This is a genomic window from Flavobacterium algicola (assembly GCF_022399565.1).
Lineage (GTDB): Bacteria > Bacteroidota > Bacteroidia > Flavobacteriales > Flavobacteriaceae > Flavobacterium > Flavobacterium algicola.
In genome coordinates this window covers 230,687-288,357 of record NZ_JAJTUT010000002.1, presented here as the reverse complement: position 1 = coordinate 288,357, position 57,671 = coordinate 230,687, and the positions used below count along the sequence as shown (strand labels likewise).

Genomic DNA, 57,671 nt, shown 5'->3' with positions numbered 1-57,671 from the left:
AAAAAGAATTGTAGCATAAAATATTCTATCATTCAATATAAAAACAAAAAAAGGCTAATAATTTAGCCTTTTTTTTATGAATTTATTTAAAATAATATTACTTGTCCATCTTCATCTAGATGCACATCCGTGTCATCATCATTATTAGGATTCACTTTCTTTTCTGGAATTTCCTCTACAGGGGGATCATAAGGCAGCGGCTCTAGTAAATTAACTTGTTTGAGCTTATCGGCCGTCAATTGGTTTCCTATTGCTTTGAAACCTTTTACAGCAATAAACCCTTCGACATCAATTGTAACGCTTTCCTTTTGAACACCTTTAACTTTCGGAAATACTAATTCCGCTAAAGGACGGTAGTCAGTTGAAACAATTTCCAATCTGGAATTAGGGTGTTCGGTAATAATTAATTCTTCCTTATTCTCAGTTTCTACTAAAAAGCGTTTCAGATAATAGCGCTCTTTTTCACCATCATAATATATCGCCGAAATTGGTTTTTTTGGAATCCACTTTTCGAGAATAATCATGTCTTCATCAAAATGCGTCGTCAATTCTGGCGTAATCACTTTAATTTTACCTGATTGCTGAACAATCAAAATTTTATCACTTGGCCTAAATTCCCCGAGCAACTCCCCTCGTGCATCTACATTTAAGCGTTGAACAGTATCATCAAACCAAACTTTTCTAGGTAATAAAGTCGAAATTCCTTTCTCCTTAATTTCGATCTTTTTGATTGGATATTTACTTGCTAAGTTTCCTTTGGACGATCTTCCTTTGATAGCCATTTTAGCGAAGTCAATATCAAATTTTAACTTTTTAATCGTTCCTACTTGGCGTAAGATTATTGTTATAACTTCTGCTTCTCCGTTTGGATTGTGTGTGAAATGTAAAATTTGAGATCCCTTTGTACCATTGGTTAAATCATATAATTTGTCTCTTGTAACAGCAGTTACATTAAATCGTTTTATATATGAAGGTCCCGATTTACCATCTCTGTAAATTACATTATAAATAGTACGCTTATCACTTTTATCAAAAATAGAAACATGTATAATATCTTTTCCTATAAATGTTTTAGCATCTACCTTCGTCACCATCATACTTCCGTCACGCAAGAAAACAATCACGTCGTCAATATCTGAACAATCAGTCACATATTCATCACGCTTTAAACTAGTTCCAATAAAACCTTCCGCTTTATTAACATATAACTTGGTATTACGCAAAATAACTTTGGTCGCTTCGATATCATCAAAAACACGAAGTTCTGTTTTGCGCTCACGTCCTTTTCCGTATTTCTCTTTTAACTTAACGAAATAGGCAATTGCAAAATCTGTTAAATGTTCTAAATCGTATTTTACCTGCTCCATTTCAGCTTCTAATTTAGCCAGAACATCATCTGCTTTATCGGAATCAAAACGAGTAATACGGATCATTGGAATTTGCGTTAATTTTTGCAAATCATCATCATTAATAGCACGTACAAAACTTTCCATGAACGGCTCAAAACGTTTGTACATATATTGAAATAAATTCTCTTTATCCGAATACAATTTGAAATCAATATACATTTCTTCGCGAATGAATATTTTTTCAAGTGTAGAAAAATGCCATTTATTTTCTAATTCATCTAGTTGAATTTCAAGTTCTTTTTTCAGTAAATCTACTGTACGATGTGTCGAAATTTTCAACATTTCAGACACGCCAATAAACAATGGCTTATTATCTTCAATCACACAACCAAGTGGCGCTACTGATGTTTCACAAGCAGTAAATGCGAAGAGCGCATCAATAGTCTTATCTGGAGAAACTCCTGGATACAGATGTATCAAAATTTCAACATCTGCCGCTGTATTGTCCTCAATCTTTTTAATTTTAATCTTCCCCTTATCATTAGCCTTCAATATACTATCAATAAGCGTGGTAGTATTAGTAGAAAACGGAATTTGAGTAATTACCAAAGTATTTTTGTCTAGTTGTGCAATTTTCGCACGCACACGTACACGTCCGCCACGTAAACCATCATTATAATTAGAAACATCCGCAATACCTTCTGTCATAAAGTCAGGGTAAAGCGTAAATGATTTTCCTTTTAGAATCTTTACTGAAGCATCAATCAACTCATTAAAGTTATGCGGCAATACTTTGGTCGAAAGACCTACAGCAATACCTTCTGCCCCTTGAGCTAATAGCAGAGGAAATTTTACAGGAAGGTTGTTCGGTTCTGCTCGACGACCATCATAAGAAGTTCCCCAATCTGTAATCTTGGGAGAATATAAAACCTCTAGACCAAATTTAGACAAACGCGCTTCGATGTAACGAGAAGCCGCAGCACTATCTCCTGTTAAGATATTACCCCAATTTCCTTGACAGTCAATCAATAAATCTTTCTGACCAATCTGTACCATAGCGTCACCAATACTCGCATCCCCGTGTGGGTGATACTGCATGGTGTGTCCTACTACATTTGCAACTTTATTATAACGCCCATCATCTAACTCTTTTAAAGAGTGCATAATACGGCGTTGCACTGGCTTAAAACCATCCTCAATAGCAGGAACGGCGCGTTCCAGAATTACATACGAAGCATAGTCCAAAAACCAGTCTTTGTACATTCCGGTAACTTTTGTAATTGTATCCGCTTCGTCGCTAGTATTATTATAAAAATGCCCTCCTTCAAAGTCTTTGGCATCTACTTCAATAATTTCATTCGACTCCTCGTCTTGAAGACTTTCATCTTTTGCAGATTCGCCTGATTGATTTTCATCTTTGGGATTGATATTTTCTTCTTCGTCTTCTTTCATATAATGATTACGAAATTAATTTTATTAAATCTTCTTTACTAGGCAATACCGTTTTGTACTTGCTAGCAAAAATTTGTTCATTATTCTCGGGTAAAGTATACTCCACCACTAAATCGCTTTTGTTTTGACAAAGCACAATTCCTATAGTTTTATGTTCACCTTCCAAACGTTTTTCTCTATCATAATAATTGACATACATTTGCATTTGTCCTAAATCTTGGTGTTTCAATTCGCCAATTTTTAAATCAATCAATACGAAGCATCGCAATACACGATTATAAAATACCAAGTCAATTCTAAAATGTTTATCATCAAATGTAATTCTGTCTTGTCTAGCCACAAATGTAAATCCGTGTCCCAGCTCCAAAAGAAAGCTTTCTAACTTATTAATGATTTCTTCTTCCAAATCTGATTCGGAATAGCGGTGCAATTCAGGTAGACCTAAAAACTCCAATATATAAGGATCTTTAATCAAATCTTTTGGATTTTCTATTATTTGTCCTTCTGTAGAAAGTTTTAAAACTCCTTCCTTATCTCGACTTAAAGCCAATCGAGTATAAAGTGCCGAATCATATTGACGTTTCAACTCTCTTACACTCCAACTGTATTTCTCTGATTCTATTTCATAAAAACTTCTTTCTTGTTCATTATCAATTCGCATCAAGAAAGTATAATGAGACCAAGTTAATTTGAAATAAGACCGAAACAATTCAAAATATGCATTATTGAATTCCGCAGTCACTGACTGCGGAATCTGATTTTTCAATTCCGCAGACAGTGTCTGCGGAATTTGATTATACAAAATCGTCGACAGTGATGACGAATTTGAATATGTTTTATAGAACTTTCTTATTTGTTCTAAATTCCTCATTGAAAACCCCTTCCCAAACTCTTTTGTTAGATCTGTGGATAATCCTTTTAAAATCTGCTTGCCGTACTCCGCTCTTTCTTTTCCCTTTTGCTCTTCTTCAACAATCATTTTACCTATTTCAAAATAAGTATATACCATTGTTGAATTTACAGCACGTAAAACGTGTTGTCGTGCATTTTGTAACAGCACAACTACCTGCGAAAACAATATTTTATTAGTAAGGATTTCTGACATAGGCACTAATTATATATAACTTCACTCCTTCTCCACCACATCTAGTTCCACCTTCAAATTCTTGATGATGAATTCTTGACGGTCAGGGGTGTTCTTACCCATATAAAATTCTAATAATTTCTCGATTGAGGTTGCTTTATCAAGCATAATTGGTTCCAGACGAATACTTTCCCCTATAAAGTGCTTGAACTCATCAGGAGAAATCTCTCCTAACCCTTTAAATCGAGTAATCTCTGGTTTTGGTTTTAATTTCTCAATAGCATTTCTACGTTCTTCGTCAGAATAACAATAAATTGTCTCTTTCTTATTTCGAACTCTAAACAATGGTGTCTGCAGAATGTACAAATGACCGTCTTTAATCAACTCCGGAAAAAACTGCAAGAAAAATGTAATCAATAGCAATCGTATGTGCATTCCGTCGACATCGGCATCCGTTGCAATTACGATATTGTTGTAACGCAAGTTTTCCATATCGTCTTCTATATCAAGAGCTGCTTGCAGAAGATTAAATTCTTCATTCTCATACACAATTTTCTTGCTCATTCCGTAGGAGTTCAAAGGCTTACCACGCAAACTAAATACCGCTTGAGTATTCACATCACGTGACTTGGTTATAGAACCCGAAGCCGAATCTCCCTCTGTAATAAACAAGGTGCTTTCTAGATAACGAGGATTTTTTATATCAGCCAAATGTACCCTACAATCACGTAATTTCTTATTATGAAGGTTGGCTTTTTTGGCGCGGTCTTTTGCTAATTTTCTAATACCAGAAAGTTCTTTACGTTCTCTTTCTGCTTGCAAAATTTTTCGCAATAGCAAATCAGCCGTTTCAGGATTTTTATGTAAAAAATTATCTAATTTATTTTTAATAAAATCGTTGATAAACGTACGCACAGATGGCATTCCCTCATCAGATCCCATATCTGTAGAACCCAATTTGGTTTTCGTTTGCGATTCAAAAACAGGTTCCATCACCTTAATGCTTACCGCAGATACAATCGATTTACGAATATCCGAAGGTTCAAAACTTTTATTATAAAATTCTCTTATCGTACGTACGATAGCTTCTCTAAAAGCTACTAAGTGTGTACCTCCTTGAGTCGTATTTTGTCCATTTACAAAAGAATGATATTCCTCACTATATTGTGATTTACTGTGCGTTATTGCAATCTCAATGTCTTCAGCCTTAATATGGATGATTGGATACACTTTGTCTTCTTCTGCAATGTTTTCATCAAGTAAATCACGAAGCCCAAAATCCGAAAAGTATTTTTCACCATTAAAAATAATTGTCAACCCTGCATTAAGATAGCAGTAATTTTTCAACATTTTAATTACATACTCGTATCTAAACTTGTAATTCTTAAAAATCGCTTCGTCTGGAATAAAAGTAACTTTTGTCCCTTTGCGCTTAGTAGTATCAATGATATCCTCTTCTAATACTAAATTTCCACCAGAGAATTCTGCCGCTTTTTGTTTATCATCACGTACAGATTCAACTCTAAAATAGTTTGACAAAGCATTTACTGCTTTGGTACCTACTCCATTCAAACCTACCGATTTCTTAAATGCCAGCGAGTCATATTTACCTCCAGTATTCATTTTCGAAACCACATCAATCACCTTCCCAAGCGGAATTCCACGACCGTAATCGCGTACCGCTACAGTTTTGTCCTTGATAGAAACCTCGATTGTTTTACCAGATCCCATGACAAACTCATCGATACAGTTATCAATTACTTCTTTTAATAAAATATAAATACCATCATCCGGCGAAGAACCATCACCCAACTTCCCAATATACATACCGGGACGCATGCGAATGTGTTCTTTCCAGTCGAGTGACCGAATATTATCTTCGGTATATTGATTTTGCTCTGACATTTTGGGGATTTATCGATTTTGTGCTAATATACCATTTCTCAAACTATTTTAAAAGCCCCTAGAATCAAAGTTATCAAGAATAATATTGACAAAATTTTTAACTGCTGAAAATTTGATAATTAACATTCAAACGAAATGTCGAAATTTTAATTAGAACCAAAATATTTGGCACTTTCAGGAAACACCTCACCCGCCATTCGCTGTATCTTGTGGCGGCATAAATGCGCGCCGCCACAAGGATGCCGCTACTGTCGGGGGTATTTAGAGTGAATTATTATTTATAAATTATTTGCAAGAAAATTGAGCAAAATATATTTATGTATGTACATAATTAAGGCTAAAGGACATAATTTAAGATATACTCCACAAATGACAGACGTAATTTCTTTTTAAAATCAACAGTAGCGAAAATGATAAAGTGCACTAAAATCATCTTGTCTTGTTCAAACTGCAATTATACATTTCATTTTTTTTCATGTACTTAAAGGTTTATAATTTCAAACAATGAATTTGCATTAGGAGCTAATTACTAATTTTATAAAAATTCTTAACCTTACCTTAATTTAAGAATCTGAATCTCAAATTCAAATAAATATACTTTTGTATATAATATATGTATATGAAAAGTTGCTATAAAAATAGTTCAATCGAAGAACTTCAAGACTTTTTAAAAGAAGGTAATGAAGATGCATTTAATGAGATTTACAATCGTCTTTGGAAAAGACTGTACTGCTATGCATACCGAATCTTTAATGATGAAACAAGCTGCGAAGATATAGTTCAAGAAGTTTTTATAAAACTATGGGAAAAAGCTCCTTCTGCTGATATTAATAATATTGAAGCTTATTTATTTACTGCTATCAAATATAGAATTGCTACTCATATTAGAGACTTAAAATTTACTTCTATACACTTAGATGTCTTGCAAAATCATCCTGAATTGGGATCGTTTGAAAAACAAATGGAATATCAAGAATTTGAAAGATCAGTACTTTCTGAAATTGACAAACTCAGTCCTCAATGTAAAAAAGTTTTTCAACTAAGCAGGTTTGAAAACATATCCAATAATGAAATAGCTCTAATGCTCAATATTTCGATTCGAACAGTTGAAAAGCATATTAGTGATGCTTTAAATAAACTAAAACACACGATCACACCTCCTCTTGTTCTCTCTTGGATTATGATAATGTTTCCATAACGTAAATTATAAATCCTCACCTTTAACAAATCGTTAATCCATAATTTTCGACTACGTGTTCCCCCAGATAAATGCGACTTGTAAGTAAACAAGAAAATTTTGAAAGAAGAACAATTTAAAGAATTAGCAGCTAAATACGCTATTGGAACTGCTACTCCGGAGGAAATTAAAGTCGTGGAAACTTTTTATAAAGTCCTACAGGAGAAGCAAGAAGGCATACCTATATATACAGGGAAAAATAAAAAGGAAAAAATATTCAAATCCATTTCAGCTAAAATTCATGAGAAGAAAAAATTTAATTTCTTTTCGAACAAATTAATAGCAACAGCCGCTTCATTACTACTCTTATTAGGTATCGGTTATAAATATGTCGTCCTTAATTCCCAAACTATAATTACTGTAGTAGCTGTAAAAGGTGAGAGAAAAGAGGTTTTATTACCAGACAATAGTAGGGTGTTTTTAAATTCAAACAGTAGCATCAGTTATGCCGACAATTTTGAAGAAGAGCGACATTTAGTTTTGAAAGGTGAAGCTTTTTTTACAGTTACTAAAAATCCAAAAAAACCATTTGTAGTTTCATCAAAAACTATTTCAACTCGTGTTTTAGGGACTTCTTTTAATATCAACTCCAATTCAGATACTAAAACAACCATAAGTGTAAATACAGGTAAAGTTGCAGTAGCATCTGCTAGTTGCGATGAAAACAAATTCTTTTTAACAAAAAATCAGCAAGTTACTATTCTAAAAAATGAGACCGCTAAAGTAACTTACACTGACAGTGAAGATCTGATGGCTTGGACCAAAAACATTATTGTGCTTAATAATGAAACTATAGAAAACACAGCAATTATACTAGAAAACTGGTTTGATATAAGAATTGATTGCGATGACGAAAATCTAAAATTAGAAACACTTTCAGGAAAATTTAAAAATGAAAAATTAGAAAATATCATCAGTAGTATCGCCCTTCTTAAAAATTTAGAAATTAAGTATTTAACCCCTAAACACATTCTTATAAGAAAAAAACAGCTAAAATAAAATACCCATTTCTGCTGGAACAGAAATGGGATAATTTAAATAAAACATTAAAATTAATCAACGCTAATTAAAATGAAGACCAAAATACAATTTTCAAAAAAATTATTACCATTTAAAATTATTTATTTATGCTGCATGTTAATACTAACAGCAAATGTTGACGCAAAATCAACGCCAAATAACCAAAATAATGAAAGTAAAAACATCAGTTTAAATATTCAAAATGCTCCTATAACAAAAGTATTTACTGTTATTGAACAAAAGACAAATTTCACATTTATTTTCGATAACAATATTACTAAAACGAATCAGAAATTCACCGTCAATGCTACCAAAGAAAGTTTAAAAACTATCCTAGCTAAAATTACTAATCAAAGTGGTTTCCGTTTTGCAATTTTAAACAATACTATCACAGTTTTAGAATCTAATCTTCAACAACTCGTAAAAGGTAAGGTAGTTGACAGAAATAATATGTCATTACCTGGAGCGAGTGTTTTGGAAATTGGAACAAAAAATGCAACGACAACAGATTTTGATGGTAAATTTAACTTGACACTTACCTCCAAAAATGCTCTTTTAGAAATATCTTATATGGGTTACACTACAAGAACTATTGCAGCTGTCCCTGGTACAATGCAGGAGATTATTTTACAGGAAAATATCAACGATCTGAATGAGGTAGTTGTTACCGCGCTAGGTATAAAACGGGAAGAAAAAAAACTAGGTTTCTCTCAAGCCACTATCGGAAGTGAAGTCCTGGCACAAACTATGCCCAACAACTGGTCTTCAGGATTACAAGGAAAAGTGGCTGGTTTAAATATCGTATCTTCTGGGTCAGGTCCACTAAATTCTCAGCAAATAACTTTGAGAGGAAACAATTCTTTAAATGCGAATGGAAATAATGCTTTAATTGTTGTGGATGGGGTTCCTGTAAATAGTGAAATGACTACTTCTGGCTCTACTAATTCATATGTTGGCGAAGACTCTCCAATAGATTATGGTAACGGAATATCTGACTTGAATCTAGAAGATATTGAAAGTGTTACAGTTTTAAAAGGCCCTGGAGCAACAGCATTATATGGAAGTCGTGCTGCAAATGGAGCTTTGATCATTACAACAAAATCTGGCAAAAAATCTAATGGTCTGGGTATAACTTACAACTCTAGTGTAAGTTTCGATGTCATACAACGTTGGCCAGATTGGCAATACAAATATGGTCAAGGAACAGGGAAAAGTTTTGATAAAAACGGTATACCCTATTATTCATATGGAGCTTCGATAGACGGAAGTAATACAGGAAGTACAAGTAGTGCCTGGGGTCCAGCTTTTGATAGTCAATCTTTTTACCAATATGACGCCACTTTAGAGGGTCAATCTGCAGAACGTGAATTATGGCAATCTTACTCTGACAATCGTAAAGATTTTTGGAAAACTGGAATTACCACAAATAATAATATTACTATTCAAGGAAGTAACGAGAAAGGTTCTATGAGACTTTCAGTAGGGCATTCGAAAAATGAATGGATTATGCCTAATACGGGATACGAAAGACTTACAGCCGCTGTAAATGCTAATTATGAGGTATCTGATTTTGTAAAAATAGGTTCGGTAGTAAACTACAATAATCGAACAAGTGATAACTTACCTAGTACAGGATATAACAATGGATCTATTGCTTATTTTATGATATTTCAAAATCCGAATGTAGATTTAGATTGGTATCGTAATATTTGGAAAAATGGACAAGAGCAAATTCAACAAATTCAGCCGTTCAGCTCTTTTATTGATAATCCATATTTAATAGCTTACGAAGCTACAAATGCATTAGCCAGCAATCAAATAGTAGGTAATATTTTTAGCAATATTAAGTTTTCACCCAAGTTAGGATTATTACTGCGAACATCTTTAAATAGTTATTATCAGGAAAGAGATCAGAAAAGGCCTTACAGCATTAATCGTTACAAACAAGGTTTCTATGAAGCACAAGATGTTTGGAAGCAAGAAGTCAACTCTGATTTTTTATTAAGTTATGAAGAAAAGTTAAGTAAAAAAATTACACTTTCAGCTTCTATTGGTGGGAATGCTATGGACTATAAATATCGCAGAACTGATGCATATGTTACTGGTCTAGTTGTGCCAGGAGTATATAAATTAGCAAATGGTATCAATAGTCCTATCATTCAGACATATGATAAAAATAAAAAAGTAAATAGTTTGTATGGTTTATTCTCTTTCTCTTTTAACAATAAAGTGTTTTTAGATCTTACTGGAAGAAATGATTGGTCAAGTAGTTTACCAGTCAAAAACAACTCTTTCTTTTACCCTTCAGCCAACGCAAGTTTTGTAGTTTCAGAAATTTTCAAATTACCTAAAACGTTCAACTTTGTAAAATACCGTTTCTCCTATGCTCAAGTAGGTAATGATACTGATCCTTATAAAACTAGTAAATATTACAATCAAAGTGCGTTTCCAAGTTCAGCATCTGTACCTGGTGATTTATACAATGCCGATTTCAAACCAGAAATTACTACCAGTTATGAAACCGGTATTGAAGGACGTCTTTTTAATAATAGAATTAATTTCGATGCTACGGTTTATGAAACCAATACAAAGAATCAAATTATCTCGGTGCCTTTAGATATTACAACGGGATACAGTTCAGGTGTTTTAAATTCTGGAGAAGTGCGCAATCGAGGTATCGAACTTACTTTTGGCGGAAAATTGATTAAGAGCAATAAATTCAGTTGGACAAGTACTTTAACCTGGTCAAAAAACTGGAATCAAGTAATAAAGTTGGCTGATGGAATTAGTGGACAGCAAGAAATAGGTTCTGGTGGTAATGCCACTTTATTAGCTAAAGTAGGTGGTACAACGACAGCTATCTACGGATATGGTTTTGAACGTTCTCCTGAAGGTAAGATTGTATATAGCAGTGCCGGTTTACCGGTTTACCCAACTGAAATCCAACACATAGGAGATGCCAACCCTGACTGGAAAGCCGGTTTGAACAACAGTTTTCGTCTGGGAAATGTCACTTTTAATTTTGTGATAGATGGTCAATATGGAGGTATCATCTATTCACAAACGCACCATAAAAGTGCCGAACAAGGAAAACTTACCTCAACATTTATGGGGCGCGAAAATGGATATATTATTGGAGATGGTGTCGTTTTAAATACGGATGGTACTTACTCTCCTAATACAACAAAAGCAATTACACCCGACTGGTATGCGAGTTATTACAGACGTGCCAATGTGGAATCAAATTCATTTGATGCTTCCTTCGTTAAATTAAGAGAAGTTAGCATACAGTACGATTTCCCTAAGCAGTTATTGAAAAACACTGGAATTTCAGCCTTAAACCTCTCCGTATTTGGAAGAAACTTAGGAATTATTTCTGATTTTCCCATTTACGATCCAGAAACTGCTGCTTTAAATGGTGATACCATTTTACCGGGAATTGAGATGGGGCAAATGCCATCCCCTGCAACTTACGGTTTTAGTTTAAAATTAAATTTATAAAATACAATAAAAATGAAAACAATAAAACACTTAATTTGTATTCTACTCTTCTTGAATATTTTCGAGTCGTGTACTAATAATTTTGAAGAAGTTAATGAAGATCCCAATCGAATTGCGCAAATAAGTCCAGGTACACTCATCAATCCTATTATTTATGGAATAGCAACGCACAATGCCACAAAAAGTGCTGATATTACTTTCGACCTAATGCAAGTATCGGTGCCGTTCCCTAGCGTTTCAGGAGGCCTTCACAGATACGATGTAACGCAGAATATTGGAAGTTCTTCCTGGAATAATTATTACAAATGGTTGAATAATATTAAGGAAATGCGATTAGCAGCAGTAAATGCTAATGATAAAAACTATGAGGCGATTGCCTTGACGCTGAATGCTTGGTTGTTTGCAAATTTAACAGACTTATTTGGACCTGTACCGATGAGAGATGCCATAAAAGGAGATGAAGGTGTTTTTTATCCAACGTTTGATTCCCAAGAATTTATCTACGAAACTATCTTGGCAGATCTTGAGAATGCCAATAAAATGTATGACACCAGCAAGACAATGGTTTATGCTAGTGATATCTTATTTAATAATGATGTGAAAAAATGGCAAAAGTTCACCAATTCATTGCACCTAAGATTACTGTTGCGTATTTCAAATCGAACTGAAACCAATGCTTTTCAGAAACTGGCAGCAATGGTAAATAATCCTACAACATATCCCGTATTTACAACTACTGCAGAGTCTGCTATTTTACAGGTGACAGGCATAACACCAAATGTATCTCCTTGGGGAAGACCACAAGATTTTAGACTTAATGTTAAAATAGCTTCCTTTTTTATAGATAATTTAAATAGCTTTCAAGATCCAAGATTACCTATAATAGCTACTACTGCCACAGATGCTAATAATGTTAATTTAGGCTACAAAGGTATTCCAAGCGCTTATAGTGGACCTGAGTCTCAATTTACTTATGATGCTTCAACCTACAATATTATACAAGTAGAAAATCCGATGCAAATTTTTCTTTTAACTTATGCTGAAGTTGAATTTATAAAAGCTGAATTAGCACAACGCGGCTACTTTACAGATGCTGAAACCCATTATAAAAACGGAGTAAAAGGAGGTATTGAACAATTGAAGGCAGTCATGCCCACTACATATTTTAATGCTGTTAGCACAGCTTATAATGGGACTCTAGATCAAATTATGCTTCAAAAATATTATGCACTTTATTTTGTTGACTATCAGCAATGGTTTGAATACAGACGTACTGGGTTACCAGCTTTACCTACAACTGACGCTATGCTCAACGATAAAAAAATGCCTAGTCGTTTTTACTACCCAACTGATGTTCAAATAAGCAATGCCGTAAATTATAAGAAAGCTGTTGAATTGCTAGGTGGTCCAGATAATATTAATTCTACCGTTTGGTGGGATAAATAATTTCTAAAAGATGAAAAAATTATTTTTATTTATATGTACTGCACTTTTTACTTTAGTAGCAGCAGCTCAAAATAAAGTTTCAGGTTACGTATATAATGATGGTAACCTTAACAGTAAAAAAGAAGCACAGGAACTCGGCATTGAAAATGTCGCAGTAACAAACGGAAAGCAAGTTGTTTTAACTGATAAAAACGGAAAATACGAACTTCCAATTGGCAACGATAATATCATCTCAGTTATTAAACCTTCAGGTTATGCAGTAGCGACCAATGCCAATAATTTACCGCAATTTTTTTATAATTATAAGCCTAACGGTTCTCCTGATTTAAAATTTAAAGGAGTTGCTCCCACGGGGAAATTGCCTAAATCAGTTGACTTTGGATTAATCCAAAAAAACGAAACGGAGGAATTTTCAACTCTTATTTTTGGAGACCCTCAACCCTATACTTTAGAAGAAATAGCCTATTTCAAAAAAGGAATCGTCTCTGAAGTGAAAGCTATAAAGAATATTTCATTCGGACTTAGTTTGGGTGATTTAGTAGGCAATGATTTGAGTTTATTCACTCCTTATATCGAAGCTGTTAAAGCAGTTGAAATTCCGTGGTACAATGTTATGGGGAATCATGACATGAATTTCGATGCAAAGACAGATAATCAAAGTGACGAAACTTATGAAGCTCATTTTGGACCTGCAAATTATGCTTTCAATTATGGCAAAGTTCATTTTATTGTTTTGGATGATATTTTATATCCTGACCCAAGAGATGGTGAAGGCTATTGGGGTGGACTGCGTGAAGACCAATTGAATTTTATTGCCAATGATTTAAAGTTTGTTCCTAAAGATCATTTAGTCGTCTTGGCTTTTCATATTCCTTTGAGTGAACCAGAGGATGACTCTTATCGAGATGAGGATCGTAATGCCTTATTTAACTTGCTGAAGGATTTCCCCAATACATTATCATTGTCAGCGCATACACATATACAGCGTCAAGATTTCTTTGAAAAAAAGGAAGGTTGGCTTCGAGACAAGCCGCATCATGAATATAATGTTGGAACCACGTCTGGGGACTGGTATTCTGGTAAATTGAACGAAAATGGTATACCTATTTCAACCATGAGAGATGGTACACCAAAAGGGTATGCTTTCATCCATTTTAATGGTAATCAATATAAAATAGATTATAAAGTTGCTAATAAACCTAAGGAGTTTCAAATAGAAATTTTTGCTCCCAAAGTAGTTGCTAAGGGTCGCAAGACCCAAGCAGGAATTTACGCCAATTTTTTTATGGGTACTCCAAAAGACAGGGTGATGTGCCGCATTGATGAAGGTAAATGGAATGACATGACTTACGTCAGTGAGTATGATCCTTCATACGTAACCTACGTTAATGAATGGGATACTACAACGGAGTTAATGCCAGGGCGTCGCTCCTCAAATCCTATTATCAGCAAACATTTGTGGCAAGCGCCTGTACCTTCAAAATTAGAAGTTGGTGAACATCGTATTGAAATAAAAGCGACCGATATGTACGGGAATGAATTTATTGAAAAAAGTTCTTATCGAATTGAAAATCCAAAATAAAAAACAATAATAAGCTTGTTTGATCCTCAAAAGTTAAACAAGCTTTTTAAACAAATTATTATATGAAAATTTTTAAAATTATTCTCCTTACTACTTTTATTACCGTTGTAGGCTGTAAAGTTGAAAAGACTGTTTCAGAAACAGAAGGACATAAAATTCAGGTACAAGGCCATCGAGGAGACCGTGGAAATTTTCCTGAAAACACAATTGAAGCTTTTTTAAGCGCTATCCATAAAGGCGTTGATGTAATAGAATTAGATGTTGTTATCTCAAAAGATAGAAAGGTAGTCGTTTCTCACGAACCATTTATGTCCTCAACATACATGTCAAAACCTTCTGGTGAAGCGATTGCTAAAAAGGAAGAAAAAGAGTTTAACTTATATCAAATGGATTACGAAAACATCAAACAATTTGATGGTGGTTCTAGAGGAAATGTAAATTTTCCTAATCAAAAAAAGATAAAAACATACAAACCACTACTAGATGAACTTTTTGATGTTGTAGAAAAGGAATTAGCTAAAAAAAATCTTCCTACTGTAAAATACAACATCGAAATCAAATCAGAGCAATCAGAATACGACATCTCACAACCTCAACCCGAAGAATTTATAGCTTTGATTATGCAAGTAATTGAAGAGCACCATATGGAAAACAGAATTAATATTCAATCTTTTGATCCAGTATTACTAAATGCTTTTCATCTGAAATACCCAACTTTTGAAGTTGCATATTTAGTATCTACAGGAAACATTCAAGCTAATTTAAAATTACTAGAATTTAAACCACAAATTTACAGTCCCCATTTTGCATTAATTAAAAATCAAAAAACGGTAGATTCTATAAAAGCAAAAAACATGAAATTAATCCCTTGGACGGTGAATGAACCTTCAGACATTAATCGCATGATTCAGTTACAAGTGGACGGAATTATCACTGATTATCCAGAAAGAATTTTAAATAATTCAAAAAAATAAAGTCATGAATTATAGATTAAGCATTTATTTCATAATTAGCATCCTATTTCAAAATTGTACTCAAGTTACAACAGAATCTGCTGATAATGACATTGATCAATCCGGTCCACCAATTGATACTATTGACTCCTCAACGACTATATCTGGCATAACTGTAAATGGTTTTATAGATACAAGTAGCTATCTAAATAGCGGTTTTACATTTCTCAATCCTACTCAAATCAATAAAAATCGAGAAGCTATAGGTGGCGATTCATATACTGAAGTTTATGGTTTTAACATTCCTGAAGAAAATAGAGCCCGAGGTATTCGATGGAATGGTGATGACGAAACTACTAACTTGTGGAAACCTCAGGGAATAACAGGATTTGTACGTGATGGAGTAAGATATCTACTAGTTACTTGGTATGCTAATAATAGTTCTGACTATAAGGGATCACGTATCACACTAATTGACATAAGTCCAAGTTCTAATACTTATCTCAAGTACCGTCATATATTATTGACACAGCCAACGATTCCAACATCGGTCAGCAACTATACTCAGTATAACACCTTCGCACCACTTGACATTCACGCTGGCGGAGTGGCATATTTTAATCATAAATTATACATCGCCAGTACCAATCTCGGTATTCGTGTATTTGATCTCAATAAAATTATTGAAATGAAAACCGGTGATACAACAGCCAATTTATGTGGTAAAAGCGATAATGGAGATTTGTATGCGTTCAATTACAGGTATATTTTACCTCAGACCGGTTACTATGATATCAATGGTGGAGCGAATCCTTTTTCTTCTATCCAAATAAATGCAGAAGGAACGGAATTATGGACAGCTCAATATTATGCTGGTAGCGCAGATGCTAGTATTGTTCCTAAAATTTATGGTTTTCCTATTGCATCGACAGGAATGATTTTAAATGAGGATATCAAACTAATAATTCCAAAAAATTCTTTATTTTCAGATTATCATGCGCATGGAATGCAAGGGCTTTTTAGAAAAGGATCCAAAACGTGGCTTTCCTGCACAGGTTCTCCCTCAAACTCATACGGCTCAAACGCTCGACTGGCAAGATATACAGACGGCGAACCTGACACCGTTCGCTACAGATGGCCATATGGAGCGGAAGCTTTATATTATGAATCTGAATACGATTATCTGTGGAGCCTCACTGAACATGAACCCAATAGCGGCTATTCTAATGGCAGCACCGTTAATCGATGTATATTTGCTGTTAAATTTGCTAACTACGAATAAGCGATGAATTGCTTTAATCGAACAAGTCTATCCTAAACTAAAAGTTTTATAATTTAATAATAACAAATGATGAATTTTGATTATTTGTAATTATTAAATTTAAATCATTCTCACGATATTTCTCAATTCCTTATCCAATTCTGGATTAGAAATTTGTCCTTTCTCTAAATCAAAATTATCATTGAAATTAGGTAATGAGAATGTACCCTTAATCTCAGTCCCAAAACGTGGGAAAGCCGCTTTGGCAATTTCCAAAACGGTTGCTCCTCCTCTACCTCCTGGCGAGGTTGCCATCAATAACATTGGTTTTTGTTGAAATACTTTTCCGTTAATACGCGTGCACCAGTCAAAAATATTCTTAAATGCCGCTGAATAGTTACCATTATGCTCTGCTAGTGAAATAATTAATAGATCTGATGAAGCTATTTTATCTAAAAAAGATTGAGCGAGCAGATGTTGCCCTACTCCTTCCTCTACTTCTATGCTAAAAATCGGCATTAAATAATCATTTAAATCCAACACTTCTATTTCCACATTATCAATAAGAGAAGCAGCATAAGTTGCTAGTTTTTTATTAATTGAATTTTTACTAGAACTGGCTCCAAAAGCTAATATTTTCATCTTTTTTTTATAAAAATAGTAAAAAAGGATTAAATCATCAGACAAATACAGAAATGAAATACTGATCATAAATTTTGATTTTCACTATAATACTTTACTGCAAGCATCTTGTCAGATCGAGCGCAGTCGAGATCTTCGTATTGTGCGCATAATGGCTATCGATTAAGTCCTTTCTAGAACGAAGTCGAAAGAGTCGAACTGACATCAACTTATTTGAATTATAATCAAGATCCTAATGATTTGTCAGATCGAGCGCAGTCGAGATCTTCGTCTGTCTTTCATAATGGTTCTCGACTTAAGCCTGTCTAGAGCGAAATTGAAAGAATCGAATTGACGTATGCAGCTAAATAATTTAACTATTAGTAGTGATCCTTTCTGAAAGTATGTTGTCAGATCGAGCGCAGTCGAGATGCTCGTTTGGTTTTCATAATGGTTCTCATAATGCTTCTCGATTTAAGACTGTTTAGAGCGAAGTCGAAAGACTCGAACTGGCATCCGTATTTCATTACATTTTATAATGTCAAAGAAATTGTTCTATTTCTTCCAAATAATCAAAAGGGTATGCGCAGTTATTTTGCGTAGTGAATTTTAGAAAAAAGAACGAAAATAGCGCCCTGAATAAGGGCGCTTTATATTCTATCTAATGAGTAATCGGAATTGTAAAGTTTAGTTCTTATCTAGCTTCCATTAATTACTATTTTTTTTTTGCCTTGTAGTAATTTCCCAATTCTCAATTTGGTAAGGATTATCTATTCTATCAATCTGCACTAAAAATCGCAATTCATTTTTGTCTTCATCATTCTTTTGAATTAAAATTCTAAACTTATAACCTTTTATAGCTTCGATATATTCATCATTGATAACGTTGTGGTTAAAATATTTAGAAACTATATTTATTTCTTTGGAAAACTGAGTGTTTCGTGATAAAAAATTAAGAAACTGTAATGTAGTAGCTCTCTTAAATGTTGCGTCATTTATTTTATCAGAGGGAACTTTGTAAGTTGATTCAAAGGATAATAATAAATTATCACAACCTGACAAATTAGCGGTAACTATAGTATCATTATTTTTATATTCTTCATCAATTGTTTCGGTATAATTATGCATATCTATGCTTCGAGTACGTTTGTGAACTTCAGCAATATTTATAAAAATAGTTTTTGATTTCAACTGAGATAATTTACAATCTGATAAGTAGCTTTCTTCATACAGGTTACCATTTCTATACACAAAAGATAACGAGGTAGATTTTGTATCATTAGTTGAATAGGTTCTATAATTTTGTGAGATATCAACCAACAATGTATTATTTACAAATTTACTGTCGTCAATTATATTGTATGAAAATGGAGCATAACCGAGAATACTATGCGATTCTTTTTCATTAATTTCATCTTTCATAATATAAAAAATAAAATCTTGATTTGTATTTGAATTCCCTCCCAGCATTCCTTCAGATGATCTATTAATTACATAATCAATTATTCCGTCATTATTTAAATCTCCTTTATGGCTTATCAAGTATGAAACTGTGTAAGGATCGCCATCATTTGCAAATGAAACATAAAAAGGCAACTCCTGTACCTGCATCTCCTTATACTTTTGATCACCAATTTCTCTTTTTATGAGAACCTTTAAAAATGCGCTTTCAGTTTCAGTAGGAATTACTTTTTCTTCCTTTGGCTCCACCATGACAATTGTGTCGTTCTTATTTATTTTATTAATACCTATAGTTTCTTTTTTACATGAAAAGGCTAATACAATTAATGCAGTTAGAACTACTTTTTTATTTTGAAGGAATACAGTTCTATAATTCATTGAAAAATTTATTTGTGATGTTTTAATAGTTTAAGTTAAATCTTTTTATTCTGATAATTAGTGTGTTTGGATTTCAAATTTAACAAATAATGCACCACAAATACTTCCAGCATTTCATTTTTTTTAATCATTTAAATCCCAAAAGTTTCCTCAGCATATATCACTAAGTGTTATGGTTGTTTGTGAAGGCTTTTAAACACCCGCTGTTTGGGTTAATTATTATCGTTCATAATACATTTAAAAACAAGTCATTTGCAATTCCTTTCACTAAGTATTTATTATTTAGTTGCGATCATCGAGTACAAATTCTATAAAATGATTGTCTTTCTTGTAGTTGGTGTATATTTCAATTTCCACATGCGAATCTTTCCATTGTTCTCGCGCCTTAAGCATTTGCAAAATATCAATCTGTATACTGTAAATTTATAGGAAATGTAATTTAGGGGCCAAAAACCGAGCTTCACGACCAGAAACCGATAATGTTTTATATCTTAATCGATGGTAGTTTATAAGTAAATTGACACTGCTTCGTTCAATATATCGGCATCGCAACGGCTAGCGTCAAAGGGATTTCGGCCGTATATCAATACTAGTGTTCCATCATAATCACAAAATGATGACTTTTGGTAAATCAACGTTTTACTAGCAGTATATTGGGGAATCTTTTTTTTAGTTTTATGCTTTCATTTTGTTACTTATTTTTTGATGATTCAAAATTGTTGTTGTTGTTGTTGTACGCGATAGTTTTGCGTAGCCTCAAATAAAGAATAATTTTAAAATAGCAACGTCATCCTGCAAAGTCTTTTTTAGACCTTGTAGGTTTTCATTTTTGTTTAGAAGCTATTATGTACTATATCTATAAGGTTAATAAGACCTTGCATGAATATAAACGAATTTTTCTAACAAAAACAAATGTTATTAGTAGCGCGCCTGAGGGATAGGAATAAGCTACCGAAGTAGCATGAATAGCCCGACCGCAGAGGAGAAAACGGCTCCATAAGCGGTGCTAAAAGTAAGCTATTTTTTCTTTTGGGGTCACGCCCAAAAAAGCAAACATTGTCGCAGGACAAAAAGGTTTTAATTAGGTATAAATCATTTAATAATTATTTACAAAACCAGCACCGATAATAGACGCTGGAAGACTTGATTGCTGCTTGCTCGACTACTTATTATTTGGGAACGGTCTTGAAGGTGCTAAAATAAGAACGGTTGCGCAAACGGATACGGACTATTTTTTACAAAGCAATGGAGCGCTATAATAAAATTATTTAATTTAAGCGAAAGCACCATATATGCAACTGAAAGAATAAAAGTCTACTTTACAAAACGTTATAGCCAACTTTATAATTTAATATTTTACTACTGATTAGGTCGTTTGTAATAGAATATATTAATTTGATAGCCTTGAAAAAAGCAGTAAGAGTAATCCTTATTCTATTTTTTATTCTATTTAACCCTTTTAAAAATCTTCGAACTCTATCAAAATTTGCGTGATAAATATTGCACACAGATTTGGCAGATTTTCGCAGATAAGAATTAAAATTTAACTCTACATTGAAGTTAATTCTGATTTACCAAAGTTCGAAATTGTTTGAAATATGTGGAACCCTTTTTTGAAGTGAAATCAAAAATAATGACTCAGCTATTTTGGACCATTTACAGTACTGATAAAGTTAATATAAACGCAAAAAAACCTGCAAAATTGCTTTTGCAGGTTCTCTCTTTATGTTTTATGCTGTTGTTCTATCAAGAATTACACATTGAAACGGAAGTGCATTACATCACCATCTTTTACGATATATTCTTTTCCTTCCACTTTGAATTTACCCGCTTCTTTACATTTCGCTTCTGAACCATAATGAACGAAGTCCTCGTAAGCGATAACTTCTGCACGGATGAATCCTTTTTCGAAATCGGTGTGGATAACTCCCGCAGCTTGTGGTGCAGTAGAACCAATATTGATGGTCCAAGCACGAACTTCCTTAACACCTGCTGTAAAATACGTTTGTTGTTTCAATAACTTGTAAGCAGCACGAATTAAAACTGATGCTCCAGGCTCGGTCAATCCCATATCTTCAAGAAAAACTTGACGTTCTTCAAAACTTTCTAATTCTGTAATATCAGCTTCAGCACCTACTGAAAGAATAATTACTTCGGCATCTTCGTCTTTTACTAATTCTTTAACTAGATCAACGTATTTGTTTCCGTTTACTGCTGAGTTTTCGTCTACGTTACACACATACAAAACTGGTTTTGCTGTGATCAATTGAAACGATTCCATTAAAACTTCTTCGTCATTGCCTTGAGGAGTAATTGTTCTCGCTGACTTTGCTTGCAAAAGTGCTTCTCTTACACGGTCCAAAAGTGCTTTTTCTGTTTGCGCTTCCTTATTTCCTGTTTTAGCAGCACGGTTTACTTTCTCCAAACGCTTGTCTACTGTTTCAAGATCTTTTAATTGTAACTCGATATCAATCGTTTCTTTATCACGAATTGGGTTTACATTTCCATCTACGTGTACAATATTGTCATTATCAAAACAACGCAAAACGTGAATAATAGCATTACACTCTCTAATGTTTCCAAGAAATTGATTTCCTAATCCTTCTCCCTTACTTGCCCCTTTTACCAATCCTGCAATATCTACAATATCTACAGTAGCCATTTGTACGCGCTCAGGCTTTACCAATTCTTCTAATTTATTGATACGTGGATCTGGTACATTTACTACTCCAATATTAGGTTCGATAGTACAAAAAGGGAAGTTTGCACTTTGCGCTTTGGCATTTGACAAACAATTAAAAAGTGTTGATTTTCCAACATTAGGTAATCCTACAATTCCTGCTTTCATGGTGTGTATATTTTAGAGTGCATATTCTACAATGAATATGCTTTGAAAAAACTTAGTTTTAAAAGTTTGCAAATATAAGATTTAAAAAATGTTTTAGCGATTATTATTTAGAGTTTAAAATAATTAATAGCTGTTTTTTACTTATTTAATAATTATTAGACAATTAAAGATATAATTAACATTTAATCACCATAAATATGATTCTTAACATATTTTATTATAATAAAACGTTAAAAGTACACTATATTGCAGATCTAAACTAGAAACACTACAAAATGAAAAAAATCTATCTACTATGTTTAATCTTTAGTTCTACGTATTTATTTGCGCAGAAAAATATCACGGGTGTCGTCAAGGATGAATCTGGAAGTAGTCTTCCTGGTGTGAATATTATCGAAAAAGGAACAAATAAGGGAGTCGCAACAGATCTCAACGGAAAATATAAAATAAATGTAGCAGAAGGAGCTATGTTAGTCTTTAGTTATTTAGGTTACGCTACTACTGAAAAGAAAGCTAATAATAGCGTTATCAATATCACGCTTGCATCCGAAGGTGGTGAATTATTAAATGATATTGTTATTGTTGGTTCTAGAAATTCTAAGAGAACAGTTGTAAATTCGGCTGTACCAATCGACATTATTAATGTAAAGGATATTACAACACAAAGTGGTAAACTTGAGATTAACGAATTGTTACAGTACGTTGCTCCCTCATTTAATGCCAATAAACAATCTGGTTCTGATGGATCGGATCACGTTGACCCTGCATCTTTAAGAGGACTAGGACCAGATCAAACCTTGGTTTTAATTAATGGAAAAAGAAGACATCAGTCTTCGCTTATCAATCTTTTTGGTACCCGTGGACGTGGAAATACAGGAACGGATTTAAATGCGATTCCGGCAAGTTCTATTAAAAGAATCGAAATCCTGCGTGATGGTGCTGCCGCACAATACGGTTCTGATGCTATTGCAGGAGTGGTAAATATTGTACTAAATGACAATGTTGACGAATTTACAGGCTCTGTTACCTATGGCGTATTCAATACAAATGCTAAAGGAGATTTTCCTGAAGGAACTGCAAATACAGATAATTATAGACTGGACTTAGACGGAAACGGAAACTCAGTAGGTAAAAATCAAGCTTTTGATGGTGGTTCTGTAAAAGTAGCTGCTAATTATGGTGTTGCTATAGGTGACAAAGGTGGTTTTGCCAACTTTACCACAGAATATATTAACAAAAACAAAACACTACGTCCTGGATTCGACTTTAGAAAGGGGTTTGGTGAAGCAGCTATTACAGGTTTCAATTTGTTTGCCAACATGATGGTGCCTGTATCTGATAAAACAGAAATTTACGCTTTTGGTGGAAGAAACTTTAGAGATACCGACGCTTATGCTTTTACAAGAAATGACGGAGCAAGAGTTGTTGAGTCGATATATCCAGGAGGTTACAGTCCAAGAATCACGTCAAACATCTTAGACAATTCCGTTGCAGTTGGTTTTAGAACAACCACAACTGGTGGTTGGAAATTAGATTTTAGTAATACAAACGGTAAAAACCTTTTTCACTATTATGTAAAAGGAACATTAAATGCATCTTTAGAGAATGCTTCACCTACAGAGTTTGATGCAGGTGGACATAGTTTGACTCAAAATACAACGAATTTAGACATTTCAAAAAATTATGACGGAATACTAGAAGGTTTTAATCTCGCTTTTGGAGGGGAATTTAGAACAGAAAAATTTGAAATTTTTGCCGGTGAAGAAGGTTCGTATGCAACATATGATACCAACGGAGTAGCAATCACAGATCCTACAACGCAATTTGCACCAATAGATGTAATTTCTGGAGATGCAAGACCGGGAGGTTCTCAAGGATTCCCTGGATATAGTCCAGCAAATGCGGTTAACAAATCACGCTCAAATGTATCTTTATACGCTGATGCTGAACTTGACGTGTCTAAAGCTTTCCTGATTAGCGGTGCAGCACGTTTTGAAAATTACAGCGATTTTGGAAGTACATTAAACGGAAAGCTAGCTATGCGTCTTAAACTTAATGACAAAATTAATATTAGAGGATCTGTAAGTACCGGTTTTAGAGCTCCGTCTTTGGCACAAGTGTATTATAATTTACGTTTTACCAACTTTAGCGCTGGTGGTGCTTCTGAGGTATTACTATCTCAAAACAGCAGCCCAGTAACCAAATCTTTTGGAATCGAAAAACTTAATGAAGAAAAAGCACTGAACGCATCACTTGGATTCACTGCTAATTTTGGTGATTTTACTGCAACAGTTGATGGTTATTTAATTAATGTAGACGATCGTATTGTTTTGACTGGATATTTTGATGCTACGATAAAAACCTTGGTGTAGACGCAGCGCAGTTCTTTGTAAATGGTACTGACACAAAAACAACAGGTTTGGACTTAGTATTTTCATGGAAAAAGAAAATTGCTGGACAAACTTTTGGCGCTACATTAGTTGGAAACATTAATAATATGAAAATCGACAATGTTAAGAATGGCGACCTAGACGAGCAAATATTCTTTGGAGAAAGAGAAAAAGCATTTCTTTTGGCTTCTGCTCCAAAAAATAAATTTGGTTTGAATTTGAGCTATGAAGTAAATAAATTTAATGCCGGACTAGCCTTCACACGCTTTAGCGAAGTAAAATTGTTAGACTACCAAGCAACAGAAGATACAGCAGACTACGATAGCTTTGATGAAAAAATAAGATTAGCAACAGATACTTATTCTGCAAAAATCACTACTGATTTAACGTTAGGATATAAACTATCTAAAACTACCAAACTAAGCCTTGGAGCAAACAATCTTTTCAATATCTATCCAGATCAACAAGATGACTGGGTTGAAGGTGGTGGATACTGGGATGCCGTTCAAATGGGATTTGGAGGAGCTTACTACTATGCAAGACTTGGATTTAATTTCTAAAAACGCAGCATAGATTAAAATAATTATCATCCTGATACTAATAAAATACCTCTACTAAAGGATTTTTTAAGTATTAGGATGATTTTTTTTGTTTATGAAATTGTAAAGGCTTTCGAAACGCCTTATAGAATTAAAAATAAATTGCAATTGCACTATTATTACCAACTCAAGAAAAGCTATACCAATTTATTATAAATAGAAAGGCTAATAACTTTCGAAAAAAATTAGGCATAAAAAAATCCTGAATTTTCATTCAGGATTATCAATATTTCTATACTATCAACTATTCGTTATGTAAAAACGCTTGTCTACTTAGTAATGTTTCTTCGTCTTCTACATGATTGTCATCAGGAATACAACAGTCAACAGGGCAAACAGCAGCACATTGCGGTTCATCATGAAAACCTTTACACTCTGTACATTTTCCTGGTACGATATAATACACTTCATCAGAAATTGGAGTTTGAGCATCATCTGCATCAACCTCTGTACCGTCAGAAAGAATAACTTTTCCAGTTAATTTTGTACCATCTTTATATCTCCAATCATCAGCACCTTCGTAAATTGCTGTATTTGGACATTCTGGTTCACATGCACCACAGTTGATACATTCGTCTGTTATGATAATTGCCATTTTGTTCTTTAATTTATGTTTTTCTAAATCAAATTATCTCTACCAAAAACATTTGACACAAGACTTTTGACTTTCGACTTATTATATCTTACTTTTGTGCAAAATTACAATCAAAACATTTCATAAACAAACATTATGACATTAGAAAATAAAAAAAATGCTTTTATTGAATTAGGAAAATTCCTGAGTCAATTTTCTGAAGGCGAAAATTCGCAAAAAGAAGGCGTTTTGGGTAATGACGTTTTTTATGATTCCTTTGTAGATTTGATTCAACTCACACAGTCGCATAATGGCTGGTACACACCAGATAACGTGTATTTTGCATTACAATCGTGGGCTGAAGCACTGACAAAGGAAAATCTTGATAACTGGCTAGACGCTTACAACCTAACTGATGTAACGCCAAAGAGAGTTGCTTTGATCCTTGCCGGAAATATTCCGCTTGTAGGTTTTCATGATTTTTTATCCGTCTTAATCTGCGGGCACGAAGCACTGATTAAGTTATCATCAAACGACCAGCATTTACTACCATTTTTGGCCAAATATTTAATTCATGTTGAATCCCAATTAACCAATAAAATTACTTTTGTTGAAGGAAAATTGGAGAATTTTGATGCTGTAATTGCGACAGGCAGTAACAATACAGCGCGTTATTTTGAATTCTATTTTAAAGATAAGCCATCAATTATTCGTAAAAGCCGTAATTCTGTTGCAGTGATAGACGGTAATGAAAGCAAAGAACAATTAATTGCTTTGGGAGAAGATATTTTTAGGTATTTTGGTTTAGGTTGTCGTAATGTTTCTAAATTATTTGTACCCAAGGGTTACATTTTTGATCCATTTTTTGAAGCTATGTTCGAATACCAAGATGTGATTCATTATGAAAAATATGCTAATAATTACGATTACAATAAGGCAGTATTCTTGATGAGTAATTTCAAATTACTAGACAACGGTTTCTTAACAATTAAAGAAGATTTAAGTCACGCCTCCCCTATTTCAAGTATATTTTACGAATACTACGATACACTCGAAGAATTACAACAAAAGTTAATCGTTGAGGAAGAAAATATACAATGTATAGTGAGCAACAATCTAATTAAAGACAGTATTGACTTTGGACAAACGCAACAGCCTAAATTATGGGATTATGCAGATAATGTTGATACTATAACGTTTTTGTTAATAACATAAGGAAAAATTTAATAATTATTATGGATTATTTAATGATTATTAAAGTACTATTACCGAAATTTGCATTTTAAATTTTTGGACATAAACTACACCATGAAAAAACACAACTACAGCGCAGGACCTTGTATTTTACCACAAGAAGTTTTTGATAAATCAGCTCAAGCGATTTTAAATTTTAATGATTCAGGATTGTCTATCTTAGAGATCTCTCATCGTAGTAAAGATTTTGTTGCCGTTATGGACGAAGCTAGAGCTCTTGCTTTGGAGTTACTAGGTTTAGAAGGTAAAGGATACCAAGCACTTTTTCTATCTAGCGGAGCTAGTTTAGAATTTTTGATGGTTCCTTACAACTTGATGAAAGAAAATGGAAAAGCAGCTTATCTAGATTCTGGAACTTGGGCTACAGCAGCTATAAAAGAAGCTAAATTTTTTGGAGACACAGTTATCGTTGCTTCTTCAAAAGATGACAATTACAACAATGTACCAAAAGGTTATGAAATTCCTGCTGATGCAGATTATTTCCACTGTACATCAAACAATACAATCTTTGGTACGCAAATGAAGTCATTCCCAAAAACGGATGTACCTATGGTTTGCGATATGAGTTCTGATATCTTTTCTAGAGTTATCGACTTTACTCAGTTTGATATCATTTACGCTGGTGCTCAGAAAAATATGGGACCTGCAGGAACAACTTTGGTTGTAATCAAAGAATCAATAATCGGTCAAAGTGGACGTGCTATTCCAAGTATCTTGGATTATGCTAAACATGTTAAAGCAGAAAGTATGTTTAATACACCACCTGTTTTCCCAGTTTATGCTTCATTATTAACTTTGAGATGGATTAAAGAACAAGGTGGAGTTGCAGCAGTTGAAAAATTGAATGATGCAAAGGCAGCTTTACTTTATGGAGAAATAGATAGAAATCCATTGTTTAAAGGTGCAGCAGCCACAGAAGATCGCTCAACTATGAATGCTACTTTTCTATTAAACAACCCAGATCACACGGAAACATTTGATAAAATGTGGAAAGAAGCTGGAATCTCTGGAATCCCAGGACACCGTTCAGTTGGCGGTTATAGAGCTTCTATGTACAACGCAATGCCTATCGAAAGTGTTCAGGTATTAGTTGATGTTATGCAAGCTTTGGAGAAAAACGTATAATTAATTCTGTAATATCGAATTAATATCGTTTAAAAATAATAAAATACATACAGGATTCTAGCACCGATAGCAGTGGAAATCCTTTTTATTTTTGCTTTTTTAAAAATAAAAAGATTGAAACATCCCGAAATGTCGGGAGCGGGAATAGCTTCTAAAAATTATAATTAATATGAGGTTGCAAGTCAATTGTACCTCGCAATGAATTAAAAAATGAAAGTATTAGCAAACGACGGGATTTCAAAAAGTGGAATCTTAGCTTTAGAAAAAGGTGGATATGAAGTAATCACAGCAAAAGTAGCGCAAGAACAAGTAGCGAACTACATCAACGAAAATAACGTAAGCGTTATCTTGGTGCGTAGTGCAACTAAAGTTCGTAAAGACATTATTGATGCATGTCCTGGTATCAAAATCATTGGTCGTGGTGGTGTTGGTATGGATAACATCGATGTTGAGTATGCTAAAAGCAAAGGAATTCATGTTATCAATACTCCAGCTTCTTCTTCGGAATCGGTTGCTGAATTGGTATTTGGTCACTTGTTTTCTGGTGTTCGTTTTTTACATGATTCTAACAGAAACATGCCATTAGAAGGTGATACTAAATTTAACGTTTTAAAGAAAGCTTATGCTGACGGAGTTGAATTAAGAGGAAAAACTTTGGGTGTTGTTGGTATTGGTCGTATAGGTCAAGCTACTGCAAAAATGGCATTAGGTTTGGGTATGAAAGTTATCGCTGCAGATAGTTTTATTCCTCAAGTTGATGTTAAGGTAGAATTTTTTGACGGACAATCTATTACGACTACAATAGTTTCTCAATCTTTGGAATCAGTTTTTCAAGAAGCAGACTTCCTTACTTTGCACGTACCAGCACAGAATGGTTACATTATTGCTGAGAAAGAATTTGCAATGATGAAAGATGGTGTAGGTATTGTAAACTGTGCACGTGGTGGTGTAATCAACGAAGTTGATTTGGTTAACGCATTGGATAGTGGAAAAGTTGCTTTTGCAGGATTGGATGTTTTTGAAAACGAACCAACTCCAGCTACACAATTATTAATGCATGCAAAAATCTCTTTGACTCCACATATTGGAGCTGCTACCGGAGAAGCACAAGATAGAATTGGAACTGAATTGGCATCTCAAATCATTGGTTTGTTGGGTTAATATCAAAATTTTGATAATTACATCAAGAGGATTAGCTAATTATTTTAGTTAATCCTCTTTTTTTTTATTAAATTTGAGATATAACTTATTAAAACTATAAAAATTATGTTTGAACAATTAACGCAGTTAGCACAACAATTTGGAGTAGATTCAGTAATTAATAACTCAGCTGTTCCTAATGAAAAAAATGAAGCAGTAATAGGAGAAGCAAGTAATTCAGTAATTAGCGGATTGCAAAAAATTGTAGCCGATGGTGGTATTGATCAACTAGCTGGATTGTTTCAAGGTGATAACGCCAAAGACGCAAGTAATCCAGTTGTGCAAAAACTAACACAACAACTTTCTGGAAATTTAGGTTCGAAGCTTGGTCTAGATAGCGGAGCAGCAGCTGGAGTAGCAGCTAAATTAATTCCGCAAATATTAGGTTCTCTAGTAGGTAAAGCAAAAGATCCAAATGATTCCAGCTTTGAAATATCTGATATAATTGGTGCAATTTCTGGAGGTGGTGAGAACAGTGGTATAATGGATGCTATTTCAAAATATGGCGGACAATTTGGTTTGGATCAAAATGGAGACGGCAAAGTAGATGTTTCAGATGCCATGGATTTAGCTTCAAAAAAGGGTCTTGGCGGTGCACTTGGTGGACTTTTTGGAAAATAAAAAATATAAACATATATTTTCGAAGAGCACTTATTTTTTAGGTGCTCTTTTTTTTTAGTAATTTAGAAAGTAAAGTTTTCTGTTTATTTTTTTGTAATTTTATAATTAAACAGTAAAATTTCTTGTGATGAAAAAAGGTTTATTACTTTTTAGCTTTATAATGCTCTTACACCTTAGTTGTGCAGGTAGTAAAAATATTGACTTGCCAGTATCTACAGCTAATACTGTTAATGACACTGTGAAGATAGTAAACGATTCTCTAGAATATAAAGTTATAATCATAGACAACGGTTATAGTACTTGGCTCAGCAGTAGAGCGCTACCACGCAACTTTCACTCCCAGTCTTTTTTGGAAGGTAAAAATCAGTTGTACATTTTAGAATGGAACAGTCGCGTCATGCAGCCACAGCGTTACAATCCTAACTTATATGAAATGACCATCAATTATAATTCTAATATTGATTATGGCTATGAAGTAAATTATCTCATTTATAATTATATGATTTATTTTCAAAATACCTATAAACAAAAACTCTATGGTAATGTTCCTCTAAAATAATGTTCTTATATTTGTAATCATTATAAATAAAATGAAGAAATTAAAAGAACGTTGGGGTATTGAATCAAACATTCAACTAACAATTATATTTATCGTTTTTGCAATCACGGGCTCTACATCGGCTTGGTTATCCCGCTATGTTTCTGATTGGCTAGGATTAACCAAAGAAGTTTTAGGGTTGCTGTATACGCCTGTACGATTAATACTTATTTTCCCAATCTATCAAATTTTACTTGTTCTTATAGGTTTTCTTTTTGGACAATTTAATTTTTTTTGGGGGTTCGAAAAGAAGATGTTGCGAAGTATGGGGTTAGGCTTTTTGTTTAAAGCTTAATCATCAATCCCTTTCCCTATTGGAACAATCTTAAATAAATTTGATATTTAAGAATTAGTTGCCAATCTTATCCTAAATTTGAATTGTTGAAGTAAAAACTTAAAAGCGTTTGCGATGTGGATTGCTACCTTTTACCTAAATTTGACAAAAAATAAATCCATTGACACGAATTTTTCAAATTATAACTTTTTTTTTGGTTGTGCTAAGTACCAATATCCTAGCTGCACAAGCACCAAAAAAAATAATCATTGAACATTCTGATTTTGCAGATGTAAATGAGGCAGAAATGCCAGATGCTTTTTTACTTACAGGAAATGTAAGTGTAAAGCATGACGGAATTGTATTAACATGTAATAAAGCATACTTTTTCAAGAGTGAAAATTACATAAAAGCATTCGGAAACGTTCAAATTGTACAAGGCGACACTTTATTTCTTAACAGCAAATATGCTGAGTATAATGGAAACATGAAGCAAGCGTTTGCAACCGGAGATGCTGTAATGCGATCACCTGACGCTACACTAGCAACCGATACTATTAACTTTAACAGAAACTCCCAAGAAGTATATTATAATACAAAAGGTACGATTACTAATCTTGAAAACACCTTAAAATCTAAATCAGGTCGCTACTACGTGGTCGAAAAAAAATTCCAGTTTTTAACTGCTGTCACTATTACTAATCCAACTTATGTAATTAAATCAAATCACTTGGATTATTACAGTAATTCTGGTCACTCTTACTTATTTGGGCCTTCTACGATTACTAGTAAATCAAATTTTATATACACCGAAAAAGGATTTTACGATACCAAAAAAAATCTAGCGCACTTTCTGAGAAAATCATATATCAAATACGATGATCGAAGGATTGAAGGAGATAGTTTGTATTATGATCGAAATAAGGAATTTGCCTCTGCCACACGTAATGTAAAGATTACAGACACAATCAACAAAGGTGTAGTCAAGGGTCATTATGCAGAAATGTATAAGAAAAAGGATTCTTTATTTGTTACTAAGCGAGCAGTTGCAATTAATTTGGTTGATAATGACTCTATTTATATTCACGGTAAAAAATTAATGGTTACAGGTCCAGAAGGTAATAGAATTATAAGAGCATTTAATAATGTTCGTTTTTATAAAGTAGATATGAGTGGTAAATGTGACTCGTTGCATTCTAGCTCCAAAGACGCACTTACCAAACTTATCGGTAACCCTATTTTATGGAATGGAGAAAACCAGATTACAGGAGAAGTAATGCATTTAATTGGTGATAATACCACTAAAAAACTCGATTCTTTAAAAGTGCTCAAAAACACCTTCATGGTCTCGCGGGACACTTTGGGCACTGGCTACAATCAAGTAAAAGGACTCAATTTATTTGGCAAATTTAAAGAAGGTAAACTTCATGATGTTGACGTCATCAAAAATACCGAAGTGATTTACTATATGCGCAACGACGAGACAGAGTTAATTGGGATTAATAAAAATGTTAGTAGTAGAATTAATTTAATTTTAGAAAACAATACTGCCGAAACAATTACTTTTTATGATCAAGTAGATGGAACAATCTATCCAGAAGAAGACCTTTCACCTTATGACCGCGTATTAAAAGGTATGAAGTGGCGTGGAGACGAAAGAATCAATAGTAAAGAAGATATTTTTTCTGATGAGGATAATGAACTTCATGATAAGTTAATTAAAGAAGGAGAAATTGATCAAGCTAAAGTTAATACTCCAATGAAGGTTCGTAAAGAAACCTTGGACTACGATAAGAAGAAAAAGAAAGGGAAGTAAATTTTCCTCAATCTACTCCTTACCTATCATTCATTACTTAAAATTAAGCAGAGGCAATTTTCTAAATTGTACACTTATAGATAAAAAACAATACTAATTTGAATTCAGATTTTATAAAATATCAAGCTCAAACGTCTCCTTATCCATTAGGAATGGAAGTTTCTCATGCTGTAGGTTCCTATATCTATGACACTAGTGACAAGAAATATTTGGATTTTGTAGCAGGAGTTTCTGCTTGCACTTTGGGTCATCAACACCCTAGAGTGAACCAAGCAATAAAAGATCAATTAGACAAGTATTCACATGTAATGGTTTATGGAGAATATTCTCAAAGTCCAGCAGTTGAATACTGTAAACTAATGGCTTCACTCCTACCGGAACCTTTGAACAAGACCTATTTGGTCAATTCAGGAACCGAAGCGATTGAAGGATCTTTAAAGTTGGCACGACGAGTTACAGGTAGAAGCCAATTAATTTCTTGCCATAATGCCTATCACGGCAATACTATGGGTTCTATGAGTGTGATGGGATTTGAGGAGCGTAAGCAGGCTTTTCGACCTTTAATACCTGATATCGATTTTATTACCTTTAATAATGAGGAGGATCTATTAAAAATTACCTCAAAAACTGCCGGTGTTCTGCTCGAAACGATTCAAGGTGGTGCTGGTTTTATAGAACCTTTTAATGACTATTTAAAGAAAGTGCGTGATCGTTGTACCAAAGTTGGAGCAATGATGATTTTGGATGAAATTCAGCCTGGTTTTGGACGTACTGGTAAACTGTTTGGTTTTCAAAATTACGATATTGTCCCAGACATTATTGCTATGGGAAAAGGCATGGGCGGCGGTATGCCAGTTGGCGCATTTACTGCTTCAGCTGAAATGATGGACTTGTTGACTGAAAATCCTAAACTGGGCCACATAACAACCTTTGGCGGTCACCCTGTCATTGCGTCAGCATGTTTGGCCACTTTACAAGAATTAGTGGAAACGGACCTAATGAATGAAGCACTGAATAAAGAAAAATTATTCAGATCTCTTTTGGTACATCCTTTGATAGAAGAAGTACGTGGAAAAGGCTTAATGCTTGCAGCAATGACCAAAAATGCAGAAATTACAAATGAAGTAATTTTAAGGTGTCAAAGTAAAGGTTTAATCTTATTCTGGCTGTTATTTGAAGGTTGCGCCATCAGAATAACGCCACCACTAACCATCTCTGAAAATGAAATTCGAGAAGGTTGTGCGATTTTAAAAGAAGTAATGGACGAAGTCGCGTTACTGAATTAAAAGACAAAAGCGACCGTAATAATTACCCCCATTGGATTGTTAATTAAATTGTTCACAACAATTCTGATTTTTCTTCCTCATAAAAGTAAGGATGCCTAACTTTAAATAGGCTAAATTCAAAACAACGACAGTATGCAATTAAGCGACGAAGAAGAAAACTATAACTTATCGTTATCTAAATTTGAGTCTATGTTGAAAACCAATAAAGTTTTCTTTTTTGACTCAGAAGAATTTGAAGAAATTATTCTTCATTACCTAGATATGGGCAAGTCAGCTTTAGCAAAAAAAGCCCTAAAATTAGCATTAGATCAACATCCCAAATCAACAGGCTTAAAATTAGTACAAGTAGAAATGTTGATTTTTGAAGAAAAGCTTGAAATCGCTGAGAGACTTCTCAACGAACTCTATGCAATTGAGCCTAATAATGAAGAAATATACATTCAGAAAGCAAATATATGCTCTAAAAGAGACCAACATGAAAAAGCGGTTGAATATCTAAATATCGCTTTAGAGTTTACCGAAGATTATGCTGATGTATACAATTTAATTGGAATGGAGCACTTATTTATGGACAATCTAGAATTGGCTAAAGTGAGTTTTATAAAATGTCTGGAAGAAGACATTGAAGACCAATCTGCTCTTTATAATGTAGTATATTGCTTTGAGTTTTTAGACCAAAATTTAGAAGCAATAACTTATCTCGAGCAATACATCGAGAAAAATCCATACAGTGAAATTGCTTGGCATCAAAAAGGTAGATTGCATTATGGTTTGAAAAACTATGAAGAATCTATTGTAGCATTTGAGTATGCTACCTTGATTGACGAAGACTTTCTAGGTGCCTATATGGAAAAGGCAAAAGCATACGAGCGTTTAAAACAGTATGATAAAGCAATCGAAAGTTACAGTCGCACTATTGAATTGGATGATGCAACATCATATGCGTTACTGCGTATAGGTAAATGCCATGAAAAACTTGGTAATACAGCTCTAGCTTTGAGTTTTTACAATAAAACGGTACATGAAGATCCTTTACTAGATAAAGGTTGGATTGCTATTACTGACTTTTACGTACGTCAAAATAATTTTCAAAAGGCATTATTTTTTGTTAATAAAGCATTAGCAATTGACAACCAAAACAAACTGTATTGGAAGCGTTATGCAACCATAAATAAACAGATGAACTTTTTTGAAGAAGCTGAATTTGGTTATCGAAAAGCTGTAGAATTTGGAGATACCGAATTGGACACTTGGTTGTTCTGGGTTGATTTACTATTGTTTCTTGGTGAATTTGACAGCGCTATACTTACGCTATTACAAGCCACCGAATTTTACCCAGAAGCTAACGAAATCGAATATCGATTAGCAGGATTGTATTTTATGACACAAGATACCACAAAAGCAAAATTTCATTTAAGTAATGGACTGCGCCTTAATTTTGACAATTACATTTTAATAGAAGATATGTTCCCTGTGGTTTGGGCTAAAAAAACTGTCCGAAACTATATCGACAAACATAAAAAAGAATAATGGATACTAATAATAAAAAGCGATTTGGCCTACTAGGTAAAAACATCAATTACTCTTTTTCAAGAGGATACTTTACAGATAAGTTTGAAGCCGGTAATTACGAAGATTGTACCTATGAAAACTTTGATATACCTGAAATAACTGAATTTCCGGATATCGTCAACAACAATGATGAAGTAAAAGGAATTAATGTAACGATTCCATATAAAGAATTAGTTATTCCCTACCTGGATAAGTTATCAAAAAAAGCAGCAAAAATAGGTGCCGTAAATACCATTAAATTTACAAAGAAAGGTAAGCTAAAAGGGTACAATACGGATTACTATGGTTTCAAAAAATCATTACAACCGCTACTGCAACCGCATCATAAAAAAGCTTTAATTTTAGGAACTGGCGGTGCTTCAAAGGGAGTTGCTTTTGCTTTAGCAGAATTAGATATTGACTATACATTTGTATCGAGAGGCAATAAAGAAAACTCTATAGATTATAGCCAAATCAATGAAGAGACATTTAGTCACTATCATATTTTGATCAACTGTACGCCTGTAGGAACTAGTCCAGATATTGACGCGTGTCCAGACATTCCATATGATCATTTTACAGATAAGCATATTGCATATGACTTAATTTATAATCCTGCTGAAACGAAGTTTTTACAACAAGCAAAAGCAAAAGGAGCACAAATTAAAAATGGCTTAAGAATGCTTGAATTACAAGCTGAGAAATCTTGGGAAATTTGGAATAAATAGCATACTCTACTATCTATTAAGCATAAAAAAAGCCGCTTAGAAAATTTTCTAAGCGGCTCTTTCGTTTCATAAAATTAATTACAGACCCAATTTGGTTGTTAATGCTTTTTTCTCAGCAGACATTTCCAATGCTCCGTAAACACTAGCAAGTGTATTTCCTATATCTTTGTTCGTTGGATCGATCTCCAAAGCTTTTACTAATACTGGAATAACCCCTTGATAGATCTTTTTCTTTTCATTCTTTAATACTTCGTATCTTTTATTGTCCTTGTCAGAAGTACCTAATTTATTCATTTCAGCATTGATCGGTGTTTCAGCTTCTAGCTTCAAACCTACCAAGTTAATATAAGCGTTCATGTATTTAGGATTTACTGCAATCGCTTTATTGTAGTACATCTCAGCATCAACTTTGTTTTTTGCTTCACTACTAATAACACCTAAATTGAACAATAAATCAGCATCATTAGGATTTTTTGCTAAAATTTCAGTTACTAATTTTTTGTAAGAATCGAAGTCTTTCGTTTCCAAATATAAATTCGCTTCTGTCATGGCTAATGAAGTATCATCAGGATTAAGCTTTCTAGCTTCAACAATGATTTCCTTAGCTTCATCTATTTTCTTTTGTTGTACTAAAATTAAAGCGATGTTTTTTACAATTTCACCTTCTTTAGATTCTACTACCTCTTCTCTTGGACTTTCATGGGTTTTTAATTTAACCATTCTGTCTCTATCTGCGGCAGTTGCAAAAGCTTCTTCTTTATCGGTCATCACATTCTTTGCAATAAAAGATTTTGACTTACCAGTAAATTTAAGCTTTCTTAGCTCTTGCAAATCTTTAAGAGAACCATCAAAGTCTTTAGCATTCATTCTAAAGCTTGAAGCGTAGTACAAGTTCAAAGTATCTTTCTTATCCAACTTATAAGCTTCGGTTAACTTATCTGCTCCTTCTTTAAATTTACTCTCCTTAGAATCTTCAATAGCACCGTTAACTAACTTTTCTTTAATTTTTGCAATTACTTTTTTAGCCTCTGCAGTATACTCTTGTTTACCCGATTTTTTTTCGATAGCTACAACTTCTTTTGAAGCGTTAGCGGCTAGTAACAAGTTTTTATCTACATCCACATTTTTATCAACAGCATCCATATATACTGTTTCTCTCAAATAATAATATTGAGCTTTTTCAGCATCAGAGGCACCCTCTAATAATGGTTCAACCTGATTTAATAAACCTGGTACTTCTTGTAAATTTCCTTTTTTAATTGCCTTTTCAGCAGCTTTTAATTGATCTTTTTGAGCAAAAGTAGCTACCGATACCAACAAAGCTGATGTTAGTAAAACATTTTTAGCTTTCATAAATAAATTATTTTAAAATTAGTTTGTTTGTTTTTACTTTAAAATTAAGATTCGTCTTCATCATCTGCGTCCTCGTCAGCATCATCTTCTTCAATTTCATCCTCATCAGCATCGTCTTCTTCGGTAGCTTCATCGTCCTCTAAAACCTCTAATACAGGTTTAACCCTTTCGATAGCTTCTACTTCGATAACATTACCATCTTCATCAACCACAATTTCTTCAGCATCATCTTTCATTACTTTTGTAACTGCAGCGATAGAATCTTTTCCTTTAAGGTTAATTAATTTTACACCTTGAGTTGCGCGTCCCATAACACGTAAATCTTCAATCGCCATTCTTATCGTCAATCCTGATTTATTAATGATCATTAAATCATCAGCATCTGTAACAGCATTTATTGAGATTAGTGGACCTGTTTTCTCTGTAATGTTAAGTGTTTTTACACCTTTACCACCACGATTAGTAATACGATAAACATCTTCACCATCATCATCTACCAATTTGGTACGTTTTCCATATCCATTTCCAGTAACAACAAGTACTTGCGTATCGTTTACCGCATCCTTATCAACAGTAATCATACCAATTACTTCGTCATGATCATCTTTCAAAGAAATTCCACGAACTCCAGAGGCTGTTCTACCCATTGGTCTCGTTTTTGTTTCTTCAAAACGAACTAATTTTCCAGACTTAACAGCAAGGATAATTTGGCTTTCACCATTAGTTAATTTAGCTTCTAACAATTCATCACCATCTTTAATAGTAATAGCAGCAACTCCATTAACCCTAGGTTTAGAATATTTCTCTAAAGAAGTTTTCTTAACCTGACCTTTTTTAGTTACCATAACTAAGTTATGACTCTTAATGTAATCTTGGTCTTTTAAATCTTGCGTACAAATAAATGCTTTTACCTTATCATCGCTCTCAATGTTGACTAGATTTTGTATCGCTCTACCTTTAGCCGTTTTACTACCTTCTGGTATTTCATAAACTCTCATCCAGAAACATTTTCCTTTTTGAGTAAAGAACATCATATACTGATGATTCGTCGCTACAAACATATGCTCTAAGAAATCTTGATCTCTTGTACCAGCACTTTTTTGACCAACTCCACCTCTATTTTGAGTTTTGTATTCTGTTAAGTTTGTACGTTTAATGTAACCAGCATGCGAAATTGTAATTACTACATTCTCATCAGCAATTAAATCTTCGATACTTACATCACCACCAGAATACTCAATAACAGAGCGACGTTCATCTCCGTATTTTTCGCGAATTTCTTCTAATTCTTCTTTTATTAATGCTATTCTAAGGTTAACATCAGCCAATAAACCTTTTAAGTAGTCTATTAACTTCATAATTTCTTCGTACTCTGTTCTTAACTTATCTTGTTCCAGACCTGTTAATTGACGCAAACGCATTTCAACAATAGCACGAGCTTGAATATCTGTTAATTTAAATCTTTCGATTAATTTCTCTCTTGCTTCCTCTGTACTTTTAGACGCTTTAATCAAAGCAATCACTTCGTCGATATTGTCAGAAGCGATAATCAAACCTTCTAGTATATGTGCTCTTGCTTCCGCTTTCTTAAGTTCGAACTGCGTTCTACGCGTAACAACATCATGACGGTGCTCTACAAAATAATGAATCATATCTTTAAGATTCAACATTTGCGGACGTCCTTTTACCAATGCAATATTATTTACACTGAAAGAAGATTGTAATTGCGTGTACTTATATAATGTATTCAAAACTACATTTGGAGTTGCATCACGTTTCAAGATATAAACGATGCGCATACCATTTCTATCTGACTCGTCACGAATATTTGCAATACCTTCAATTTTTTTGTCATTCACCAAATCAGCAGTACGCTTGATCATGTCTGCTTTATTGACTTGGTATGGAATCTCGGTTACGATAATACTTTCTCTACCATCCACTTCTTCAAAACCGACTTTGGCGCGCATCACTACTCTACCTCTACCCGTTTTAAAAGCTTCACGAACTCCTTCGTAACCATATATAACACCTCCTGTAGGGAAATCTGGTGCTTTTATGTGATTCATTAACTCATCGATTTCAATATCATTATTGTCCATGTAGGCCAATGTTCCATTGATTACCTCTGTTAAGTTGTGTGGGGGCATATTTGTTGCCATACCTACTGCAATACCTGTTGCTCCGTTTATCAACAAAGTTGGAACACGGGTTGGCATTACTTTAGGTTCATATAATGTATCATCAAAGTTCAACTGAAAATCAACTGTTTCCTTCTCGATATCTGCCATTATTTCTTCAGAAATCTTGCGCATTCTGGCCTCAGTATAACGCATCGCAGCTGGACTATCTCCATCTACAGAACCAAAGTTACCTTGACCATCTACTAATAAATAACGTAAACTCCACTCTTGAGCCATACGAACCATTGCATCATATACTGACGTATCTCCGTGAGGGTGATACTTACCTAGAACTTCCCCGACAATTCTAGCGGACTTTTTATGGGCTTTATTCGAAAAAACTCCTAAATCATACATTCCATAAAGAACTCTTCGGTGAACAGGCTTCAAGCCATCTCTAACATCTGGAAGTGCTCTTGATACAATAACTGACATCGAATAATCAATGTAAGCTGATTTCATTTCATCTTCTATGTTAATAGGAATTAACTTTTCTCCTTCAGACATAAGTTGTTATATTAAATATTATATTAGTTTCAAAACGTGCCAATATACAGCTTTTTGAAATTTTTAAAAGGTTTTTAAAGCACTATTTTCAATGATTTATTAACAACAGTCAAGGAGATTTGTTTACTAATTTAACAGGCGTTTAAGTGATTTTAGTTATTTTTTTTGTCAATTAGCTGACAACACTAGATAAAGGAATGATTTTTGGTTTTAAAATACTAAATCACTAAATTTACTGATACCAAATATATATTATGGATGATAATTTTTCACCTAGAGTAAAAGACGTTATTACCTACAGCAAAGAAGAAGCTTTGCGATTAGGTCATGACTTTATAGGAACCGAACATTTGATGTTAGGTATCCTTAGGGACGGTAACGGAAAAGCTATAAAAATATTAAACAACCTGTCTGTTGATTTAGAACATCTACGGAAAAAGGTTGAAATTTTAAGCCCTGCAACCCAAAGCACAGAGACAAACATTGAGAAGAAAAACCTGCACTTGACACGTCAAGCAGAAAGAGCGTTAAAAACTACTTTCCTAGAGGCTAAGGTTTTTCAGAGTACTTCAATTAGCACTGCTCATCTGTTGCTTTGTATCCTACGAAACGAGAACGATCCTACAACCAAGCTCCTGAATAAACTAAAAATAGATTATGACGTAGCTAAAGAACAATATTTAAATATGACACCAAACGAAGAAGAATTTTTAGAAAATTTACCTAGAGCGAATGATTCATATAACGACGATTTAGGACAAGATGACAGTCTAAAAGAAGGAAACTTTAATAACCCTACAAACAAATCAAACAAAAAATCTAAAACTCCAGTATTAGACAATTTTGGTCGTGATTTGACAGAAATGGCAGAAGAGGGAAAATTAGACCCCGTAGTTGGACGAGAAAAAGAAATTGAGCGTGTAAGCCAGATTTTGAGTCGACGCAAGAAAAATAATCCACTTTTAATTGGTGAACCTGGTGTGGGGAAATCTGCTATTGCAGAAGGTCTTGCACTTCGTATCATTCAAAAGAAAGTATCTCGCATTTTATTCAACAAACGAGTAGTTACACTTGATCTTGCAAGCTTAGTAGCGGGTACGAAATACCGTGGACAATTTGAAGAAAGAATGAAAGCAGTAATGAATGAATTAGAAAAAAATGATGATATCATTCTTTTTATTGATGAAATTCATACTATTGTTGGTGCAGGTGGAGCAACAGGATCACTTGATGCATCTAATATGTTTAAGCCCGCTTTGGCAAGAGGAGAAATCCAATGTATTGGTGCAACTACACTTGACGAGTACAGACAGTATATTGAGAAAGATGGCGCTTTAGAAAGACGTTTCCAAAAGATTATTGTAGAACCAACATCTGTGGAAGAAACGATAACAATTCTGAATAACATCAAAAATAAATATGAAGACCACCATAACGTTATTTATTCACAAGAAGCAATTGAAGCTTGTGTTAAATTGACAAACCGTTATATGTCAGAACGATTTTTACCAGACAAAGCTATCGATGCTTTGGATGAAGCTGGTTCAAGAGTACACATCACAAATATTGAAGTACCGAAGCAAATCCTTGACTTGGAGCGCAAATTAGAAGATATTCGAGAACTAAAAAACGTTGTTGTTAAGAAGCAGAAATATGAGGAAGCAGCAAAACTTCGTGATGACGAGAAGAAATTAGAAAAAGACTTAGCTATTGCTCAAGAGCAATGGGAAGAGGATGCAAAAAACAATCGAATTGAAGTAACAGAAGATAATGTTGCCGATGTAGTTTCTATGATGACAGGAATACCTGTTAATCGTATAGCACAAACTGAAAGTAATAAATTAGCGAAATTACCTGAATTAATTGAAAGTAAAGTGATAGGTCAAAATGAAGCTGTGACCAAAATTGCACGTTCAATCCAAAGAAACCGAGCTGGATTAAAAGATCCAAATAGACCAATTGGTTCCTTTATTTTCTTAGGGCAGACTGGTGTAGGTAAAACACAATTAGCCAAAGTACTTGCCAAAGAATTATTTGATTCTGAGGATGCTTTAGTTCGTATTGACATGAGTGAATACATGGAGAAATTTGCCATCTCTAGATTAGTTGGAGCACCTCCGGGATACGTTGGTTATGAAGAAGGTGGTCAATTAACTGAAAAAGTTAGAAGAAAACCTTATGCTGTCGTTTTATTAGATGAAATCGAAAAAGCGCATCCAGATGTATTCAATATGCTTTTGCAAGTACTTGATGATGGATTCCTAACAGATAGTTTGGGTCGAAAAATTGACTTTAAAAATACAATCATAATCATGACTTCAAATGTTGGAGCCCGACAATTGAAAGATTTTGGTCAAGGAGTAGGTTTTGGAACTGCTGCCAAAGTAGCGCAAGCAGATGATAATTCGAAAAGCATTATCGAAAATGCTTTAAAGAAAACATTTGCACCAGAATTCTTGAATAGAATTGATGACGTTATCGTCTTTAATGCTCTTGAAAAAGAGGATATCAATTTGATTATCGAAATCGAATTGAAAAAACTGTACGATAGAATTGCAGAGTTAGGATACAGCCTAAAATTATCAGACAAGGCGAAAAGCTTTATTGCAGATAAAGGTTTTGACAAGCAATTTGGTGCTAGACCACTAAAAAGAGCGATTCAGAAATATGTTGAAGACAGTCTTGCTGAAGAGATTATTACTTCAAAAATAAATTCTGGAGACGATATTTTTATGGATATCGAAGATGGAGCACAGGAATTAACAGTGTCGATTCACAAAGCAGATGAAGCAACAAAATAATATTTTTTTATTATTAAAATAAATCACAAACCCGTTACGTTTTATTAACATAACGGGTTTGTTATTTTAAATCAATATAAGTTTAAAATTGAGAAACAATAACTACTTTTACCCTCTACAAACTCTTTCTCATACAAATAATATAATATGTCCCACAACAAAGTCATACTCGGTAGCGAAGAATGGTGCTCATTCCCAGAATTAGGAATACCTACGATAAAGGCAAGGGTAGATTCAGGTGCCAAAACGTCTGCTTTACATGCAGTCAACATTGCTCCTTTTATAAAAAACGAAGCCAACTGGGTTAAGTTTGATATAAATCCAATTCAAAATAACCAAAAAACAGTAATACATTGTGAGGCGCCGCTAATCGACAAGAGAATTGTAAAGAGTTCTAGTGGGTTTAGGGAGCAGCGCTACGTTATTCAGACTACTTTAGAAATCGGAGACGATAAATGGAATATCGAAATGACATTGACCAATCGTGATTCTATGGGCTATCGAATGTTACTTGGTCGCGAAGCAATGAGCGGACGAGTATTGGTTGATCCGGAGCAGCAGTATCTTTTAGGTCAGCCGACAGCAGAAAATTTAAAAGAACTATATAAAAATTCTGAAAAAGCAACAACTGGTCTTCGCATTGGTGTACTAGCTAGTAACCCAGAATTATATAGCAATAAAAGAATCATGGAAGCTGGAGAAATGCGCGGTCATGAAATGCACTTTTTGAATATCAAAGAGTGTTATATGAAACTAGATGCAGAGAAACCAGAAATTCATTATCGTGGTGGAATCATACTTAATAAATTTGATGCCATTATCCCCAGAATACGCCCTAGCGCGACTTTTTACGGTTGTACTTTAACACGTCAGTTTGAAGCCCTAAATGTTTATTGTTTGAATTCTTCTATGGCAATAACCCAATCAAGAGATAAATTGTACTCGTTACAACTATTGCTTCATAGCGGTATAGGTATTCCAACTACTGGATTTGCCAATTCACCGTTAGACACCAATGATCTTATAAAAATGGTTGGAGGACCGCCCTTAATTGTTAAATTATTAGAGGGTACTCAAGGTAAAGGAGTAGTATTAGCAGAGACCAAGAAAGCAGCAGAAAGTGTTATTAATGCTTTTAAAAGTTTAAACGCAAACATACTTGTTCAAGAATTCATTAAAGAAGCAAACGGTAAAGATTTACGACTATTTGTTATTGATGGTAAAGTTGTAGCTACCATTCAAAGAGAAGCTATGCCTGGCGAGTTTAGAGCAAACATTCACCTAGGGGGAACTGCATCTGTCATAAAAGCAACAACAGAGGAAAAACGTATTGCTATAAAGGCTGCCAAAGCAATGGATCTAAAAGTTGCTGGAGTCGATATTATTCGATCTGCAAAAGGGCCTTTATTGCTTGAAGTAAATTCATCACCAGGACTAGAAGGTATTGAAGGCGCAACCAATAAAGATATAGCAGGAGAAATGATTAAAGCGATTGAAAAAAACTTTATCAAATCAAAATAATATATCTCATTTTATATAAAAAGGAGAACCAATAATTTCTATTGGTTCTCCTTTTTTTTTTGACTATGATCTATAACTTCACACTAAGTTGAATAGAAATATATTCAAAAAACTTTAATCCTTCGCTAAAAAAAAAACCATCCTTACAGTGAACTATAGGATGGTTTTGATTTAATTAATAGTATTTATAGATTATATAAACATATTTAAAATATAATAACACAAGGCAGCTAATAATCCTGATACAGGAATCGTTAAAACCCAAGCCCATAATAAACTTACGGTAACTCCCCATCGTACTGCAGAAACGCGTTTTGTTAATCCAACACCAATAATAGAACCAGTGATTGTATGAGTTGTACTAACCGGTACTTTAAAATGCTCTGTAAAATATAATGTTAAAGCTCCTGCAGTTTCGGCTGCAACACCTTCAAATGAAGTTACTTTCGTGATTTTAGAACCCATTGTTTTTACGATTTTCCAACCTCCACTTAATGTACCAATTGCAATCGCGGTATAACATGCCAATGGAATCCACTCTGGCATAACGCCTCTAATACCTTTTTCGTCATCTGGAAGTACTACTTGTAACCAATCTGGAAGTGTATTTATATCAACACCGCTCTTACTGATGTATACTGCTACAGCTGCAGCAATGATACCCATTACTTTTTGTGAGTCGTTACCACCGTGACCTAAACTGAAGGCTGCAGAGGATAGTAACTGCATTTTTCTCAACACCGCATCTGCTTTATGCAAATTTAAACTACTAAAAACCAGCGCAAATGTAGAAATAGAAAGTATGATGAAAGCAACCAAAAACCATTTAATGTTGTGTGATTCAAATACCACACTCCAAAAAACCGAAGATTCAAAACGAGGTTCTGAAATCTCTTCAATGGGAATCATCTGAGTATATACAAAAACAATTGATGCAAGCATTAAAATTACTGTAAAGACTTTGGGCATAATTGTTTTCTTGGAAGCATTAAGTAACCAAATCGAAATCAAATAAGACATAAGTGCTCCTAATAAGGGTGCAAGTACAATAAATGCGATAATGATAACAACTCCAGAGGGCATACCTCCATCTTTACCTGCTTTGTACCAACTTACAATATTATACCAGTGTTTGGTATGCTCCACTCCATCTTCAATAATTGTGTAATCAGAGAATCCGTGGGTTGCGATAGCATGTGCTATAGCAGCACCTGCAAAACCTCCAATTAAAGTATGTGAGGAACTTGAAGGAATTCCTTGCCACCATGTGATTAAATTCCAAATGATTGCCGCGACAACTCCTGCAAGAATAACGGTCAAGTTGATTTGGCTGGAGTCTGCCGTCTTAGCAACGGTATTTGCAACACCTAAACCAAATACCCAATACGCTAGAAAGTTAAAGAAGGCTGCCCAAATAACAGCTTGAGTTGGCGAAAGAACCTTGGTAGCAACTACAGTAGCAATGGCATTTGCAGCATCGTGAAAACCATTGATGTAATCAAAAATCAAGGCCAATACTATAATAACTATTAGTAGAGTAAACATAATTTTAATTAAAAGATTAAAAAATTTTCGAAATTCTTAAGAGTGCTTCACAGCAATCGTCTCTAGAACACTAGCAACGCTCTTACATTTATCTGTTGCTGTTTCCAGAATAGATAATACCTCCTTATATTTTATAATATTTTTAGCATCAGTTTCATTTTCAAAAATTTCGAAAACGGCTTTATTGTAAACATTATCAGATTTGTTTTCTAACTTACTAATTCGAGCACAAGCTTCTGTAATGCTTCTGATATTTTTTAAATTTCTTAATTCTTTTACAGCAGCATCAATATTTTGACAAGCTTCTAAATTAATTTCAGTCAATTTTCGAATAGACTTTGTAATTTTATCTACTTGGTACAAACGCATAATACTTGCAGCACCATGTAATCTATCGGCAACATTGTCAATAGAAGTTATTAGGGAATGAATATCTTCTCTATCAAAAGGAGTGATAAAATTTCTACTTAACTCCAAATTTGTTTGACGCGTGATATCTTCACCTTTTTGTTCCAAAACATCAATTTTTTGAAAAAGTGCTTCTCTTTCCTTCAACGGTAAATTAACTGCTTCATGTAAGTCAGCAGCCAATTCTATTAAATTGCTAGATGCTTCTTCAAAAAGAGGAAAAAACTTTTTGTCTTTTGGAACTAAAAACTGGAAAATACTATTTAATGACATTTTTATCTATTTTAATGTTGTGGGCAAATTTAAATTATTTTTTTTTACTATTCCCTATCTATAATAATAAATCCTAAAGCGCTAATTAATTGATTTACATATGAATTAGCTAAATAAAATTAAATTTAAGAACAAGGCTTTTGCTTTTTTGTAAAAAATACGTACTTTTGAGCGTCACTTATGAAAAACAACAGAAATACATATACTACTCAATTAACAACTTCTACTGAAGTTGTGATTTCTGTTACTTTTACAACAACTACCACCCCGTTGGGGTAAACTTTTCACATATAATCTTATATTTGCATTTTCCTTATTTAAAGGAAAGTCTTGGATGTATAAAAAATTGTACTCTTTTTTTTCAATAAAACAAACAGAATGAAAGTATTAAAATTTGGCGGAACTTCCGTTGCCGATGCACAAAATATTAAATTAGTTTTAGATATCGTTGCCAACAAAGCCACCCAAGATAAATTAGTTGTCGTTGTATCTGCACTTAGTAAAATCACTGATTTACTGCATCTAGCAGCAACTACAGCAGCAGCAAATGATGATAATTATAAAAACATCATAGCTGAAATAGAAAAAAAACACTTAGACACTTTAAAAAATCTTATTCCTGTAAGTCAACAAAGCGGTCTATTAAGTCATATTAAAAGAATCATCAATCATCTTGAAACTTTGTTGGATGGTTGTTACTTATTAGGAGAGCTTTCAACTCGTACTTTAGACACCATTTTAAGTTTTGGAGAATTACTTTCTTCTTACATTATCGCAGAGGCTTTAAAACAAACTTCACCAAACAGCAGTTATAAAGACAGTCGTGAACTTATAAAAACGAACAATAATTTCGGTAGAGCCAATGTGAATTTTGACGTTACCAATTTATTAATCAAAAACTTCTTTGAATCGAATGAGAATCAGGTCGTAGTTATGCCTGGGTTTATCTCATCATCTACAGAAGGTATCAGTACAACTTTGGGTCGTGGAGGTTCTGATTTTACAGCAGCGATTGTTGCGGCAGCAGTGCATGCAGATGATCTAGAAATTTGGACAGATGTCAACGGAATGTTTACTGCCAATCCCAAAATTGTAAAGCAAGCACGTCCTATTGCTACAATTTCGTATCAAGAAGCGATGGAGTTGTCGCACTTTGGTGCCAAGGTTTTATATCCGCCAACAATTCAACCCGTACTACGTCAAAACATTCCCATTTATATAAAAAATACTTTCTCTCCAGAAGAAGAAGGAACTTTCATTTCGAATAATCCTTTACCAAGTGTTAATCCTGTAAAAGGAATAAGTCATATTGGAGGCATCACTTTGATTACACTTGAAGGCCCGGGGATGATTGGAGTTTCTGGTTCATCAAAAAGGTTATTTGAAGTGCTGTCACATGCGCAGATAAACGTAATTTTCATCACTCAAGCATCATCAGAACACTCTATTTGTATAGGTATCATGAACGAAGATGCAGAATTGGCTGAAATAGAAATCAATAAAGCATTCGAAATCGAAATTGCTCAAAATAGAGTTGATCCTTGTATTGTCGAAAAAAATCTATGCATTATTGCTCTAGTGGGCGAAAGCATGAAAAATCATCAAGGATTGAGCGGTAAAATGTTCAGCACTTTAGGGAAAAACAATGTAAATATTCGTGCTATTGCTCAAGGTGCTTCCGAAAGAAATATTTCGGTAGTAATTAATGAGAGAGATGTAAAAAAAGCATTGAACACTTTGCATGAACGTTTCTTTGAAGACAATACCAAACAATTGAACTTGTTTGTAATGGGAGTTGGTAATGTGGGTGAAATCTTCATTTCGCAAATTGCACAACAGAAAAAATTCTTAAAAGAAAACTTAAAAATAAATCTTCGCGTAATTGCTGTTTCGAATTCTAAGAAAATGCATTTTGACGAAGACGGAATCGACTTGAAAAAGTGGAAGGATGCTTTAAATGATAAAGGAGAAACTGCCGATCAAGATCTTTTTGTTTCGAAAGTAAAAGAACTGAATTTACGTAACAGTATTTTTGTAGATATTACTGCCAACGAAGGTGTTTCAAGATTATATGAAAGATTTTTGAAACAAAGTGTTGGTGTTGTTACTTGTAATAAAATAGCTTGTGCTTCTGAGTACAGCAACTATATCAAATTAAAAAATCTTTCTCGTCAATACAATGCTCCTTTCTTATTTGAAACGAATGTTGGTGCCGGATTACCAATCATAGATACCGTAAAAAACTTAATTGCTTCTGGTGATAAAGTGAATAAAATTCAAGCGGTATTATCTGGAAGTTTGAATTTTATCTTCAACAATTTTGACGATAAAAACTCTTTCCATGATGTGGTAAAAGAAGCTGGAGTACAAGGTTTTACAGAACCTGATCCAACTATTGACTTAAGCGGAGTCGACGTTGCTAGAAAGATATTAATTTTAATTCGCGAAAGCGGAAACAAGATGGATATTGAGGAGATTGCAAATGAATCCTTTATGCCTGCTGCTTGTTTGGAAACGACTTCAAACGAAGCTTTCTTTGCTTCTTTGATCGAACATGCTGCTCATTTTGACTCCATTTATAAAGAAGCTTTGAGCAAAGAATCTCGTTTGAAATACGTAGCTCAATTTGAGAACGGTAAAGCTAGTGTTGGTTTACAGTTTATCCCAAAAGATCATCCCTTTTACAATTTAGAAGGGAAAGACAATATTGTACTATTTTACACTGATCGCTATGTTGATCAACCATTATTGATAAAAGGTGCTGGTGCTGGTGCTGCAGTAACTGCATCGGGAATATTCGCAGATGTAATTAGAATCGGAAATATTTAAGAATCTGATTTAAAGTTTTTTTAGTGTAAAATTTTAAGTTATTCAGTAGCCTAAAATTCTTCACTTTAAACCTGAAACAAAAATATATGAATGAAATAAAAGTTTTTTGTCCTGCGACAATCGCGAATCTCTCTTGTGGATTTGATGTCTTAGGTTTATGCCTAGATAATGTTGGGGACGAAATGATTATTCGAAAATCAACAGAGAAAGGTGTACGTATTACCAAAATCGAAGGTGCTGATTTACCTCTTGAAACTGAAAACAATGTAGCAGGAGTTGCTTTATTAGCGATGTTGGAAGAAGTAGAAGTTGACTTTGGTTTTGAAATTGAAATATACAAAAATATAAAAGCGGGAAGCGGAATAGGTAGCAGCGCCGCAAGTTCTGCCGGTGCTGTATATGGTGCCAATGAATTATTAGGCCAACCTTTTACAAGAAAGGAATTGGTCAAATTTGCTATGCAAGGAGAAAAACTGGCGTCTGGTAATGCTCACGCAGATAACGTTGCTCCTGCCCTTTTGGGCGGTTTCACCTTGGTAAGAAGTTCAAATCCTTTGGATATTATTAAAATTGAAAGTCCGTCACTATTATATGCTACAGTAATTCACCCTCAAATTGAATTAAAAACATCAGATGCTCGCTCGGTATTGAAACAAACAGTTTCTTTAAAAAGTGCCATCACTCAGTGGGGAAATGTTGGTGGTTTAATTGCTGGTTTATACACTCAAGATTATGAATTAATCGGACGATCTCTGCATGATGAAATAATTGAACCGCTGCGTTCTGTTTTAATTCCGGGCTTTGATTTAATCAAACAAGCAGCCTATGAACAAGGTGCATTGGGTTCTGGAATCTCTGGTTCTGGACCGTCTATATTTGCACTTAGCAAAGGAAAAGAAACTGCCGATAAAGTAGCGAAAGCTATGTGTGCTGTTTATGACAGTATTAATTTACCTTACGAAATTCATGTATGTAAAGTAAATGATGAAGGAATGAGAGTTATTTAAAAATAATAGAAAATAAGGAATTACGGTTTAGATTTTTGCTAAAAATAACTAAATCTTACTTTTACTAATCCTAGAATTAAAATGAAATACTACAGTTTAAATCATAACGCACCTAATGTTTCTTTTGAAGAAGCAGTAATAAAAGGATTGGCTTCTGACAAAGGTTTGTACTTTCCTGAAAGTATTAAACCGTTGCCAAAAGGCTTTTTTGAAAATATTGAAAATTTAAGTAATGAAGAAATTGCCTTCGCGGCGATCGAGCAATTTGTTGGAGACGAAATCCCAAAAGAGAAATTAAAAGAAATTATTACCGAGACTTTGTGTTTTGATTTTCCGGTAGTTCCTGTTGAAAAAGGAATTTACTCATTGGAATTATTTCATGGTCCAACGATGGCTTTTAAAGATGTTGGTGCAAGATTTATGTCTCGCTGTTTGGGTTATTTTAATCGTGATAAAAAAGACAGTAAAAATACTGTACTTGTTGCTACCTCTGGTGATACAGGTGGTGCTGTTGCTAGTGGCTTCTTGGGAGTTAAAGGTGTTGAAGTAATTATTCTTTACCCTTCTGGAAAAGTAAGTGACATTCAGGAAAAACAATTGACAACATTAGGTCAAAACATTATAGCGCTAGAAATAGATGGTATGTTTGATGACTGTCAAGATATGGTTAAAAAAGCATTCTTAGACGAAAGTTTAAATCATAAAGGATTAACATCGGCAAATTCGATCAATATTGCACGCTGGTTACCTCAAATGTTCTATTTTTTCTTTGCCTATAAAGCATTGAAACATCATAACAAAAAACTAATCTTTTCTTGCCCTAGTGGAAATTTTGGAAATATTTGTGCTGGTATTATTGCCAAAAAAATGGGGCTACCGATACATCATTTTGTAGCTTCAACAAATGTAAATGATGCCGTTCCAAGATTTTTAGTAAATGGACTGTACGAACCAAAAGCTTCGATTGCAACAATTTCAAATGCGATGGACGTAGGTAATCCGAGTAATTTTATTCGTATTCAAGAAATGTATAATAACGATTTAGAGCAGTTCAAAAAAGATTTCTCTTCTTATAGTTTTACCGATGCTGAAACAACCGTTGCCATGAAGCACATTTATGGTCTTAATGGTTATGTAGCAGAGCCACATGGTGCGGTAGGATATTTGGGATTAAAGAAAGAATTGGAGTCGCATGAAAATACAATTGGAATTTTCTTAGAAACCGCTCATCCTATTAAATTTCTAGATGTAGTTGAACCTGCACTAAATATTACACTTCCTATTCCTGCTCAAATTGAAGCAGTAATGCACGAGAAAAAAGTAAGTACCAAAATCAAAACTTACGATGAATTAAAAGCTTTTTTAGGCTAATCATTTTTTGTAAGTTAAATATAGAAACGACTAAGATTTGATTCTTGGTCGTTTTTTTTATACGTCTATAAAAACGTTTACGAGATCAAAAAATTACGTAATCTTAAAAAAGTGATATTTAAGAGGGTAAAATTCTTTTGGGTTCGGCTATTTCTTTGTATTTTAAACACAAATAAAACCCACCACACTTTGATTATAGTCAAATAGAAGTTCAGTAAATCCCTTTATAAATTCGCTCTCCATAAAAACAAACATTTAAGGTAACTAAAATGACAGCAGATATAATTAACGACTTGAAAGGCGAAAATAGTAACGCTTACGGTCAACTATATAAAGAATATTTTGGCATGGTAAACCATTTTGTAGTAAACAATAGTGGTCGAACAGAAGATGCTCAAGATATTTTTCAAGATACTATGATGGTTCTTTTAGCAAAGTTACGTGAAGATGACTTCTTATTAACAGCTTCTATTAAAACTTACATTTTGGCTATTTCTAAAAACCTATGGTTAAAAAGTTTAAGAAATGCCAGTCGAGAAACTGAATTTACAGATGTACATGATAACAAATTTTATGAAGAAATAAATCTTGCCATAGAAAACGAAAAAACGTATGTTGACAAACTCCAATCCTACCTACATAAAATCACAAAACATTGTCAAGGACTGATCCACGATATGTTTTTTAAAGAAAAAGCTGTTGAAGAAATTCAAAAAGAGTACGGTTACTCAACTAAACATAATGTTCAAAATCAAAAATACAAGTGTGTTGAACAAATTAGGAAAATGAAAGAAGCAGACGAAAAAAAATAAAATTAAAATTTTTCTGATTCTTTGGGTGATTTTTTTACTTTTTGGGTATTAAGGTATAGTTAGTCAATAATGATCAACTATAATTTATTTAAATAAAATTTAAAATTATGAATAACAAGATCCAAAAATCAGTTTTAGCAGGAATTGTAGGTACAGCAATTATGACTGTTGTAATGATGATAGCACCAATGATGGGAATTCCTAAAATGTCACCACCAGAGATGGTTTCAGGTATGTTAGGGATGCCGCTATTTGTGGGATGGATGATGCATTTCATGATCGGAATTGTATTCGCGATACTTTATACCTTTTTTGTCGCTTCAAAAATTAGTGTAACTAGTTTGTACTTAAAGGGTGCGATTTTTGGAATTATAGCTTTTATTGCTGCTCAGGTTATGATGAAGTTAATGGGGACTATGATGCCTATGCCAGCTATGGAAGGTTCTAAAATACTTTTAGCCATGGGAAGTTTGATGGGACACATCATATTTGGGATTGTAGTTGCAAAAATTGTAAAAAATTCTTATTTCGAATCAAAATAATCAGAGATAGATCAAATTATTCTTATTCTTAAAGTATCGAAATAATAGAAATAGTTCAAAGTTCCATTACAATAATATAATAGGACACTTCCGTTTTAGAAAAAGCTCAGTATTACTATTATCACAAGAATAAAGTTCATTACTACTAGCTAATCAAAGTATTCCTGCTCCTATTTTATAAAAAACAAAAAAATCGACTTGCAACAGCTTGTCGATTTTTTTTATGCTAAAAAATTTCTTCTTGGCTTATGTTAGGGATTGAAGCTAGTCTGCCGTAGCGGATGTGTATAGTAATGCACCCAAAAATTTTCTGTCATCATGAAAAATCCTAATTTAATACAGAATTCACTTTTACATTTGTACTGGTTAATAGTCAAAAAACACCTAACCAACTGACTTCTAGCACTTATCTTATAATTATTTAGTCTTCTAATTTTAAATATAAATAGCATCTATATGAAAAAACAATTGTTCTATACCGCTTATATGCTATACACATTTAGCTATTATGCTCATGCGCAACAGATATTAATTAAAGATAGTATCGTATTTAAAAAAGAAAAGAATATAACTTTTAACTACAAACAATTAATTCTGCCAGTTTCCTTAATGGCTTATGGTGTAATTGGTATCGAAAGTGATGCTATTAAAACTATTAATTCTGGAATTAGAGAAGAGGTTGTTGAGGATATTGATAAAAAAATCACTATCGATGATTTCTCTCAGTATGCACCTGCCTTCTCAGTTTACGCACTGAATAATTTGGGCATCAAAGGTAAAAATAACCTGAGAGATCGTTCTATAATATTAGCAACTTCTTACCTATTAATGACTTCTATTGTTTTACCATTAAAGAGTGTTTCTAATATAAAACGCCCCGATGGCTCGTCTGACAATTCATTTCCCTCTGGACATACTGCTACTGCCTTTGCAGGTGCTGAATTTTTATGGCAGGAGTACAAGGATGTTTCAATCTGGTATGGTATTTCGGGATATGTGGTGGCAGCGGGCACAGGAGCATTCCGTATGTATAACAACCGTCACTGGTTAACTGATGTAACTATGGGAGCTGGTATTGGAATCCTTTCGACAAAAATTGCCTACTGGACATTTCCCTATGTCAATAAACTTTTCCAAAAGAGAAATAGCGAAAATTCTGGAATGATTTCCCCTTTTTACAATGGCAAACAAATGGGGATTGGATTGATCTTAAATACAAAATAATATAATTATGAGTGACCATTTTTTAAAATTCCTTTTCGCTTCTCTACTAATGACCTTTACATCTTGGGGACAAAATAAAACCGTAACCATAACAGGAGTTATAACAGATAAAACTACAAAAACTAGCTTACCGTATGCAAATATTATATTAAAAACATCGCAAAATACTTTTATGATGGGAACAATTACAGATGAAATGGGACGCTTTACATTGACCAATTTAAAATCTGGGAAATATAAAATTGAAGTTTCATCAATAGGTTTTATAACTTATTTGCAGGATTTATATGTGGGAACACTTACCGAATACTTAGATTTAAAAACAATTGAATTATCTGAGAATGTTAATTCGTTAGAGGAAGTCATCGTAACGGCAAAACCTCAAGAGGTTTCTGCTAAAATGGATAAGAAAACCTTTTCGGTGGCGGATAATATTACTCAATCTGGAAGTTCTGTTTTACAAGCGATGCAAAATCTACCTAGTATTACAGTACAAGATGGCAAAGTCCAGCTTAGAGGAAGTGACAAGGTAATGGTACTAATCGACGGAAAACAGACAGCATTAACAGGCTTTGGGAGTCAAAGTGGTTTGGATAATATACCAGCATCTGCTATTGAAAAGATAGAAATTATCAATAATCCATCCGCCAAATATGACGCAAATGGGAATGCTGGAATAATTAATATTATTTACAAAAAAAATAAAAAAGAAGGTTTTAACGGAAATGTTGGGCTAACCTCTGGTTTAGGATCATTATGGGTTCGAAAAGAGAACTTACCAACTATTCGCCCTCAATATACTTTAACCCCTAAAATTAACCCTTCACTTTCACTAAATTATCGCAAAAATAAAATCAACGCCTTCTTTCAGGGAGATCACCTCTATACTGAAACTTTGAATAAAAATGAATTTGTAACCCGAACGTACGACAATGGCGATATTATTAACTCTCAATTAAAACGAAACAGAAATACGCATTTTACAACCATAAAGACAGGCTTGGATATCAATATTCTTGATCAAAATACATTAACCATATCTGGAATGTTTGGAAGTGAAAAAATAATTGATAGAGGCGACCAACCATTTTTTAATGTCGATTTTACAGAGCGCAGAAGGCTTTGGCAATTCTTAGAAGATGAATTAAAGACCACTGTAATGACTTCTACTTCCTATCAACATAAATTTAAAGAAGCTGGAAGATCACTTACTATTGGTTTAAATTATACTTTTCATAGAGAGGATGAAAAATATTTTTACGATAATACCTTAATAGGCTCAACGGGTACAGATTCATTTAAGTTGCTTTCCGATGAAACGGTTTATGATTTAAATGTAGATTATGTAGCACCTTTAAAAAATGGTCGAATAGAAACTGGTTTAAAATTTAGAAAAAGAAATATTCCGACCAATATGAATTTTATTCCTGGACAAAACTCTGTCATAGATGCCGATGCTGGCGGTCCTGCAACCTACAAAGAATTTATTCCTGCAGTCTATGGTAATTATATTTTTGAAAGTATAAAATGGGAAGCAGAACTAGGTTTACGATTAGAGTACGTGGACTTAAATTATATCGTAAATCCGAATCACTCTACTTATAAAAGTGATGGCTATACTTACACCCAACCTTTTCCTAATATGAGGCTGGCCTATAAAATAAACGATGATAACAAGGTATCTGCATTTTTTAATCGACGTGTCGACAGACCTAGCGAGGTGGATATTCGAATTTTCCCTAAATATGATGATGCAGAAATTATAAAGGTGGGAAATCCTGCTTTGAAACCGCAATTTACAAATTCAGTTGAAATCGGTTATAAAAATGCTTGGGAAAAAGGAAGTTTGTACGGCGCTCTTTACCATCGGTTTGCAGATGGAACCATTACAAGAATTTCGAGTACAGTATCTGGAAGTGCTATAATATATGCTACTTTTCAAAATGTAAATAAAAGTTTTAATAGCGGAATCGAGCTCGTTTTATCTCAAGAGATTAGTAAAATTTATAATTTTAACCTTAATATAAATACGTATCGAAATCAAATTGATGCGTTTACCATTAAAAACAAATACCCAAGCACTCACCTATTTTCTGCAGAGAAACAAGTTGCTTATTCTGGAAATTTAAAATGGAATAACAATTTTAAATTTCCGCAAAAAATTGATTTACAAATGACCGCTGTATATTTGGCTCCAGACATTATTCCGCAAGGAAAAGTAAAATCGCGATTCTCCATTGACCTTGGTCTTAAAAAAACTATTCAGAATGGTAAAGGAGCCTTTTTTATAAATGCAACAGATTTATTAAATACTTTAATTACCAAAAAGGAGATACAAGGCAATGGCTTTTATTACAGTAGTAACGATTATAATGAGACACAAGTTATTCGATTGGGATACAGTTACAAATTCTAGTTCAAAATTGTAAAATTTGGAAAGCGTTTAAAACAATTGTTTTAAACGCTTTTTTTTTGGTAATTTAGCCGATTAGTATTACAAGAGTAAAAATATTTCAGGAAAATATAATGGGTACACCATTAATTAATGAATACCTTCTCTAAAAAAATATAGTAGGTTTAAAATTTAGTTCTGACAAAAGTCAAATGAGTTCTACAAGGATTCAACCAAAATTAGTATGAAAAATAAAGTAAAAATAGCAGTATTGCTTTTAAGTGGATTAGCAACAACAGAAGTTTCTAGTCAAAATAATAAGGCAACTGTTACTACAGAAACTCGAAAAGTATTATACTACCAAGTTGAGGAAGTGATTAATCAAAGCTTTGGAGGAAAAAAGACGAGTTATACTGTCTCTGATTTAAGCCTAATTAGTAGTGATGAACTTGGACCTGACAACATTCGAACAATTACGCCTATCTACAAAAAAGAAACTTTTACGGAGAAAAGTTATGCCGACGGCGAAAGAAAGACCAGAGGTACCGTAGCACCAAAAACACCAGTAATAATAACTCCTGTTACTGTGGAAAAAGAAATACCTGAACCAAAGCCAGCTCCAAAAGTAATAGTGGCAACTGTTGCAAAACCAACTCCACCAGTAGCAGTAAAAAAAGCGCCTACTCCAAAGCCGGTACTCCCAGCAAAACCAAAAGTGGTTATTGAACCAAAAAAAGTTGCTCCTATAGCAGTAGCTCCGGTTGCTATACCTGCTGAACCTGTAGCCAT

The 57,671-nt window shown here is 33.7% G+C and carries 39 protein-coding genes and 1 pseudogene (2 of these 40 running past the window's edge); 29 read left to right on the top strand and 11 right to left on the bottom strand.

The features are described 5' to 3' along the window. Position 1: a 1-nt sliver of a response regulator gene (locus LXH21_RS07990; RefSeq protein WP_239864405.1), read on the top strand. Its footprint begins 407 nt before the window's first position; only 1 of the gene's 408 nt is visible here; its start codon lies beyond the left edge, outside the window; its stop codon straddles the left edge of the window (only 1 of its three bases is visible, at position 1). 85 nt (positions 2 to 86) lie between these two features. Here the strand turns inward: LXH21_RS07990 and LXH21_RS07985 are convergent, their stop codons facing one another. Genes LXH21_RS07985 through LXH21_RS07975 form a run of 3 tightly spaced genes read right to left on the bottom strand, consistent with a single transcriptional unit; the run spans position 87 to position 5,790 of the window. Continuing rightward, on the bottom strand, positions 87 to 2,801 hold the full coding sequence (locus LXH21_RS07985; protein ID WP_239864403.1) for a DNA gyrase/topoisomerase IV subunit A: 2,715 nt from the start codon (positions 2,799 to 2,801) through the stop codon (positions 87 to 89). A 7-nt stretch (positions 2,802 to 2,808) separates the two neighbouring features. Beyond that, complete coding sequence (locus tag LXH21_RS07980) at positions 2,809 to 3,906, bottom strand: PDDEXK nuclease domain-containing protein (protein WP_239864401.1); 1,098 nt, start codon at positions 3,904 to 3,906, stop codon at positions 2,809 to 2,811. A gap of 21 nt (positions 3,907 to 3,927) precedes the next feature. Beyond that, the gene (locus tag LXH21_RS07975) at positions 3,928 to 5,790 is read right to left on the bottom strand and encodes a DNA topoisomerase IV subunit B (protein ID WP_239864399.1); all 1,863 of its coding nucleotides are present in this window, start codon (positions 5,788 to 5,790) and stop codon (positions 3,928 to 3,930) included. Positions 5,791 to 6,409: 619 nt separating this feature from the next. Here LXH21_RS07975 and LXH21_RS07970 point away from each other — a divergent pair. From LXH21_RS07970 to LXH21_RS07940, 7 genes are all read left to right on the top strand, one after another. Beyond that, positions 6,410 to 6,988, top strand: a complete 579-nt coding sequence (locus LXH21_RS07970) for an RNA polymerase sigma factor (RefSeq protein WP_239864397.1) — start codon at positions 6,410 to 6,412, stop codon at positions 6,986 to 6,988. Positions 6,989 to 7,087: 99 nt separating this feature from the next. Then, the gene (locus tag LXH21_RS07965; protein ID WP_239864396.1) at positions 7,088 to 8,026 is read left to right on the top strand and encodes a FecR family protein; all 939 of its coding nucleotides are present in this window, start codon (positions 7,088 to 7,090) and stop codon (positions 8,024 to 8,026) included. Between the two features lie 72 nt (positions 8,027 to 8,098). After that, on the top strand, positions 8,099 to 11,548 hold the full coding sequence (locus LXH21_RS07960; protein WP_239864394.1) for a SusC/RagA family TonB-linked outer membrane protein: 3,450 nt from the start codon (positions 8,099 to 8,101) through the stop codon (positions 11,546 to 11,548). A gap of 12 nt (positions 11,549 to 11,560) precedes the next feature. Continuing rightward, positions 11,561 to 12,994, top strand: coding sequence for a SusD/RagB family nutrient-binding outer membrane lipoprotein (locus LXH21_RS07955; RefSeq protein WP_239864392.1), 1,434 nt, complete (start codon positions 11,561 to 11,563; stop codon positions 12,992 to 12,994). Between the two features lie 10 nt (positions 12,995 to 13,004). Beyond that, positions 13,005 to 14,576 carry a calcineurin-like phosphoesterase C-terminal domain-containing protein gene (locus LXH21_RS07950; protein WP_239864390.1) on the top strand — a complete coding sequence of 524 codons (1,572 nt, stop codon included), beginning with the start codon at positions 13,005 to 13,007 and terminating at the stop codon, positions 14,574 to 14,576. A 62-nt stretch (positions 14,577 to 14,638) separates the two neighbouring features. Beyond that, positions 14,639 to 15,550 (top strand): glycerophosphodiester phosphodiesterase family protein, encoded by a 912-nt coding sequence (locus LXH21_RS07945; protein WP_239864388.1) that lies wholly within the window; start codon positions 14,639 to 14,641, stop codon positions 15,548 to 15,550. Positions 15,551 to 15,554: 4 nt separating this feature from the next. Further along, the gene (locus tag LXH21_RS07940) at positions 15,555 to 16,811 is read left to right on the top strand and encodes a hypothetical protein (RefSeq protein ID WP_239864385.1); all 1,257 of its coding nucleotides are present in this window, start codon (positions 15,555 to 15,557) and stop codon (positions 16,809 to 16,811) included. A gap of 99 nt (positions 16,812 to 16,910) precedes the next feature. Here LXH21_RS07940 and LXH21_RS07935 read toward each other — a convergent pair whose 3' ends face one another. The 3 genes from LXH21_RS07935 to ychF all read right to left on the bottom strand — a co-directional run bounded on the left by LXH21_RS07935 (position 16,911) and on the right by ychF (position 22,098). Continuing rightward, on the bottom strand, positions 16,911 to 17,432 hold the full coding sequence (locus LXH21_RS07935) for an NADPH-dependent FMN reductase (protein ID WP_239864383.1): 522 nt from the start codon (positions 17,430 to 17,432) through the stop codon (positions 16,911 to 16,913). Positions 17,433 to 18,119: 687 nt separating this feature from the next. After that, positions 18,120 to 19,250: a hypothetical protein gene (locus LXH21_RS07930; protein ID WP_239864374.1), complete on the bottom strand. Its 1,131-nt coding sequence runs from the start codon at positions 19,248 to 19,250 to the stop codon at positions 18,120 to 18,122. A 1,753-nt stretch (positions 19,251 to 21,003) separates the two neighbouring features. Next, positions 21,004 to 22,098, bottom strand: a complete 1,095-nt coding sequence (gene ychF / locus LXH21_RS07925; protein WP_239864373.1) for a redox-regulated ATPase YchF — start codon at positions 22,096 to 22,098, stop codon at positions 21,004 to 21,006. Positions 22,099 to 22,373: 275 nt separating this feature from the next. On the opposite strand from ychF, the pseudogene LXH21_RS07920 reads away from it, so the two are divergent. After that, positions 22,374 to 25,048, top strand: a pseudogene (locus LXH21_RS07920) (TonB-dependent receptor). 283 nt (positions 25,049 to 25,331) lie between these two features. On the opposite strand, the gene LXH21_RS07915 reads toward LXH21_RS07920, so the two are convergent. Next, entirely contained in the window at positions 25,332 to 25,682 is a 351-nt protein-coding gene (locus LXH21_RS07915) for a 4Fe-4S dicluster domain-containing protein (protein WP_239864357.1), read from the bottom strand. 135 nt (positions 25,683 to 25,817) lie between these two features. On the opposite strand from LXH21_RS07915, the gene LXH21_RS07910 reads away from it, so the two are divergent. From LXH21_RS07910 to LXH21_RS07865, 10 genes are all read left to right on the top strand, one after another. Then, positions 25,818 to 26,876, top strand: coding sequence for an acyl-CoA reductase (locus LXH21_RS07910; protein WP_239864355.1), 1,059 nt, complete (start codon positions 25,818 to 25,820; stop codon positions 26,874 to 26,876). 93 nt (positions 26,877 to 26,969) lie between these two features. After that, on the top strand, positions 26,970 to 28,040 hold the full coding sequence (serC, locus tag LXH21_RS07905) for a 3-phosphoserine/phosphohydroxythreonine transaminase (protein ID WP_239864352.1): 1,071 nt from the start codon (positions 26,970 to 26,972) through the stop codon (positions 28,038 to 28,040). Between the two features lie 210 nt (positions 28,041 to 28,250). After that, the gene (locus LXH21_RS07900; protein WP_239864350.1) at positions 28,251 to 29,201 is read left to right on the top strand and encodes a D-2-hydroxyacid dehydrogenase; all 951 of its coding nucleotides are present in this window, start codon (positions 28,251 to 28,253) and stop codon (positions 29,199 to 29,201) included. Between the two features lie 105 nt (positions 29,202 to 29,306). Next, on the top strand, positions 29,307 to 29,861 hold the full coding sequence (locus tag LXH21_RS07895) for a DUF937 domain-containing protein (RefSeq protein ID WP_239864348.1): 555 nt from the start codon (positions 29,307 to 29,309) through the stop codon (positions 29,859 to 29,861). Between the two features lie 127 nt (positions 29,862 to 29,988). After that, complete coding sequence (locus tag LXH21_RS07890) at positions 29,989 to 30,420, top strand: DUF6146 family protein (RefSeq protein ID WP_239864346.1); 432 nt, start codon at positions 29,989 to 29,991, stop codon at positions 30,418 to 30,420. Between the two features lie 31 nt (positions 30,421 to 30,451). Next, the gene (locus LXH21_RS07885; RefSeq protein WP_239864337.1) at positions 30,452 to 30,754 is read left to right on the top strand and encodes a DUF6787 family protein; all 303 of its coding nucleotides are present in this window, start codon (positions 30,452 to 30,454) and stop codon (positions 30,752 to 30,754) included. A 169-nt stretch (positions 30,755 to 30,923) separates the two neighbouring features. Then, the gene (locus tag LXH21_RS07880; RefSeq protein ID WP_239865755.1) at positions 30,924 to 32,549 is read left to right on the top strand and encodes an OstA-like protein; all 1,626 of its coding nucleotides are present in this window, start codon (positions 30,924 to 30,926) and stop codon (positions 32,547 to 32,549) included. Positions 32,550 to 32,647: 98 nt separating this feature from the next. Continuing rightward, on the top strand, positions 32,648 to 33,835 hold the full coding sequence (locus LXH21_RS07875; RefSeq protein ID WP_239864329.1) for an aspartate aminotransferase family protein: 1,188 nt from the start codon (positions 32,648 to 32,650) through the stop codon (positions 33,833 to 33,835). Positions 33,836 to 33,967: 132 nt separating this feature from the next. Continuing rightward, on the top strand, positions 33,968 to 35,365 hold the full coding sequence (locus LXH21_RS07870; RefSeq protein WP_239864320.1) for a tetratricopeptide repeat protein: 1,398 nt from the start codon (positions 33,968 to 33,970) through the stop codon (positions 35,363 to 35,365). After that, on the top strand, positions 35,365 to 36,114 hold the full coding sequence (locus tag LXH21_RS07865) for a shikimate dehydrogenase family protein (RefSeq protein ID WP_239864318.1): 750 nt from the start codon (positions 35,365 to 35,367) through the stop codon (positions 36,112 to 36,114). The genes LXH21_RS07870 and LXH21_RS07865 overlap by 1 nt, the downstream gene beginning before the upstream one ends. Before the next feature lie 78 nt (positions 36,115 to 36,192). Here the strand turns inward: LXH21_RS07865 and LXH21_RS07860 are convergent, their stop codons facing one another. Both LXH21_RS07860 and gyrA read right to left on the bottom strand, forming a co-directional pair. Further along, positions 36,193 to 37,467, bottom strand: coding sequence for a tetratricopeptide repeat protein (locus LXH21_RS07860; protein ID WP_239864316.1), 1,275 nt, complete (start codon positions 37,465 to 37,467; stop codon positions 36,193 to 36,195). A 44-nt stretch (positions 37,468 to 37,511) separates the two neighbouring features. Further along, a complete protein-coding gene (gene gyrA / locus LXH21_RS07855; protein ID WP_239864315.1) occupies positions 37,512 to 40,157 on the bottom strand; it encodes a DNA gyrase subunit A in 2,646 nt (881 codons plus the stop codon). A 254-nt stretch (positions 40,158 to 40,411) separates the two neighbouring features. On the opposite strand from gyrA, the gene LXH21_RS07850 reads away from it, so the two are divergent. Both LXH21_RS07850 and rimK read left to right on the top strand, forming a co-directional pair. Beyond that, a complete protein-coding gene (locus LXH21_RS07850; protein WP_239864313.1) occupies positions 40,412 to 42,958 on the top strand; it encodes an ATP-dependent Clp protease ATP-binding subunit in 2,547 nt (848 codons plus the stop codon). Between the two features lie 147 nt (positions 42,959 to 43,105). Beyond that, on the top strand, positions 43,106 to 44,479 hold the full coding sequence (gene rimK / locus LXH21_RS07845; RefSeq protein ID WP_239864311.1) for a 30S ribosomal protein S6--L-glutamate ligase: 1,374 nt from the start codon (positions 43,106 to 43,108) through the stop codon (positions 44,477 to 44,479). A 192-nt stretch (positions 44,480 to 44,671) separates the two neighbouring features. On the opposite strand, the gene LXH21_RS07840 is transcribed toward rimK, so the two are convergent. Together LXH21_RS07840 and LXH21_RS07835 are read right to left on the bottom strand one after the other, a co-directional pair. Then, positions 44,672 to 46,024 (bottom strand): inorganic phosphate transporter, encoded by a 1,353-nt coding sequence (locus LXH21_RS07840; RefSeq protein WP_239864309.1) that lies wholly within the window; start codon positions 46,022 to 46,024, stop codon positions 44,672 to 44,674. 36 nt (positions 46,025 to 46,060) lie between these two features. Then, positions 46,061 to 46,705 (bottom strand): DUF47 domain-containing protein, encoded by a 645-nt coding sequence (locus LXH21_RS07835; RefSeq protein ID WP_239864307.1) that lies wholly within the window; start codon positions 46,703 to 46,705, stop codon positions 46,061 to 46,063. 378 nt (positions 46,706 to 47,083) lie between these two features. Here LXH21_RS07835 and thrA point away from each other — a divergent pair, with 378 nt between their 5' ends. From thrA to LXH21_RS07795, 8 genes are all read left to right on the top strand, one after another. After that, on the top strand, positions 47,084 to 49,534 hold the full coding sequence (thrA, locus tag LXH21_RS07830) for a bifunctional aspartate kinase/homoserine dehydrogenase I (protein ID WP_239864305.1): 2,451 nt from the start codon (positions 47,084 to 47,086) through the stop codon (positions 49,532 to 49,534). Between the two features lie 86 nt (positions 49,535 to 49,620). After that, entirely contained in the window at positions 49,621 to 50,541 is a 921-nt protein-coding gene (locus LXH21_RS07825) for a homoserine kinase (protein ID WP_239864303.1), read from the top strand. An 81-nt stretch (positions 50,542 to 50,622) separates the two neighbouring features. Then, the gene (gene thrC / locus LXH21_RS07820; RefSeq protein ID WP_239864301.1) at positions 50,623 to 51,912 is read left to right on the top strand and encodes a threonine synthase; all 1,290 of its coding nucleotides are present in this window, start codon (positions 50,623 to 50,625) and stop codon (positions 51,910 to 51,912) included. 269 nt (positions 51,913 to 52,181) lie between these two features. Then, the gene (locus LXH21_RS07815) at positions 52,182 to 52,724 is read left to right on the top strand and encodes an RNA polymerase sigma factor (protein WP_239864299.1); all 543 of its coding nucleotides are present in this window, start codon (positions 52,182 to 52,184) and stop codon (positions 52,722 to 52,724) included. A gap of 107 nt (positions 52,725 to 52,831) precedes the next feature. Next, positions 52,832 to 53,266: a DUF1440 domain-containing protein gene (locus LXH21_RS07810; RefSeq protein WP_239864297.1), complete on the top strand. Its 435-nt coding sequence runs from the start codon at positions 52,832 to 52,834 to the stop codon at positions 53,264 to 53,266. A 456-nt stretch (positions 53,267 to 53,722) separates the two neighbouring features. Continuing rightward, a complete protein-coding gene (locus LXH21_RS07805; protein WP_239864291.1) occupies positions 53,723 to 54,490 on the top strand; it encodes a phosphatase PAP2 family protein in 768 nt (255 codons plus the stop codon). 7 nt (positions 54,491 to 54,497) lie between these two features. Further along, positions 54,498 to 56,906 (top strand): TonB-dependent receptor domain-containing protein, encoded by a 2,409-nt coding sequence (locus LXH21_RS07800; protein WP_239864289.1) that lies wholly within the window; start codon positions 54,498 to 54,500, stop codon positions 56,904 to 56,906. Between the two features lie 220 nt (positions 56,907 to 57,126). Further along, positions 57,127 to 57,671, top strand: the start of a protein-coding gene (locus tag LXH21_RS07795) for a hypothetical protein (protein ID WP_239864287.1). It continues 595 nt past the right edge of the window; only the first 545 of its 1,140 coding nucleotides appear in the window; the start codon lies at positions 57,127 to 57,129; the stop codon falls past the right edge of the window.

Coding starts and splice junctions, on each gene's coding strand:
- LXH21_RS07985 (WP_239864403.1), bottom strand. CDS start 2,801: ATGAAAGAAGACGAAGAAGAAAATATCAATCCCAAAGATGAAAATCAA.
- LXH21_RS07980 (WP_239864401.1), bottom strand. CDS start 3,906: ATGTCAGAAATCCTTACTAATAAAATATTGTTTTCGCAGGTAGTTGTG.
- LXH21_RS07975 (WP_239864399.1), bottom strand. CDS start 5,790: ATGTCAGAGCAAAATCAATATACCGAAGATAATATTCGGTCACTCGAC.
- LXH21_RS07970 (WP_239864397.1), top strand. CDS start 6,410: ATGAAAAGTTGCTATAAAAATAGTTCAATCGAAGAACTTCAAGACTTT.
- LXH21_RS07960 (WP_239864394.1), top strand. CDS start 8,099: ATGAAGACCAAAATACAATTTTCAAAAAAATTATTACCATTTAAAATT.
- LXH21_RS07955 (WP_239864392.1), top strand. CDS start 11,561: ATGAAAACAATAAAACACTTAATTTGTATTCTACTCTTCTTGAATATT.
- LXH21_RS07950 (WP_239864390.1), top strand. CDS start 13,005: ATGAAAAAATTATTTTTATTTATATGTACTGCACTTTTTACTTTAGTA.
- LXH21_RS07945 (WP_239864388.1), top strand. CDS start 14,639: ATGAAAATTTTTAAAATTATTCTCCTTACTACTTTTATTACCGTTGTA.
- LXH21_RS07940 (WP_239864385.1), top strand. CDS start 15,555: ATGAATTATAGATTAAGCATTTATTTCATAATTAGCATCCTATTTCAA.
- LXH21_RS07935 (WP_239864383.1), bottom strand. CDS start 17,432: ATGAAAATATTAGCTTTTGGAGCCAGTTCTAGTAAAAATTCAATTAAT.
- LXH21_RS07930 (WP_239864374.1), bottom strand. CDS start 19,250: ATGAATTATAGAACTGTATTCCTTCAAAATAAAAAAGTAGTTCTAACT.
- ychF (WP_239864373.1), bottom strand. CDS start 22,098: ATGAAAGCAGGAATTGTAGGATTACCTAATGTTGGAAAATCAACACTT.
- LXH21_RS07915 (WP_239864357.1), bottom strand. CDS start 25,682: ATGGCAATTATCATAACAGACGAATGTATCAACTGTGGTGCATGTGAA.
- LXH21_RS07910 (WP_239864355.1), top strand. CDS start 25,818: ATGACATTAGAAAATAAAAAAAATGCTTTTATTGAATTAGGAAAATTC.
- serC (WP_239864352.1), top strand. CDS start 26,970: ATGAAAAAACACAACTACAGCGCAGGACCTTGTATTTTACCACAAGAA.
- LXH21_RS07900 (WP_239864350.1), top strand. CDS start 28,251: ATGAAAGTATTAGCAAACGACGGGATTTCAAAAAGTGGAATCTTAGCT.
- LXH21_RS07895 (WP_239864348.1), top strand. CDS start 29,307: ATGTTTGAACAATTAACGCAGTTAGCACAACAATTTGGAGTAGATTCA.
- LXH21_RS07890 (WP_239864346.1), top strand. CDS start 29,989: ATGAAAAAAGGTTTATTACTTTTTAGCTTTATAATGCTCTTACACCTT.
- LXH21_RS07885 (WP_239864337.1), top strand. CDS start 30,452: ATGAAGAAATTAAAAGAACGTTGGGGTATTGAATCAAACATTCAACTA.
- LXH21_RS07870 (WP_239864320.1), top strand. CDS start 33,968: ATGCAATTAAGCGACGAAGAAGAAAACTATAACTTATCGTTATCTAAA.
- LXH21_RS07865 (WP_239864318.1), top strand. CDS start 35,365: ATGGATACTAATAATAAAAAGCGATTTGGCCTACTAGGTAAAAACATC.
- LXH21_RS07860 (WP_239864316.1), bottom strand. CDS start 37,467: ATGAAAGCTAAAAATGTTTTACTAACATCAGCTTTGTTGGTATCGGTA.
- gyrA (WP_239864315.1), bottom strand. CDS start 40,157: ATGTCTGAAGGAGAAAAGTTAATTCCTATTAACATAGAAGATGAAATG.
- LXH21_RS07850 (WP_239864313.1), top strand. CDS start 40,412: ATGGATGATAATTTTTCACCTAGAGTAAAAGACGTTATTACCTACAGC.
- rimK (WP_239864311.1), top strand. CDS start 43,106: ATGTCCCACAACAAAGTCATACTCGGTAGCGAAGAATGGTGCTCATTC.
- LXH21_RS07840 (WP_239864309.1), bottom strand. CDS start 46,024: ATGTTTACTCTACTAATAGTTATTATAGTATTGGCCTTGATTTTTGAT.
- LXH21_RS07835 (WP_239864307.1), bottom strand. CDS start 46,705: ATGTCATTAAATAGTATTTTCCAGTTTTTAGTTCCAAAAGACAAAAAG.
- thrA (WP_239864305.1), top strand. CDS start 47,084: ATGAAAGTATTAAAATTTGGCGGAACTTCCGTTGCCGATGCACAAAAT.
- LXH21_RS07825 (WP_239864303.1), top strand. CDS start 49,621: ATGAATGAAATAAAAGTTTTTTGTCCTGCGACAATCGCGAATCTCTCT.
- thrC (WP_239864301.1), top strand. CDS start 50,623: ATGAAATACTACAGTTTAAATCATAACGCACCTAATGTTTCTTTTGAA.
- LXH21_RS07815 (WP_239864299.1), top strand. CDS start 52,182: ATGACAGCAGATATAATTAACGACTTGAAAGGCGAAAATAGTAACGCT.
- LXH21_RS07810 (WP_239864297.1), top strand. CDS start 52,832: ATGAATAACAAGATCCAAAAATCAGTTTTAGCAGGAATTGTAGGTACA.
- LXH21_RS07805 (WP_239864291.1), top strand. CDS start 53,723: ATGAAAAAACAATTGTTCTATACCGCTTATATGCTATACACATTTAGC.
- LXH21_RS07800 (WP_239864289.1), top strand. CDS start 54,498: ATGAGTGACCATTTTTTAAAATTCCTTTTCGCTTCTCTACTAATGACC.